Below are 57671 nucleotides of genomic sequence, written 5' to 3' on the forward strand. Positions count from 1 at the left end.
GGCGCCGCGGTTCAGTGGCTGCGCGACGGCCTGGGCCTGATCGAGAGGTCCGAGCAGGTCGAGGAACTCGCGGCAAGCGAAGAGGACAGCGGCGGCGTCTACCTCGTACCCGCCTTCGTCGGCCTGGGCGCTCCGTACTGGGACCCCTACGCGCGGGGCCTCCTGATCGGCCTGGAGCGCTCGACGACCGCCGGCCACGTGGCCAGAGCCACGGTCGAATCGATGGCCTACCAGAGCCTCGACGTCGTCCGCGCCATGGAGGCCGACGCCGGGGCCGGCATGAGCGGCCTGCGGGTCGACGGCGGGGCGGCGGTCAACGACGAACTGATGCAGTTCCAGGCCGACCTGCTGGGAACGCGCGTCCAGCGGCCGGTGGTCGCCGAGACCACGGCACTGGGCGCCGCCTACCTCGCTGGGCTCGCGACCGGCTTCTGGGCCGACGAGGATGACGTAACCAGGAACTGGGCGCTCGACCGCGAATTCGAGCCGCAATCCTCTCCGCCCGAGCAGGAGCGCCTCGCCGCCGGCTGGCAACGAGCCGTCCAGAGATCCCGAGGCTGGGCCGAGGCGTAGCTGCGGTACGCTCTCGCCCCTTGAACCCACTACGCATTCGGAGATCGCCATGACCGATGTAGCAGCCCGCCCCCGCCTCACCGTCGACATCGAAGCCGGCGTCGCCGACGTGCGTCTCGACCGCGCGGACAAGCTGAATGCGCTGGACGGCGCGATGTTCGACGCCCTGGGCGCCACCGCCCGCGAGTTGGCCGAAGATTCGTCCGTGCGCGCGGTCGTGCTCTCCGGCAACGGCCGCGCGTTCTGCGCAGGCCTCGACTTCAGCAGTTTCCGCGCGATGCAGCAGAACGCAGGGAGCAGTTCGTCGTCGCGCGAACTCGTGCAGCGCACCGACGACAACCCCGCCAACCGTGCTCAGTTCGCGGCCTGGGGCTGGCACGCGATGCCCGTTCCCGTGATCGCGGCGGTTCACGGCGTGGCCTACGGCGGCGGCTTCCAGCTCGCGCTAGGCGCCGATCTCCGCGTCGTCCACCCGGAAGCCCGGCTCTCCGTGCGCGAGATCGTCTGGGGTCTGATTCCCGACATGGCCGGTCCCCAGTTGCTGCAACACCTTGTGCGCTCCGACATCGCCAAGGAGCTGACGTTCACCGGCCGCGTGATCAGCGGCGTCGAGGCCGCGGAACTCGGCCTCGCCACCCGCCTGTCCGAACAGCCGCTCGACGACGCCCTCGCACTCGCGCGCGAGATTGCCGGCAACTCGCCGCACGCGATCCGCGCCGCCAAGCAGGTGCTCGACACCGCCCGGACGGCCAGCGTCCGCGAGGGACTCGAAACCGAGGAGCGGCTGCAGGTCAGCCTGATCGGCTCACCGAATCAGGTCGAAGCGGTGACCGCGAACATGCAGAAGCGGTCGCCCGACTTCGCCGACATCGACTGAAGCCCCGCCGGGCGCGCCGGCCACTACTCCAGGTGCCAGCCGTGGCTGTCCTCGAGCAGCGCCCGCTGTGAGTCGAACGGCGGTTCCCCTGCCTCGGGCTCGATCCGAACATAGCGACCGTCAGACTCGAGGCGGCGGCAGTTCGCCGTGTCCATCAGGTGAGGCGCCAGGATGTCGCGCAGAGCCGCCCGGCGCAGGTCCGGTTCGAGGATCGGGCAGAGCAGCTCGACGCGTCCGTTCAGGTTGCGGGGCATCAGGTCCGCGCTGCCGGTGAACAACTCCTCGTCGCCGCCGTTGCGGAAGTAGTAGAGGCGCGAGTGCTCGAGGAACCGGCCGACGATGGACGTCACCGAGATGTTCTCGGACAGGCCCGGCACCCCGGGCCGCAGGCAGCAGATTCCTCGCACCTGCAGGAGCACCTCGACGCCGGCCTGGGAGGCGCGGTACAGGGCGTCGATGCACTCCCGGTCCACCAGCGAGTTCATCTTGAAGATTAGGCGGCCGTCTCCGCGTAGCCGGTGGCCCTCGATCTCCCGGTCGATTCGCCGGATGAGTTCCCGACGCATCTGGTGAGGCGCGACCAGCAGCCGGCTGTAGCGCTCCTCGCGGACGTAGCCGGTGATCGCGTTGAACAGCTTGGCGACGTCCGAGGCGATCTCCGCGTCGTCCGTCAGGATTCCGATGTCGGTGTAGATGCGCGCCGTGACCGGGTTGTAGTTGCCCGTCGCGACGTGAACGTAGGAGTGCAGCTTTCCTCCCTCACGACGCACGACGAGACACATCTTGGCGTGGGTCTTGAGCCCCATCACGCCGTACACCACATGAACGCCCGCCGCCTCCAGCGCCCTCGCCCAACCGATATTGTACTCCTCGTCGAAGCGCGCCTTCAACTCGACCAGGACCGAAACCTGCTTGCCCTTCTGCCGCGCCTCCATCAGCGCTTCGACGACCGGCGAGTTCGCGCCCACGCGGTAGAGAGTCTGCTTGATCGCGATGACGTCGGGATCGGCAGCCGCTTCCCGTAGCAGCCGCACCACTGGAGAGAAACTGTCGTAGGGGTGGTACAGGAGGTGATCGCGTCGGCGAATGGCGCCGAACAGGGACTCCTCGCTCCTGAGCGCAGCCGGCCGCACAGGCCGGATCGCACTGTCGCGAAGCTCCGGCCGGTCGAGGAAGGCGATCTCGCTCAGGTCGGCCAGACCGAGGGGCGACGGCAGCGTGTCGACCTGGAACGGCGCCAAGCCCATGTTCTGCTCGAGGAGGGTGCGGATCCGCTTGGGCATGTCCTCGTGCACCTCGAGACGGACGACGGAACCGAAGTGCCGCTGGCCGACGACCTCGACGATCGCGGTCAGGAGGTCGCTCGCTTCGTCTTCCTCGATGTCCAGGTCGGCGTCGCGGGTGACGCGGAAGGTATAGGCCGCCGCAATCTTCATGCCGGGGAAGAGCAGGTCGAGGTTGGCCGCGATCAACTCCTCGATCCAGACGAACTTGCCGCGTCCCGACTTGCCCAGACCGAGTTCGTCGCGGCCGCCACCGGGCGCCCGCACGAGTCGCGGCAGGACCTGCGGCACCTTGACGCGGGCGAAACGCTCGCCCTGGCTGCCGTCGTCGATGACGACCGCCAGGTTCAGGCTCAGGTTGGAAACGTGGGGGAAGGGATGACTGGGATCGAAGGCGAGCGGTGTCAGAACCGGGAAGATCTCGCGCTCGAAGTAGGAGCGCAGCTTGCGCTTCTTCTTGGCCGAGAGCGAATCGTGGGAGACGATCTCGATCCCGGCATCCCTGAGCTTGGGCAGGAGATCCTCGTGCCAGCAACCGTAGACGAGCGCGCGCTCCCGCCGAAGCTGGGAACGGATGCCGGCCAACTGCTCGGACGGGGTCATGCCGTCGGGCGGCGCCTCGAGCGCGCCGCGTTCCAACTGCCGGCAGAGTCCCGACACCCGGACCATGAAGAACTCGTCCAGGTTGCTCCCGTAGATCGACAGGAACTTGACTCGCTCCAGCAAGGGATGCCGCGAATCGCGCGCTTCCTCCAGAACCCGGCTGTTGAACTGCAGCCAGCTCAGCTCCCGGTTGTTGTAGTGCTCGGGCAGGCCCGGCGCGATCGTCGGCCGCGGCGGTTCGGCCGCCGTTTCGGGCGCGGAGTCGCCAGCCGGCTCCGGGACCGACTCAAGGGACGGCTCGATCAGGTTGTCGGCGGCTGCGGATTCTGGATTCGCCACGGTAACCGCTGATTCTACACCACTTCCGCCCTCGCCGGCACCGATTCCGGCTCTACTCCGGGCGCCGCCGGATCACGACGAAGGTCACGTCGTCGGCCGGGATTCCCCCAGGCGAGAGGTCCTCGACCCAGCCCTCGAACTCCGCGACCGCCTCTGCCGCGGGAAGCTGGCCCACTTCCCGCCAGCGCTCGGCGACCGCCGCGTAGCCGATCGGCTCGCCGTCCTCGCCGAGCATCTCCGGCAAACCGTCGCTCATCAGCAGGGCCGCGTCGCCGGGTTCAAGCCACACCCGGCGATTCTCGTAGGACGCGTTCGCCAGAGTGCCGAGCGGCACGCCGGACGTCATGATCTCCTCGACCTCACCCGCCGGGGAGCGGCTTACCAGCACCGGCGGCATGCCGGCCGACGCCAGGTCGAGCGCCCCGTCCTGGTAGCGCGCCAGCACCAGGGCCATCGCCCGCCGCCCCAGGTTCATCGAGCGGATCGTCGCTGTCGCGTGGGACAGGAAGTCGGCCAGGTCAAGCAGTGCGGGAGCACCGGGTGCCGCGGGCGCCGGCGAGGCCGTGCCGCTGACCGAGCGGAAGTGGCCCATGTCCGCCGACGACAGCAGCGACTTCACCACCGTCACCATCGTCCCCGCACGGGCGCCGTGGCCGGTTGCGTCGCCGACCGCGATGGTCAGCAAACCGTCCGGCCGGAGCCGGCTGAAGTCGTAGTAATCGCCCCCGACCTCCGAGGCCGTGCGCAGGAATACGGCGATCTCCAGGTCCGGGTGCTCGGGGATGTCGGCGGGCAGCAGCGAGAGCTGGAACGTGCGCGCCTCCTCGAGTTCGCTCGTCTGCCGCTCGTTCTCCGCTTCGAGCAGGCGGCGGCCCACCTCCTGCTGACGACGGAGCCGTTCCTGCTCCAGCAACTGCCGCCGGTTCTTCTCCTGGTCGCGGGCCATGCGATTGAACGCCTCGCCCAGCTTGCCGACCTCGTCGCGGCCCCCCAACCGCGCCCGCGCCGCGGCGTCGCCCCTGGCCAGGCGGTCGACCTGCCTGGTCAGGTGGCTGAGCCGGCGGGTAAGGCGGTTGGCCAGCGGAGCGGCAGCCAGCAAGGACAGGCTCATCAGGCCGACACCGACACCGAAGTTCCGCAGCGAGGCGCTGCGAATCTCGGCCAGCGATTCACCGATGGGACGCACGATGCCGTAGACCAGGTCGCCCGTCGCCGCAGCCTGGGTCACGACCACCCAATCACTCATGCCCTGCCAGAGTTCCTCGTTGCCCGCGGCCAGAGCCTCGAGCAGGGGCTGCCCACCAGGACATTGCACCCCCTGGAGCAGATCCAGGTCCTCGGGCTCGGAGGTGTAGATCTCGCCCTCCGCGTCGATCGCGAACGGCACTGCGCCGGCGCGGCGCGGGATCCGGCGCAGGACATCCCGCATCAGGCGCTCCGGCCTCACCGCGGCTTCCAGGTGGCCGACCAGGTGACCGTCCCGGTGCACGGGAGTCGAGATCGGACCGCCGAACGTTCGAGCCGCCCACTCCCGCGCCTCGCGCGCCCACTCGACCTCTTCCATGTCCCCTGCCGTTTCGTCGCCCTGTCCCGCCGGCGGTTCTCCGGCAGCGCCCCGAATCGGAAACCGACCGGAGTTGCCCGGCCGCGACCAGAGGAAACGTCGGGCTTCCCTCGCCCTCAGGCCGGGCTCACCGGGGCCGTCGCCCGGACGCCCGCGCTCACGCAGGTCCGGTTCGGGCGCGGACGGATCCGTTGGCACGAGTTCGAGCGCATCGAACAGGTCCGCGCCGTCGCCCAGGCTGCCGATGATGAACTCCGCGAGCGCCTCCCGGTCGACGTACTGGGGGTCGTCGAAGGGCAGCATCGTGCCGAGCCTTCCGACGTGCACCCGCAGGTCCTCACGGGCGCGCATCAGCCCGATCGAGATCTGCCTTGCGACGTCTTCCGACTCGGCACGCACCGCCGCTCGAAACGCCGTTGCCGACGACACGTAGGAATAGCCGACGATGCCGCCGAGAGGCAGCACGGCCAGCACCAGGAAAGCAAGGATGAGTTGGCTGCGCAGCTTCATCGTTCCGGTTCAACCCGATCCAGGTTCACCATCTTCCGGGTTTGCCTCAGCGCGGTGAGCGGGCCGGCCCACCGGTCTGCCGTCCTTGCGCCGGCCGGACAGTGAACTCACGACGCCATGGAGCGCCCGCACCTCGTGCTCCCTCAGCTCGGCCCGGTGCAGGATACTCCGCAGGTTGCGAACCATGATGCCACGCTTCTCCACCACGCGCAGGAAGCCGGAAGCGTCGAGTTCCTGCTCCAGGTGCTCGAAGAGGTTGACGAGCTCCGCCGCGGTGGCCAAAGGCGTCGTCGATCTCGGGCCGCCCGTGGTCACCGGGCGATCCGCCGCCTCGAACCAGGCGTGGGCGACCAGCAGCACGGCTTGCGCCAGGTTGAGCGACGAGTACGTCGGGTTCAGGGGAATGTGAACGATGTGCGACGCCAGGGCCACATCGTCGTTGTCGAGTCCCGCCCGCTCCGGACCGAACAGCACTCCCGAGCGGAGCCCACTGGCTGCGGCCTCTCTCACCTCTGCCGCCAGTTCACGTGGTCCGATAGCCGGCTTGAGCAGGTCGCGGCGGCGCGCGGTCGTCGCGTAGACCCGGTGCAGATCGGCGACTGCCTCGGCCGTGGACGCGAACACCGTCGCCCGGTCGACGATCTCACGCGAAGACCCCGTGGCCATCGCCTGCGCGCGCTCGTTGGGCCAGCCGTCACGCGGCGCCACCAGCCGTAGCTCGGTCAGTCCGCAGTTGAGCATCGCCCGAGCCGCCGCCCCGATGTTCTCCCCCAACTGGGGGCCCACCAGGACGATCGCGGGCTGCCGGGAATCCGTGGGAGTTCCCTCCCGCGCCTCCGCCGCGGTCCCGGCTTCTTCCGCCTCTGTTCCTCGACCGGCCATCGCGCCTCAGGCCGGTAGGCTACACAGGTGACTCCGCCCAGCCTGGGGGACCGCCTGCCCCAGACCCGAGGGGCAATCTCTTCCGACGACATCCTGGAACGGTTCCTCGACTGGATCGCCGGGCTGGGGTTCGAGCTCTTTCCCGCCCAGGAAGAGGCCCTGATCGAGCTGATGGCCGGGCGCCATGTGGTCCTCGACACGCCGACCGGATCCGGGAAGTCCCTGGTCGCGATGGCTCTTCTCTTCAAGGCCCTGTGCGAAGGACGAACGGCCTTCTACACGGCGCCCGTGAAGGCCCTCGCCTCGGAGCAGTTCTTCCGCATGTGCGACGATTTCGGCGCCGAGCGCGTGGGGATGCTCACCGGCGACGCCAGCATCAACACGGACGCTCCGATCATCTGCTGCACCGCCGAGGTACTCGCGAACATGGCGCTGCGGCGAGGTGCGGCGCTGCCGGTCGACGATGTCGTCATGGACGAATTCCACTACTACTCGGACCCGGAGCGCGGTGTCGCGTGGCAAGTGCCCCTGATCACGCTTCCCAGGACCACCTTCCTCTTGATGTCGGCGACGCTGGGCAACATGGCTCCCATCAGGGAGAAGCTCGAGCGGGCCACAGGGCGGCCGGTGGCGCTGATCAGCAGCCGGGTCCGCCCGGTGCCGCTCAAGTACGAGTACCGCGAAACGCGGCTCGGCGTGACGATCGACGAGCTCGTCAGAGATGGCAAGGCGCCCATCTACGTCGTCAACTTCACGCAGCGCGACTGCGCGCGCCTCGCCCAGAGCCTGACCAGTCTGAGGCTCTGCACTCGCTCCGAGAGAAAGGCGATCTTCAAAGCCGTAGGAGACTTCCGTTTCGACACGGCGTACGGCAGACAGGTGCGGCGCTTCCTGAGCTTCGGGATCGGGATCCACCACGCCGGTCTGCTGCCGAAGTACCGGCTGCTGGTCGAACAGCTCGCGCAACTCGGGCTGCTCAAGGTCATCGCCGGGACCGACACCCTCGGCGTCGGCGTCAACGTGCCCATCCGCACGGTGCTCTTCAGCCAGCTCAGCAAGTACGACGGCCGGGAGGTCGCCATCCTCAAGGTCCGCGACTTCCAGCAGATCGCCGGACGAGCCGGGCGCAAGGGGTTCGACGAGCGGGGCTGGGTCGTCTGCCAGGCGCCCGAACACGAGATCGACAACCGGCGCCGGCGCGAGAAGGCGCGGGCCTCGCCCCGCGGCCGAAACCGCCGGCAGTTCCGCAGGCGGCCGCCGCCGCGCGGCTTCGTGCCCTGGGACGAGAGCACGTTCCGGCGCCTGATCCACAGTCCGCCCGAGACGCTCGAATCCCGGTTCCGGCTCAGTCACGGCATGGTGTTCGACCTGATCCTGGCCGACGAGGCGACCGGCAACGGCGGCTCCCGCCGGAACTTCCGTTCGATCCGGCGGCTGATCGCCGCCTGCCACGAGCGGCCGGCCAGGAAGAGGCGCCTGATCGGGCAATCGGCCGAGCTGGTCCGGTCACTTCACCGGGCGGGCATCGTTCGCATGGCGCCTGCTCGCGGCAACGGCTACCGGGTCGAGGCGGACCGGAACCTACAACTCGAGTTCTCGATGCACCAGGACCTGTCGCTCTACCTGGTCTCCACCCTGGAACTGCTCGACCCCGAGGATCCCGACTATCACCTCGACCTGCTCAGTCTGGTCGAGGCGATCCTCGAGAATCCCGAGATCGTGCTCCGCCAGCAGGCCCGCAAGCTGCGGGGCGAGCTGGCGGCTAGGCTCAAGGCAAGGAGGATGCCGTTCGAGGAGCGGATGGAACGGCTTCGCCAGGTCACGCATCCCCGACCGCTGGCCGATCTCATCGAACCGACGTTCGAGGAGTTCCGGTGCTCCCACCCCTGGGTTCCGGGCATCGGGGTCCAGCCGAAGCGCGTCGGCCGCGAGGTCTACGAGGACGGCCTGAGCTTCGACGAGTTCATTGGCCGTTACCGGCTGGAGCGCTCCGAGGGGGTCACTCTCCGCTACCTGAGCCGGCTGTTCAAGGTCCTGAGCCGCGGCGTGCCGGACCGGTTCAAGACGGACGCGGTCTTCGATCAGCTCCGCTACTTTCACTCCCTGCTGATCCGCGTCGACCGCAGCCTGCTCAGCGAATGGGAACGGCTGTGGTCGCTTCAGGAAGATTGAGCTGCCCGCGGCCCTACCGGCTCCGGTCGACGCCCAGCTTCGGACACCACTCCTCGACCGGACAGCGGGAACACCAGGGACTCACCGGCACGCACAGCTTCTGGCCGAAGCTGACGAGTGTCTTGTTCAGGCCGATCCACTGGCTCCGCGGCAGCTTCGCCCGCAACGCCATTTCCGTCTCAAGCGGGGTCTTCGTGTCCACGTAGCCCCAGAGGTTCGTGATCCGGTGCACGTGGGTGTCGACGCAGATGCCGGGCCGCCGGAAGCCCTCCGTGACGACGAGGTTCGCGGTCTTGCGCCCTACGCTCGGCAGCTCGATCAGTTCCTCGACCGTCCGGGGCATCTCGCCGCCGAACCGGCCGAGCAGCACGCCCATCGCGAGGCGGAGGTTCTTCGCCTTCGTACGGTAGAAGCCCACCGGGAAGATGAGGCGCTCGATCTGCGCAGCCGGCAGGCCCGCGATCTCTTCCGGCGTCGACGCCACGTCGAATAGCCGCCGCGTCGCGGCGGCTGTCGCCTCATCCTTCGTCCGCGCGCTCAGAATCGTCGACACCAGGACCTTGAACGGATCCCGCTCGGTCTCGGCGATCAACGTCACGATCGGAAGCCGGGAGCCCTCGAGGTGCCGCCGAATGCGGCGAAGCATCGCCGCCAGACGGCGGTTCGAGGGAGGCGTCGGCTGCTCGGACACGGCGAGGCGAGAATAGGAACCCGCGCCACGGAACGCAACGGAGCACGGCTGGAGGCAATAGCGATGGCCGCGACTGCTGTTACCTTGAAGCGATGAAGGTCGTGGTCAGCGGGGCCTCTGGTCTGATCGGCAGCGCCTTGGTCCAGGCGCTTCAGGAGTCGGGCCACGACTGTGGACGGCTGATACGTCACGCCCCGCGCAACCCGGGCGAACTGGAGTGGCGGCCCGAGCGCGGCCTGGCCGAGCCGAAGACCCTGGAGGGATTCGACGCCGTCGTCCACCTGGCCGGCGAGAGCGTCGCCGGCGGCCGCTGGACCGCGGAGAGGCGCCACCGGATCCGATCCTCCCGGATCCCGGCGACACTGCGCCTCGTCGAATCCCTGAGCACGATCGAGCGGCCACCGCGCGTCTTCGTCTGCGCCTCCGCCGTCGGCTACTACGGCGACCGGGGAGACGAGCTGCTGGACGAGGACTCCTCAGCCGGCAGCGGTTTTCTGGCCTCCGTCTGTCGCGACTGGGAAGCCGCGGCCGCGACCGCGGCGACCGTATGCGAGCGGGTGGTGATCCTCCGCTTCGGCGTCGTCCTTTCAGCCGCTGGCGGCGCGCTGCCCCGGATGCTGATGCCGTTCCGCCTCGGCGTCGGCGGCCGCCTCGGTTCGGGCCGGCAGTACTTCCCGTGGATTCACCTCGAGGACGCCGTAGCCGCCATCCTCCACCTGCTCGCACGAGGCGAAGGCCCCGTCAACCTCACCGCGCCGGAGCCGGTCACCAACGCGGAACTCACCCGCTCGCTGGGAAGCACCCTGCGAAAGCCGGCCCTGTTCCCGGTTCCCCGCCCCGCCCTCCTCGTGGCGTTCGGCGCGATGGCGCGTGAGACATTGCTCGCCAGCGCCCGCGTCGTCCCCGCGCGACTTCTGAGCGGGGGCTTCACTTACCGCCATCCCACGCTCGACTCGGCACTCCGGCACGAGTTGTAGAATCCGGGAAGCCAAGCGGCGCCCGGCGTGTTGGGACCCTTATGGCTTTCAAGCTCGAGAAACGCAAGACCTCCGGGTCCAGATCCGCCGCCGCTTCCCTCCATCTCGGCGGCGCACCCTACGAGCTGGAGCCGCAGAGCAAGACACCTCTGCGAGTCGGCATCGCCGTGACCATCGCCTTCCACGCGCTGCTCTTCCTGATCACCTTTCCCCGGGCGAAGCCCCGTGCGCTCCAGGCGGCGCAGGCGCAGAAAACCTTCATGGTCACGACGGTCCGCTTCAAGCCACCGCCACCGGCGCAGGCCAAGCCAATCCCGAAGCCCAAGACACGAAAGATACCGATCCCTGATCCGACCCCGGACGACCCGGAGCCGCTGATCCAGGAAGAGGTCTTCAATGCGCCAGAGGTCGATTTCGAAGGCATCAGCGACGTGCTGTTCGACATCCCCGACGCTCCGTCCCCCTCCGGTCCGACTGGAACCATGTGGATCGAAGGCGACGTCCTGCCGCCCAAACGCACCTATGCCCCCCGCCCCAACTACACCGAAGAGGCCCGCCGCGCCCGGATCCAGGGCGTCGTCATCCTCCAGGCCGTGGTCGACACCGTCGGCAACGTGGGCTACGTCAAGGTCCTCAAGGGCCTTCCGGAGGGCCTCACGGAATCCGCCGTCCAGGTGGTCGAACAGTGGCGCTACGAACCCGCCACCCTGAACGGCGAGCCGGTTCCCGTCTACATCAACCTGACGGTCAACTTCTCGCTGCAGTAGCCGAGCGTCTACTCCCGGCCCGAGCCTGAGCCCGTGCTCACGCCCTGCCCCTGCTTCTCGTAGTACTCCTTCTCGAGCAGCCGGGCGCCGCGGAGAATGTTGCCCATCGCGTAGTTGCCCTCGTGACAGGCATACTCGTAGAGGAGGTCGTCGGTTCCCGGCCAGATGAGTTCGCCGCTGTAAGGCGCGGCGTAGTCCGTGTCATGGACGGTGAACCCGTAGAGCAGGTCCTTCGCCCCGTGGCGGCTGAAACGCTCGATGACCTTCAGGCCGTCGCGCGGATCGCTCTGGCTGTCGAGGAAGTTCGTCGTCTCGACGACCAGGGTGTCACCTTCCCACCAGCCGATCGAGTCGCCGCCCATGGAACGGTACTCGGCCGGCGGGTGCTCCGCGTTCAGCCGGACGACCTTGGCCCAGTGCATCCACTCGACCAGGATGACGACGTGGTCCTCGGTCTGGGTGATCGTCTTCAGGTTGTTGTAGGGCAGGGAACGCACCGGGGTGGTGGCCACGCTGGTGTAGATGCAGCGGTCACCGGGCGTCAACGTCTCGGGTCCGTCGTACGGATCGTCGCCGGCCTCGATCCACCAGGCGTCGCCGGTGTTCTTGTAGAGGTAGGGGTTCACGGTGGCCCGCCGGGCCTTGCCGGTCTCGGTCAGTTCCGGCATGCGGCCGTTCGGCGGGTCGGTGAGGACCGATGTCCGGTACTGACCATCGATCGGATACGCCTGGTTACCGAAGTCGAGCCAGAAGAAGTTGTAGCCGCCGACCGCGCCGGCGGCGCCCGCGGAGCCGTCGCCACCCGGCGGCGGCGCCTCGCGATCCGGGTCGCTGACCGCGTTCGCGCCTGCGCTGGCCGCCGCCATCATCGCGGCGATCCCCTCCGCCTCCTCCGCGGTCATGAACTCCTTGTCGCCGAAGCGGGGATCCCGCTCGAACGGAGTCAGGTTGGCGACGTCGTAGTTACCGGAGAGATCCGGTCGACCACTCGGAGTGCGTGGAACGTCCTCGTCCCCGGCGGCGGCCAGCGGCGCCGTCAGAAGCGATGCCAGCACGAGAGTGATGAACGGGAAGTTCGAGCGGCGGAAGGACATGACGACTCTCCTCGCAGAAGTTCGCTGGGGCGGGTTCTCTTTCCGTGAGCGGCAAGGAGCGTACCGCATGGCCCGCCCTCAGCGCGGCGGCAACCAGCCCCGCGGAGGCCGGAAGTAGACCTTCAGGTTGGCTTCCCGCCGGGTGTCGGGAGAGAGGTTCTCGAACACGCCGTAGACAAACGTACCGCGATCGTGACGGTGGATGACGGGATTCCCCCGCCACGCCGCATCGCCGATGTCGCACGGCTGCTCGGGGAGGCAGCCTCCCCTCGCACTGAGGTCGGCGGCCTCGTATTGGAAGCCGACGAACCTCACGTCCTTCGGCAACAGAACGCCGAGGACCTGGCAGGAACGCTCCGGATCGAGGACCGGGATCAGCAACTCCTGGACCTCGGCCCGGGTCTCCGGCGGCAACAGCCGCAGCACGTCGTTGCCTTCGGGCGACGCCAGCGCGCCGGTGTAGGCGAGGAACTCCTCGGGCAACGACTGTTCGACGATGCCGGTGACCCGCTCCAGACGTCCGGCGAGATCGCCCGCACAGGCTGTCGTCTCACCGGTTCTCGGTTCCGCCGGCCAGTGACTCGACACGGACCACTCGCCGGCCGCGCACTCGGGGCAGGCCCCGGCGGGCAGCAGGGTGGGATTCGCCAGCAGGCGGACCACGACCGGCTCCGGCTCAGGTTCCGGCTCAGGTGCGGGTTCGGGCGCGGGTTGGTCTGCCACGGCAACCGGCTCGGGCTCCGCCACGGGTTGCTCCGCCACGGCGACCGGCTCGGGCTCCACCACGGGTTGCTCCGCCACGGCGACCGGCTCGCGCTCCACCGCGGGCTGTTCCACCACGGCGACCGGCTCGGGCAACGGCGCCGGTTCCTCAGCCACCTCCGTCGACTCGGGTGGCGGCGCCTCCGTTGCCTGCGGGGGCTCGACGACCCGGGCCACGTTCTCCCGCTGAAGCCGGCGGTCGCGCTGCTCGGCGCGACGCTCCGCCCGGCGCTGCGCTCTGTTCATCGCTCGAGCCGAACCCGCGCGGGCAGTCGAGCTTGCCGCGCCGAGGCTCGAGTAGCTCACGTGCATGGGCGCCCAGAAGGGACCCGTTCGCTGACTCGAAGTGAACCCCACCTGGGGCCGCTTCCCGTCCTCCAGCCTCAGGTACGAGTTCACGATCATGAAGCCCTGGCGCATCAGTTCGATTTCCCACTCGCCAGCCGCGAGGCCGGTGACCTCGACTACGCCCTGCTCGTTCGTCAGCATCGGCGGCGGCCCCCCGGAGCGGTCCGCTTCCGCGAGCCGCACGATGACTCTGACCTCCGGCACCGGTTGCCCGGCGTCGTCAGCCACCGTGACCCGGATTCCGTGCTCCCCTCTCCAGTTCTGGGCTGCCGCGACCGCCGGTAGGGCCGCGAGCACTGCCGCCAGGCTCAACAGGAGCGGGCGCGACTTCATCCACGCGCCCCCGGCGGCGTCACGTTCTTCTCGGGAGGCTTGTCGGGCGGCGGGCGCCGATCGCGCCACATGCCCGTCATCAACGTGAGCAGGCCCAGCACGGCCTCGTCGACGAAGGGCAGGAGATCGGGAACGAAGAGGTCGACGAGGAAGATGATCGCCAGCAGCACGAAGAGCTGTGGGAAGCGCAACCCGCCCAGGAACGAGAGCAAGGACGTGCCGCCGCCGCGCGCGGGAGGCCGATCGGGCATCAGATCCCATTCTAGCGTCCGGCCGGCGCAGGCAAACGCTCCGGAAGGCCGGAACACGGGTTGGATCCCGCGCTAGGCTGCGGCCGTGAGCGAGCCGGCGATTGTCTATCCCGCCCTGGCACTGGTCGGTTGTGTCGCCGGAGCCTTGAACGTTGTGGCCGGCGGCGGCTCCTTCCTGACGTTGCCGATCCTCATCTTCTTCGGCCTGCCGCCGGGTGTCGCGAACGGCACGAACCGGGTCGCCATCCTCCTTCAGAACGTCGTCGCTTCGTGGGGTTTCCACCGCCACGGCGTCCTCGACCCCAAGTCCGCCCTGTGGGCCGCTCTGCCGGCAACGGCAGGCGCCGGCCTCGGTGCGTGGGTGGCTCTCACGATCAGTGACGACGCCTTTCGCAGGGTGCTGGCGGCACTGATCGTCGTGGTCACGCTCTGGACGCTGGTTTCGCGGCGCTCCGAGCCCGGGAAGCAGCCGGCCACGCTGCGGTTCGGCATGCTGGCGATCGGGTTCTTCGGTGTCGGAATCTACGGCGGATTCGTCCAGGCGGGAGTCGGCTTCTTCATCCTCGCCGCCACCTCGCTGGCGGGCCTCGACCTGGTGCGCGGGAACGCGGTCAAGGTGCTCAGCATCCTCTGCTTCAGCACCCTGTCACTGGCCCTGTTCGCGCTCTCGGGCAAGGTCGACTGGACCCTCGGCTTGGCGCTCGCGGCCGGCAACATGGCGGGCGGCTGGCTCGGCGTGCGACTGACCGTGCTCAAGGGTCACGTCTGGATCGGCCGCGTGGTCACGATCACCGTGATCCTGTTCGCGATCCGCCTCTGGTTCGGTTGAGACCGGAGCGAACCGGAGACGGCTATGCTCCGCGCCGCACCCTCAAGGAACCAAGGAGATCAACCGTGGCTTACGACGCTTTCGACCTGAGCGGCACCGTCGGGCTAGTGACCGGCGGCAACTCCGGCATCGGACTGGGGTTCGCCGAGGGACTAGCCCAGGCGGGGGCCGACGTCTGCATCTGGGGAACGAACGAGGTGAAGAACGCGGCCGCCAGGGAGCAGTTACAACGCCACGGCACGAAGGTCGAAGCACTCATCTGCGACGTCGGCGACGCCGACGTGGTGGCCGCATCATTCGAGCGCACCGTGGACCTCCTGGGCAAGGTCGACTCGTGCTTCGCCAACGCCGGCATCGGCGGCCGCGGTACGCCCTTCGTCGACATGTCGATGGAAGAGTGGCGCCGCATCTTCCAGGTCAACATGGAGGGCGTGTTCCAGACGTTCCAGCAGGCGATCCGGCACATGGTCGAGCGCGGTGAGGGCGGCTCCCTGGTCGCGACTAGCAGTTCCTCCGCGATCTTCGGAGCGCCTCGGAGCGAGCACTACGCAGCCACCAAGGCCGGCCTGAACGCAATGGTCCGCGGGCTCGCCGTCGAGCACGCGCGACACGGCATCCGGGTCAACTCCATCCTGCCCGGCTGGATCGACACCGCGATGACCGAGCGCGCCCTCGGCACCGAAGCCTTCCAGACGAAGGTCCTGCGCCGCATTCCCCAGCGGCGCTGGGGCGTCGGCGACGATTTCAGCGGCATCGCCGTGTATCTGGCCAGCGGGGCGTCGGCCTACCACACCGGCGACGAGTTCGTGATCGACGGCGGCTACGCCTGCTTCTGAGGTTCAGCGCCGCTAGGAACCGGCCATCGACCGGAAGACGGGCACGACGACCTCCGGCATCCTGCAGTGGTTGCCGGTTTCCCTGTCGACCCACACGTGGTCGGTCCGGCCCTCGACCAGCACCTTGCCCTCCACCTCCGTCCGGTAGCCGAAGCTCATCGCCCGGCTCTTCAGCCGCTCGAGCCAGCAGACGACCCGGACCGTGTCGCCATAGCGGGCGGCGCCCCGGTACTTGAGCTGGACGCCCGTGACCATCAGCCAGTAGCCCTCGTCCTCGATGTTCCGGTAGGCCATGCCGGCGGCGCGGCAGTGATGGGTACGGGCCAGCTCGAACCACACCAGGTAGTTCGAGTGGTGGACCACGGCCATCTGGTCCGTCTCCTTGTAGCGGACATCGACCTCGACTTCGCTCGACGGCACCTCCTGGCCGGCGGCGTTGACGGCGGTTCCGGTCATCCCATTCATATCGGGCCGCGACTGTAGCGGAGAACCGTGGCGATGATCTTCCAGCCCGCGCGCACCGTGCCGGAGATCGTGCCGGTGATCTTGGAAACCCCGGTCCGCCTGCGGTAGCTGACCGGCGCCTCGACGACACGCAGGCCCCGCCGCAGCGCCTTGACCTGCATCTCCGCCGTCCAGCCGAAGTTCGGGTCCCGCATGCCGAGCGACTCCAGCGCCCGCCACGAGACGGCGCGGAACGGACCAAGATCGGTGTAGCGGTGTCCGTAGAGCAGGCGAACGAGCAGGCACGCGAACCGGTTGCCCCAGCGTGCCTGCGGCAGCAGGGCGCCCGGCTCCGCGTTTCCCAGTGCCCGCGAACCAATGACCAGTTCCGCCTCGTCGCGCGCGATCGGCTCCACGAGCCGAGGCATCTCGTCGGGGTGATCCGAGTAGTCCGCGTCGAGGAACACGACGACGTCCGGCGGTCCGGTCCGGCGCACGTGGTCGAGCGCAGCCAGGCACGCGCTGCCGTAGCCCTGGACCGGCGCCGGAACGACCTCCGCCCCGGCTTCGCGCGCCCGCGCCGCCGTCGCGTCCCGCGAGTTGTTGTCGGCGACGACGACCCGCCGGACGAGATCGCCGGGAAGGTCCGCGAGCACCAGCCCGATCGAATCCTCCTCGTTGTAAGCCGGGATGACGACGTCGACGGCGATCACAGCGTGACGCCGAAGCGGTTCCGCAGCACGAACGCCAGCCCGATCGACAGGATCAGGAACGCGATCAGCCAGTGGAGGTCGAACAGGCCGAAGAACGAGATGGAAGCTGCCGGATACCGGATGTCGATCCGGTCGACCGGCCCGTCCCGGGGCAGCGACGGTTCCGCCGGATAGAGCAACTGGTCGACGATCGCCGCCCGTCGCCGCGTCGGCGAGCGGCGGACCCAACGAGCGCCGGCATCGGGGTCGACCACGAAGACACTCTTCGTGAACTCCGCCCCGCCCGTTCGGATGACCAGTTCGTGCCGGCCCGGATCAAGGGCGCGAAGGCGCCACGCCACCTGGTGCAGGCTGGGCACCCAGACGCCCGGTGTTTCGACCGCGACGCCCGGCGGTGCCTCGAGGTCCACGCCCGGGCGCGGCGGCGGCTCGCCGTCAGCCGACGGTTCCGCATCCGGCGCGACGAGATCGACGGTCAGGAGCGTACGCTCACCGACTTGGAGGCCGCTGTAGCCGTAGTGGAACTGGAGCTGGGCGATGAGCAGCACGAAGGGCACGATCATCCACAGGAGCGGCACCAGGTTGAGCCGCAGGTAGGTCAGGTTCTCCCGCAGCAGCCGCAGTTGGGCCCGGAGCACGGCGCGCAGGTCGTCGTTGAACAGCCGTACCTCCAGCAGGTGGGCGAACAGGCGTCGCTTGACCGCGGCGATCGCCTCCTGGTTCGACGTCCAGCGGTAGACCAGAAGCGCGAAGATGCCCGACACCAGCGAGACCAGCGTGACCGGCACGATCGGCGGCAGGGGCGCGAACGGCCCGAGCGCGAGGTCGAAGATGGCCCGCAGGGCGGCGTTGACGAAGGACATGGGCGGCGAAGACGGACGCCGTCAGGAGATGTAGCCCAGGCCGCGGAGCCGCTTCTCGATCTCCTCCCTCGATTCGGCGCCCTCGAGCTTGGCCAGCTCCTTCTCCAGCGCGTGGGAGATGAACTCCTCGACCGATGAGTAGCCCGCGATGTCGCTGTAGCGCTTCACCCGCGCGAGAAGATCCTTGTCGAGCTTGATCTTGCCGCCGCCGAACATTTTCTCCTCCTTCGCTAGCGCGATCGTCTGACCCGGTTCAGGGCGAGCCGGTCGCGGCACCGCCCGCCAGGGGCGGGAACTCCTCCACGCCGTACTCGGCCAGGATCGAGGCAGCCAGGTCGACGATGCCCCGGGCCGGGCGGCCAAGCGGACGACTGACCAGGAGCACGCCCGGCACGGTCCGGTGATCCATCATGTGATCGCCGCTCCAGGCGCTGTCGTTGTCGCTGAAGACCTCACCCACGACCTCGCCCGACGCCGACTCCGTCGCCCCCCGATAACCCTTCGCGTAGCCGACGACCAGATCGGGGCCGATCGCCGTGCGGTCCTGGAAGGCGTAGTCCTCGCGAAGGTGGACTTCCGTGATCGCGGGTTCCCCCGTCTCCGGGTCGACGACCGCCAGCAGTTCCTGCTTCAGCTCGCGCACCAGGTCGAGGCGCTCTGACGCCGTCACCGTGCCGTCGCGTTCACGGCCGCGCAGGTTGACGTAGAGACCCGAGAAGCCGATCCCGTAGGCCCGGGTCTCGTCCCAGTCGACGTTCAGCAGGAAACCCTCATCCGCGTACGGGTCCGGGTTTCTCGCCGTCAGGTAGCCCCTCTCGGCGAGCCACGCGTTCAGGTGAAAGGCGCGGCGCCAGGAGGCGAAGCCGTGATCCGACATCACGATGAGCAGCGGTTCGTCCGCGTCGCCGTCGCCGAGGCCGGCTTCGGCCTCGAGCCGGTCCAGCGTCTGCCCGACGACTGCGTCGAGTCCCTCGTAGAGCGTCGGGATCAGGTCCTCGTGCACGGCGTCGACTTCCGGGTCGTAGACGGGGTGCTCCGGATCGCGCGACCGCCAGCGGACGTGGCCGATCTGATCCACGTTGCCGAAGTAGTAGAACAGGAAGCCTCCCTCCTGCTCGAGGTAGCGGTCCAGCACGTAGCCGTACTGCTCGGCGACCTCGTCGCCGGCGATCTTGGCCTGCGCCAGGAACTCCTCCGGAGTAAAGACGCCCTCCGTCAGGGTCTTCGTGTCCTCGGGCATCCCCTCCGTGTAGAAGCGGTCGACCGCCTCCGCCAGCTCGGCCGCGAAGTCGGGCGGCGTCGAGATCGGCGCCGCGGGCGACATCGGGTCGTGGTCGATCGGGCTGACGTAGAGCTCGAACTCCGGCTCGAGCGCGCGCAGGTACATCCGGCAGATACCGCGCAGGTGCTGGGTCGGCATCATCTCGAAGCCGACCTCCAGCCAGTCGCTCCATTCCCCGACCCGGAGCACGATCTGCTGGTCGCCGAGCTCGATCTTGGCGCTCTCCGTCTCAAGATCGAGGTAGACGGTGAACGGTGCGGTCAGCTTGACCGGCTCCCGTAGCAGCGGATTCTCGGGACCAAGCAACTCCGCCTCGACGACGTTGTCGTAGATGTCCAGCTCGACGATGTCGCCGCCGCTGATGTCGCGGTCGGCGAAGAGTTCCGAGGTGTAGAACGTAAACGTGCCGTCCGTGCCGAGAATGTCACTCGTTCCCATGCCCGAAAGCTCGCGACTGGCCGTGCCGGAAACAGGGAAGTTCGCCGGCATGCGGATCACCTGCGTCCGCACGCCGTGCTCCTCCAGCACCTCCCAGAACGGCGTGCCGTGTCGGAACTGCACGTAGTCCCCGCTGGTGAGCGGGAACTGCCAGGGCCCCACCTCCAGGAAACGTCCGCCGGAGGACGCCGCGGCCGTCGACGAGTACGGGATCATCGTCTCCGGGTCCCGGTGCAGAAAGTCGAAGATGCCGTGACCGCCCGGGTCCATGCCGGTGACGAAGCTCGACCAGGCGACCGGGCTGTGCGGCGGGATCGTCGTCTCCAGGCGGGTGAAGCCGCCCATGGCCTCGAGGCGGGCGAAGTTCGGCAGCCTCCCTTCGTCGATCAACTGCCGGGTGAGTTCAGGGTCCAGGCCGTCGAAGCCGAGCACGATGACCTTCGGCCCCTCGGACGGACCGACGCCACCGCCGCCGCAGGCGACAGCCAAGGCGGCGAGCACCGCCGCCACTAGCGCAAGCGGCCGGTTCACGCTGCCGCTCCGGCCGCACCGCCTGCAAGGCCTGCCGGGTCGAAGACCGACTCGCCCTCCATGTAGTCCGGCTTGTCGACTCCGAACAGGGCCAGCGCCGTCGGCGCCATGTCGAGCAGCGACAGATCGTCCTCCCGGTCCACAGGCCGGCTGCTGAAGAAGACGCCGGGCACGAGCCGCGGATCGACACAGTGGTCGCCGCTCCAGGCTTTCGTGTTGTCGGCGAAGAGCGGCCCCGCCACCACACCGACCGCGCAGTCCCAGGACACCCGGTAGCCATCGTTGTAGCCGACGATCAGGTCGGGGGCGTTGCCCTTGTAGGGACCCGTGTACAGGTCCTCGGCGTCGAAGGCGGCGTTGATGCCGACGGCGCGCCGCTCCTCGTCGCGCAGGCCGGTCCAGGCCGTGATGAGCTCGCGCTTGAGCGCCCTCGCCTCTTCGCCAGGCTCCACGATGCCCGAGGCCTCCCGGCCTTTGAGGTTCAGGAACACGCCGGCGAGCCCGAGAGCGTAGGCGCGCGTCCGCGACCAGTCCACGCCCTCCAGCCACTCCTCGCTGCCGTCGGCGTCCTCGCGAAGGACGAGGTAGCCATGGTCGAGCAGCCAGCGATTCAGGTTCACGCCGCGCCGGAAGGAGGCGAAACCGTGGTCCGAGAGCACGATGAGTAGATCCTCGTCGCCCAGCTTCTCCATCACCCGGCCGACCAGGGCGTCGTTGTGCCGGTAGTGCTCCTCGATCGTCCGGCGCTGCTTGCCCGTCTTGCGGCCGTTCGCGGCCGGGTGTCCGTCTTCCATGTAGCGCCAGAACATGTGCTGGATCCGGTCGGTGGCGTCGAAGACGCAGGTCAGGGAGCCCTTGCGCAGTCGCTCGAGCGCGGCGAAGAACATCTCCTCGCGCTCGCGGTCGATGTCGCACGACTGCTTGAGGAAGGTCGCGTCGTCAGTCACCCCTTCGTTGAGCGCCGTCGTGTCCTCCGCGAGACCGAGGGTGGCGAAGTCGCCGAGCCGCTTGGACAGGTACGGAGCGTAGTAGGAGGGGTGGGAAATCGGCATCGCCGGTTTCTCGGGATCGATGTGGATCGCGGTCAGGTAGAGCGACGTGTGCTTGCCCGCCTCCGTCAGCATCATCCGGGTCAGACCGTGGACCTTGACCCCGGGCGCGGCCCGGAACTCGAGGCGGACCCAGTCCGAGAGCTGGCCCCGGCCAAGCTCGACTGTCTCGCCTGCCACTTCGACCGTCGCGGACCCGGCCTTCCGGTCGACCTGCACTGTCATCGGCAGGCGAAGCGGCGGCGGCGGATCGCCCTCGAGGAAGCTGTTCTCCGGCCCCTCGATCTCGCAGTCGAAGTGATCGGGGCCGGCGCCGTTCGAGGTTAATGGCACACGCACACCGCCCTCGCGGATCGCCTCCGTCGCCGGACGGGTCGTGTAGTAGAGGAAGGTCCCCTGGCTGCCCACCAGGTCCGGCACGCACATCGCCGCCAACTGGGCGCCGTAGAAACGGTCCGGTGGGAAGGTGATCGGCACCCGGAGCACCGTGCTCCAGACGTTGCGCTCGCCGAGCACGGTCCAGAACGGCTTCGACCGCCGCAGCATGCGGATCTCGGGCTTCTGCAGCGGGATCTTCCACTTGCCCAGCTTCAGGAACCGATCCACCCGGCCGATGTGGGCCGAGGAGAGCTTCGGCAGGTAGCTGCGCAGGTCGCGGTCGAGGAAGTCGAAGATGTTGTGCTTGCCGGGGTTGGCGCCCGTCGCGAACGTCGACCAGGCGACCGGGGACAGGGCCGGGTAGGTGCTGGCGATCCGGCGGTAGCTGCCCTGCCTCCCGAGACGCTTGAAGTTGGGCAGCTTGCCCTCCTTCATCATCCGCTCGGTCAGTCGCGGGTCCTGGCCGTCGAGCCCAATGAACACGAGTCGCTTGACGTGCGCCTTCGGCGGCTTCTTCCGACGCACGACCCGCCACAGCGTGCGGATCGGCCAGGCCAGGATCGACAGGAAGGCCAACACCACCGTCACCAGCAGCACCAGGAACGACGACATCAGCGCAAAGCCAGCCCCCGGACCGATGTAGGCGGCCGCCGGCGCAGCGGCGAAGAGCGCCGCAAGAAGCGCCAGCGCGACGGTTACGAGACGCTGAGCTGGCAACGGTTTCTCCAAGTGCTGGCGCCGCTCGAGCGCAGGAGTGCGGCGGCTCGCGAAGCGCCGCGGAGCATACCAAGGCTCTGTCTGCGATCTGGCGGCTGCAAGCTAGTCTGTCCCTTGCCCCACGATCCGACCGAACTTCTCCGGCAGATGGCAGAACCCGCGACAGACCAGGGACAGGAAGGGAACCGGACAGACCTCGAGACGAACCCTTGTCCCGAAACCGGTTTCTCTCGGATCATCGGAGTCGACTTCGCGACAAAGGACGCCAAGAGAGGCCTGGTCCTGGCGACCAGGGAAGGCGGCCACCTTCGATTGGAGCGCACGTGGAATCGTCGCGGGGCCTTCCTCGACATTCTCACGCAGTGGGTGGCCGAAGCCAAGGAAGCTACGCTGATTGCAGTCGATGCACCGCTGGGATGGCCGGCGCCCCTCGGGGAGGCCCTGGAGTCGCACCAAGCCGGCCAGACCATCGCAACGTCAGCCGACGGCATGTTCCGGCGAAGAACCGACGACTTCGTTCAACACACGACCGGGAAAAGGCCGCTCGAAGTCGGCGCAAACCTCATTGCCCGAACAGCCCACGCTGCTCTGGATCTCCTGAGCAAGCTGGGTGAGGCCCTCGGCACATCGGTTCCGCTCGCCTGGACACCTACTGGTGTAGAAGGACCGGCGGCGATAGAGGTGTATCCCGCAGCGACGCTCAGGGCCTACGGAATCCGGGACGCCGGCTACAAGAAGGTCGATCAACAGCGTGAGCGCCGCGAGATCGTCAAGGCCCTCAGGCGCCACTCGATGAGGATCCCGGATTCTGGTGCCAGCGAACTTCACCGCAACGCGGACACGCTGGACGCCGCGGTCTGCGTCCTCGCTGCGGAAGACTTCATCGCAGGACGAGCCGCGCGTCCGGAAGATCAAGACCTGGCGCGCCGTGAAGGCTGGATCTGGGTCCGACGGTCCACGGTTAGCATCCCGCCGCCATGAACCTGCGAACACTCTGGCGCCGTGTCCGCTACGGCCGGCCGGTTGTCGTCGTCTCGGGACTTCCGCGCTCCGGCACCTCCATGGCGATGCGGATGCTCGAAGCCGGGGGCATGAAGATCGTGACCGATGGCGAACGGCAAGCCGACGAAGACAATCCCCGCGGCTACTACGAGGACGAGCGGGTCAAGGACCTGGGGAAGGAGCCGGACAAGTCCTGGCTCCAAACTTCCCGGGGACGCGCCGTCAAGGTCATCTCCTTCCTGCTCAAGGACCTGCCACCCAACCTGAACTACCAAGTTGTCCTGATGCGACGCGACCTCGGAGAAGTGCTGGCCTCACAGCGCAAGATGCTCGATCGTCGCGGCGAGACGGACGACACGTCGGACGAACGGATGATGGAGCTGTGGCAGGACCAGCTCTGGCGGGTGAACTACCTCCTGCGCCACGCGCCGCAATTCGAATGGGTCGAAATCGAGTACGGTGAAGCGTTGCGGGACCCCCAGACGGCGGCCACACGAATCGCCAGCCTCGTCGGCGGGCTCGACCAGCAGGCCATGGCCGGAGTAGTCGACCCGACGCTGTATCGGAACCGGGCTGCGCCTTAGCTCTTCAGTGCCGATCGCCGCAGGTCGAGCGGGCCGCCCATAGCCGGTCTGCTATGTTGGTCCCGGCTCTCGCTAGCCGTCCCAGTAGACGCTCAGCGAGAGCGACCAACGAAGAGAAGTACTCCGATGCAGCACGGTATTGAACCCCGCTACCCTCTCGCTGAGGCGGCAAAGATCGTCGGTATGCCCACCCCTACGCTGCGGACCTGGTTCTGCGGCTGGCCCACCGGCAAGCCTCCCGTGCTCGCTGCCGACGGACGCGCCGACGCTCCGCTGATCCTCAGCTTCTTCAACGTCGTCGAAGCACGCTTCCTCGATGCGTATCGCCGAAGAGGCGTTTCAATGCAACGAGTCCGCCTCGCGCTGGACTTCGTCAGCGAGCATCTGTCCGGATTCGAGCGGCCGCTCCTGAGGCCCGACTTCGAGACTGACGGGAAGGCCCTGTTCATCGAACTGCAGGAGGCCAGCGAGGCGCCCATGCTTCTGGACGTCACCGGCGGCGGTCAACTCGTTTGGCCGGACGCGGTCCAGGAGCACTTCAAGTCGCTCGTCTTCGACGACCACGGTGATCCTTCGAGGCTCTGGCTCGATGATCGACACGACGTCATGCTGGATCCGCGCTTCGGCTGGGGGCTTCCGGTTGTCGCGGGCTCGGGGGTCCGAACTGACGTCCTCTTCGAACGCCTGGAGGCCGGCGAGGGGCTCGACGCCATTGCCGACGACTTCTCACTGGAGAGGTCCGAGGTCGAGACTGCCGTGGCCTGGGAACGAGCGGCCAGACGGGCCGCGTAGTCCGTCCCAGCTACGAGGCGAGTGATCCCCGATGTCGGTTGACCCCGAGGACGACTCTTGCCCGACGTTCTTCTTCGACCGCTCGATCGGCAAGGCCGTGCCGCGGGCTCTCCAAGCCGTGCGTGTACACGCCGTTTCCCACGATGATCACTACCCGGCGCAGCGGAGAGTTCCGGACGAGACGTGGATCGCCGAACAGACCGAACTCGGGCATGTTCTGGTCACCAAGGACAAAGGGGTCCGACACCGAGCTTCCGAGGTCGCAGCCATACGCTCAGCAGACGCGCGACTCCTCGTGCTCACCGATAGGCACGCTAACCGACTCCGGATGTTGCGAGCGATCATGATCGCTTGGCCGAAGATCGAGAGAATCGTCGATACCGAACTGATCGGTCCGTGGATTGTCACGATCAGCGCCGCCGGAGCGTTCAACAAGGTGCTCTGACTCTCCTGACTAGCCGAACAACTGGAGAAGAAGCCTACGAGCCCCGAGAGATGTCTGCCTAGGTTCGCGCGAAACGGGACGAGAGTAGGGTCCGACGAAGAAACGAAAGGGAATTCTGTCGAATAGTGCCCGTCGACTTGGAGGCGTCTTGCGGGACACAGCAAGCGCAGTGCGCCACGTTTCGCCCAATTCCAGGCTGCGCCCGGTCGCATCAAGCTTGTTAGCAAGTCGGCATCACCTATGTGGCCACCTACTCAAAGGGGATTACAACCCCTGTTACCCACCGGAAACGCCCGTAGCGTAACGGCCTCGGCACTGTAGCTCACGAAGCCGGCCACGGGAACCCCGAGTCCGGTGTGCGGGTCAGACACCGGTCGCTGGCCGGACGAGGGTTCCCTGCGTTGCCACTCGACCGGTCGGACCGACCTCCCGGGCTACATCGAGACTCGCCGACTTCAGACCGGCCACGCCGGACTCTGGCGTGTAGTGTCAATCTGCTACGGTTCATGATCCGATGGCCAAGACTGCCCACGTCATTCTCGACACGTCCGTCCTTCTTCGATGCAGGCCGCTTCGGGAGCTACCTTGGCAGGACTTGCAGTACGGCGATTTAGTTTCACCAGACGAGATTCGTGTGGTGGTTCCCCGCCCTACGCTGATTGAGTTGCAGGCCAAGCGCTACCTAAGGCAAACGATGAAACGAGCCGAACGTGTATTGGATGAACTGCGTCACAAGCCCACCACGCTGCGGCCTGGCAGCCCCACTGTATCTGTGTGCTCGACCCGTGACCCACTGCCGTCACCGGAAGCGATGAAAGCTGTCGGGCTAGATCCGGGCTTCGGGCTGACTCCGGGCTGGAGTGACGACTACCTCATCATGTTTGCTCAGACCCACGCGGAGTCCCACGAGAACGTCGTGCTACTGACCGCAGACGGTCCCCTTTCGGAGCGCGCCGACGAACATCCGGGGGTGACATCCATTCATCTCTCGCAGGCAGACTACGGAGACTGGTTTCAGGCCCCTAAACCAGATGCAGAGGTGGTCCAGTTGCGACAGCGCGTGGCTGCACTGGAGGCCGATTTCGAGGTCCACGTTCCGGTCGTGCGCATTTCCTTTGGAACAGACAGCGGCGAACTGACCGCCGTTCATGTTGGCAGTCTGACGGCTGACGAATGGAGCGCTCAGCGCCAGCGGCTCGAAGCCGCCCTCCCTCAGGTCACCGACTTTGAGTTCGTGGACGTGGGTGCGGCCCGGCTGCTCGCTGGTGGTTTACTAGGCGATCCGCAGTTAGTCTCCGCTACTCTCAAGGAGAGATCTAAGTACAAGTCCGACTACGCTGAATGGCTTAGTGCCTGCGAGTCGGAAACAGCACTCCATCGCCGTGTGATGGAGTGCGTGAGGTTTGTCGTCTGCATCGAGAACATCGGAACGGCTCACGCCAGAACCGTTGAAGTCAACCTCGATGCGCTTGGGTGTCAGATTATGGACGCTTCCGATGAGTCGCTGGACCCTCCAGGTTTGGACGAGATGGCGTCCTATCTGTCTCCACCCGAACCGCCGCCGACGGCGCCGGACTTGTTCAAGGAGCGTTTCGCCTATCGATCATCAGATCTACTGCTGAGTCCGGATCTGGATGTTTCGATAGCGAGGCCGTTTCGAGATGGACCACCGGGCCAGTTCGAGTACACAACAGACAAGCCGTCATTTGAGGAAAGGCTCACTCTCCGCTGCCCGTTGTGGCCCCACGGGGGCGAACCGGTGAAGATTCCGCTGTGGATTCGGTGGAACCGCGGGGCAGTTGGCACCAAGAACCAAGTTCGGTGTGCTGTCTCTGTTCGTGTAGGAGCGGAGAACATCGTGGAGCCAGTGCATACCAAGCTCCCCATGAAGATAGCGATTCGCCACGAAAGCGGTATCGAGCATGCACGTCGCATGGTTGACGCCATCATCAAGCACCACACCCGTAAGTAAAGGGGATTGTATACTAGGGTTGACAGCGCGAACCGGCCTACTCGTCCTCTTCCTCTCCCCGCACGAACATGACCGAGCCGAGGGGGAACTTCGGGCTCTCGTGAGTCTGGGTCGGGTCCGGCAACTCACCCACCTTGGCTTCGTACTTCCATCTCTTTCCCTTGCGCTCCTCGTGACGGTCGAAGATGAACGCCTTGTGCTGCTTCTGTTTAGGGTTCGACAGTCGGCCTTTCAGTTGTTTTTCGTCGTCCTCGGTGATGCCTGCCAGCTTGTTGCTGTGTCGTCTTCGATTTTCGGCGACCGTCATGTCGATGCCGCCCACTTTCCCGTCTTCGTCGGTGACGACGGGGTGCGTCAGCTTCACCGAGACCTTTCCTCCGCCGGGTGGCACTGGTTCCATCAGTTCGACTCCCTCGATGCGTTGTCCGCCACAGCGGACGATTCCGTTGCCGTGGATGTGGATTTGGCCGTCGCTCATGCCTGCCTGCCGCCGCGACGGTCCGGAAGCTAGGAGTCCGAAGTCAGGAGGATGAGCCTCAGCTTCTCGTTCAACTGCCTCGCTTCTCGATCCGCGTCTTCGATGCCTTGGTCAAGCACCTGTCGTTTCTCCCGGTACGACAGGATGAAGTCGATCTCCTTCGGATTCAGGCCCGCGTGCCGGGCACGACTGCGGTTGTACGCAGCATTGATGGTGAGTTCGTTCCGAACAACTGCCTTGTAGAGTGCCCGGCGGAGTTCCGCGGTTTCCCGGTTGGCCCGACGTTCATCGACACGTCGTGTGTGCCTCCACAGTCTCCACGCGATGAGCGGCGTCGCAAGGGCTCCCGCTGCCGCGAAGGTTGCGACGATGAGTGTGGCTACCTCCATGTGGCGGGCTCTATCCGGTGTGTTGGAATGGGTGTACTCCACAACGGAGGTCTAGCTGCTCGTTCCAGTCCTCGACTTCCCTGCTCGTCACACCAGAAACCCAAATCCTGCCAGGGACCTCGCTTGGCTCCGATGTCGGCTCTACTCTGACTCCATACTTCGCGGCGACGGTTTCTAGCGTTTTGCAAAGACTCTCGCCATACCGATCTTCACTTTTCCTCTATGCACGTCTGATCGCCTTTCGTTCTCCTGTCATCCATTCAACTTCTTGTTCGGCTTGAACGGCATCCGGTTCTTCATCAGCATGGCTCGTGCCACGTCCTCCATCGTAGCGTCGCCGTAGTTTGCCTAGTGGCGGCGCGAGCAGAGACAGACACTTTGGCGTGAGCCACTCAGCGCCCAGGAGAGTCCTAGTACACGCCCACCGTCGTCGCCGACGCCAGCCGCGCGAACGGCCGCACACCACTGACGCCGTCCCAGGGGTAGTCGGCGTACGGCTTCTCCCGCTCCCCCTCGTCACGCTCGAGGAAGCCGGGCACGAAGAACTCGCGCGTGAGCGTCGTGAGTCGCACCCGGCCGGTGGCGCCGTAGTCGACGACTTGGTCCGGGTCGTCGGGGTCGACGACCTCGAGCACGGCCCGCGGCTGCGGCGCGTAGTAGGCGATCGTGTAGCCGTCCGCCGCCGTGACCGGCCGCGACGCGGCCAGGCCCATCAGGGTGTTGCCGTAGGTGGGCGTCATGTAGACGCCGTCGAGGAGTTCCTCGACCGCGAAGCGGGTCCATTGCGGCGTGAACTCCGTGCCGCCCGAGAAGATGCCCTTGATGCCCGTGTCGGCGAGGGTCTGGCCGCGATCCTCGAGCGCCAGGCACAGGGACTCCAGCAGCTTCGGAGTCGCAAACATGGCCTGGATGTCGTGACCGGCCGAGAGCACCGTCAGCGCCTGGTCGATCACGTGGTCCTTGTAGGCCTCCAGGTGCTCCATCCAGCCCTTCTTGATCAGCTTGATCACCCAGCGCGGGTCGAGGTCGACGCAGAAGCAGATGCCGCCCCGGTACTGGCAGAGGTGCTCGACCGCCAGACGCAGGCGGCGCGGGCCCGACGGTCCCAGCATCAGCCAGTTGGAACCCGGAGGGAAGTGCTCGTCCGGCAGACTCGCGCTAAACAACTCGTAGTCCGTGCGGAAGTCGTTGAGCGCCACCCGGCTCTTCGGAATGCCGGTCGTGCCCCCGGTCTCGAACACGTAGATCGGATCGTCGGCCATCGCCTTCGGCACCCAGCGCCGCACCGGTCCGCCGCGCAGCCACTCGTCCTCGAACGGCGGGACCTTGCGCAAGTCCGCGTAGCAGGCGACGTCACTGCGCGGGTCGAAGCCGAGCTTCGAAGCGAAGTCCATCCAGAACGGCGTTCCGGTCTCCGGGCTGAAGTGCCACTCCATCATGTCCCGGACGTGGGCATCGAGTCGTTCCCTGGCCTGGGCCTGGGCGTCAGCGCTGGCGACTTCCATCTGCGAACTCCAATCGGGTCGGACCTGCTGTGATCGGCGGCCTGAAGCGGCGGCAGACTACAGCACCAGCCGCCGAGTTCCCTGCGGGTGAAACCGCTAGTCGGGCAGAGCGAAGACCCAGAGCACGCCGCCCTGCGGCACGTAGGTCCGGGTGCCGATCGCCCCGTCCAGATGGTTCGTGCCGCGCTGGGCGTCGACTCCCCAACCCGACTGGACCGCGATGTACTGCACGCCGTCGACCTCGAAGGACGTGGGCACGCCGGTGACGCCCGAGTTCGTGCGCTGGCGCCAAAGCAGCTCGCCGGTCGTCGCGTCGAACGCGCGGAAGTAGCGGTCGCTCGTGCCGCCGACGAAGACGAGACCGCCAGCGGTCGTCAGGACTGGCCCCCACAACTTGCGCTCGAACTCGACGGTCCAGACCTTCTCCCGCGTGTCCAGGTTCCACGCCTGCAGTTCGCCGTAGTGATCCGCTCCTTCCCGCGACACGAAGCCACCTTCCATGCCCATGAAGGTGCGGCCCGGGCGGTACTCCTCCTCGACGCCTTCGAGGTGGGAGCAGGTGTTCTCGTTGGCCGGAATGTAGAGCAGCCTGGTGTCCGGGTTCCAGGCGGCCGGCGGCCAGTTCTTGGCGCCAGACCAGGACGGACAGAACACGGCCCGTTCACCCGTGCCCGGGGTCTTCGCCGGGTCGTACTCGGGCCGCCCGGTCTCTGGATCGATCGACGTGAACACGTCCTGGTAGACGAACTTCGTCGCGTCCAGGAAACCGATCGAGTCGGCGCTCCGCTCCAGCACCCAGATGTAGGCATTGCGACCGGGATGCACCAGGGCCTTGCGCGTGCTGCCGCCGCGCTCGACGTCGATGAGCATCGGCGGATCGACCTCGTCCCAGTCCCAACTGTCGTTCCAGTGGTACTGGTGATAGGCCCGGATCGCGCCGGTGTCCACGTCCAGGGCCAGTACCGAGGTCGAGTACAGGTTGTCGCCCGGACGCGCGTCGCCCATCCAGGGACCGCCGTTGCCGGTGCCCCAGTACGTCAGTCGCAGGTCGGGGTCGTAGGTGCCGGTGACCCAGACGGAGACGCCGCCGGTGCGCCACGTGTCGCCGGGCCAGGTGTCGTGACCGGGTTCGCCGGGGCCGGGAATCGTGTAGGTCTTCCAGAGTTCGTCGCCGCTGTCCGCGTCGTAGGCAGCGATGAAGCCGCGAATCCCCCACTCGCCGCCCGAGACGCCGACGAGCACCTTGCCCTCGACGGCCAGGGGCGCGAGCGTCATGTAGTAGCCGCGGGCGTAGTTCTCGACGGCAGTTTCCCAGACCACCCTTCCCGTCCGCGCGTCAAGCGCGAAGAGCCGCGCGTCGACGGTGGCGACGTAGACCCGGTCGCCCCAGAGCGCAACGCCGCGGTTGGTCGGGTGCATCTGCTGCAGGTCTTCCGGCAGCTCGGGCACGAAGCGCCACAGCAATTCGCCCGTGCGCGCGTCCAGCGCCATCACGCGGCTCCCGGGCGTCGTGATGAACATCGTGCCGTCGTTGACGATCGGCGGCGCCTGGTGACCCTCGTTGATGCTGGTCGAGAACGTCCAGACCGGCGCGAGCGAGGCGACGTTCGAGGTGTCGATCCCGTCGAGCGGGCTGTAGCCCCAGCCGTCGTACGTGCGGCGGTACATGAGCCAGTTCTCAGGCTCCGGGGCCAGAAGACGCTCCTGGGTGACCGCACGGTAGGCGCGCTCCTGTCCGATCGCCGGCACCACCGCGGCGCCGAACATGAGGAGGGTGACCGTCCATCGAAGAACCGCTTGCCGATCCACCATCGTCAGAACTCCCTCTCGAACCGGATCGTGGCGCTGAAGCCACCGGCCGCCACGAGAACGCCGTCTCCCTCCGCCCGCAACGGCAGGGAAGGCAATCGACGCGGTGCCGGCCCGGAAATCACTTCGGCTCCGTCCCTGGGATCGAACTCCGAGTCGTGGCACGAACAGACGAGGAACTCCGTCTCCTCCGACCAGTCCTCGATGTCGCAACCGGTGTGGGGGCAAATCCCCGAGTACGCGACAACGCCGTCCGCCGACGCGGCCCTGGTCTCCGGAGCCAGCGAGTCCGGGTCGAAGCGCAGCAGCAGCACCTGATTCAGACGCGATCCGTCGCGGACCGCGCCGCTTGCAGGGTCCATCGCGTAGGAGATCACCTGCTCGCTGACCATCGGCACGTCCTCCACCCGGATCGTCTCTCCCTGGCGTGGCCCGAAGGCGAACACGAACCGGTCGCCCTCCCGCGGCCGCACCCTGCGCGGATCGTCCTCCTGTGCGTGCAGCACGTGCAGCCCGCGCGCGGTCAGACCCAGACCGAGGGCCGATTTGAGAACCGTCCGCCTGTTCTGCATGGCCGGCGAAGGCTAGCAGCCCGGTGCTACGATTCCGCCGCTTCACAACGCTCGATTCATCCTCCGGCCACCCACCGGCCGCGTACAGGTAACCAGCATGATCGACATCCCCGCCATCCGTTGGGGCAAGCCCTACGAGTCGCTCGAGAAGGCGACGATCGTTCACTTCGAGACCGGCGAAGAGCTGGCCACGCTGCACCAGACGAACCCCGGCCTGGTCCAGCGCGACATGCGCCGCGCCCAGCGCGCCCGCGACATCCTGCGCGAGATCCCGTCCAGCGAACTGATCTCCATGGTGATCAAGGCCGCCGACCTCTACCTGAACGCGGACCTTCCCCTCGGCAGCGGCAGCCAGACCCCGGCGGACTTCGTCCACTACCAGTCGGCGACGACCGGTCTGCCCGAGCACATGTGCCGGGCGAACATGGACAAGAACCACTTCGTGCTGACGAACATGGGCGAGGTGCTCGAAGCGCTGACCCGCGGTCTCGACCTCGACATCCTGGCACGGGGCCACGGCGTAGAGGAGCGTGGCGTGCCGGTCAGCTACCAGGCGCAGGCGCCGGTGATCGGCCTCGTGCTGCCGTCCAACTCGCCGGGCGTGCACACGCTGTGGATGCCGGTCATCCCCCTCCAGATCGGTCTCGTGTTCAAGCCCGGACCGCAGGAGCCGTGGACGCCGTATCGGATGACAGAGGCCTTCGCGCAGGCCGGCGTGCCCCGCGAGGCCATCTCGATCTACCCGGGGGAAGGCGACATCGGCGCGGCCGTCCTCGCCTCCTGTTCCCGCAGCATGATCTTCGGCGGCGCCGACACCGTGGCCCGCTACCAGAACGATCCCCGCGTCCAGCCGCACGGCCCCGGCTTCAGCAAGATCCTGCTCGGCGACGATGTCGTCGACGACTGGGAGCAGTACCTCGACGTGATGGTCGACAGCGTCCTGGTCAACAGCGGCCGGAGCTGCATCTCCTGTTCCGGCGTCTGGGCCTCGCGCCACACGGCAGAGATCGCCCAGGCTCTCGCCGAGCGGCTGGCGCCCGTGCTGCCCAAGCCGGCCGACGACCCCGAGTCACCGCTCGCCGCGTTCACGGTGCCGGGCATGGCCAAGGCGATCAACGCCATGATCGACGCCCAGGTCGACGTTCCCGGCGTACGCGACCTGACCTCCGAGATTCGCGGCAACGGCCGGCTCGACGAGCGCGAGCGCTGCGACTACCTGCTGCCGACCGTCCTCCACTGCGCCGACGCAGGAGTGGAAGCCGCGAACGTCGAGTACATGTTCCCCTTCGTCTCCGTCGTCGAGTGCCCGCAGCAGAAGATGCTGAGCGCGATCGACGACACCCTTGTGTGCAGCGCGATCACGAACGACGAACACTGGCGGCGGCAACTGATCGACGCCACCCACGTCGACCGCCTGAACCTCGGCCCGGTGCCGACGATTCAGCTCAACTGGCTGCAGCCGCACGAAGGGAACATCATCGACTTCCTGTTCCGGGCGCGTGCGTTCCAGCAGGCGGACGTCGCGTAGCAACTCAGCCGCACAGCAGCATCCGCCACCGGCCCGTGGCTGTACGATCGCGCATCATGCGGAAGCAGCTTGCGGGCCGTGTCGAACTGCGCAACGTCGCCACCGACGCGGAGTACGACGCAGCGGTCGATCTCCAGCGCCAGACGTGGGGAGACGGCTTCGAGGACGCCGTACCGACGACGATCATGATGATTTCGCAGAAGATGGGCGGCGTGCTCGTCGGCGCCTTCGACGAGAAGGATCGGATGCTCGGCTTCCTCTACGGGCTGAGTGGCTTCCGGTACGGCCGGCGTGCCCACTGGTCTCACATGCTCGCCGTCGCGCGCGACGCCCGAGGTCTCGGCCTGGGCCGCGAGCTCAAGACGTTTCAACGTGAACTCCTGCTGCCGCTCGGCGTCGAGACGGTCTACTGGACGTACGACCCCCTCGTTGCCCGCAACGCGAACCTGAACCTGAACCGGCTCGGCGCCCTACCGATCGAGTACGTCGTGAACATGTACGGCGAGGACACGGGAAGCCTGCTGCACAGCGGGCTGGGCACCGACCGATTCATCGTCGCCTGGCCGATCGCGAGCTCCCGGGTCGACTGGCTGATGACCGCCAATGCCGACGCCACGCCAACCCGCGACACGCCGCCCTTCCCCAGAAGCGAAACGACGTCCGACGTCAAATGGGTCGAGGTGCCGCCCAACATCGGCGCCATCTTGCGGGCATCGCCCGAGGACGCCTTCGCCTGGCGGCGACGAACGCGGGCGCAGTTCCAGGAGCACCTGGAGGCCGGCTACGCGGTGACCGGGTTCACCTGGCGCGAGCAGGCAGAGCCGGATGCCGGCGGGGGCGCCAGCGCACCCAGTGTCCCGGGGGCCGCCCAAGAGACCGGCGTACCCCGCGTCCTGGACCGGCGCTACTACTACCGGCTCCAAAAGCTCGAAGGAACGGAGACGCAATGAGCCTTCACATCGACTCGATCACGCTGCGCGAGATCCAACTGCCCCTAGTCGAGCCGTTCCGCATCTCCTCCGGCGTCACGACCACCCGCCGCATCCTGCTGCTGGAGCTGATCGACGCGGACGGCGCCTCGACCTGGTCCGAATGCGTGGCGGGCGACTTCCCGAACTACTCGCCCGAGAGCATCGACACCGCGACCCTCGCGATCCGCGAGTGGCTGGCACCGCGGGTGCTGGGCCGGCGCTTCCGGAACCCGCAGCAGGTAGCGGCGGCTCTGTCCGAGGACCTCCGCGGTCACGAGATGGCGCAGGCGGCGATCGAAATGGGCGCCTGGGCGCTGGCGGCCACCAAGGCCGGCCAGAGCCTCTCGTCTCTGCTCGGTGGTACCCGGAAACGGATCGGCACCGGCATCTCGATCGGCATCCAGAACTCACCCGACGAACTCGCCGCCAGGGCCGAGAAGGCGCTGGCCGAGGGCTACCGGAAGATCAAGCTGAAGATCAAGCCGGGCCAGGACCTCGACTACCTGCACGCGGTCCGCGAACGCCTCGGACCGGACGCGCCGCTGATGGCCGACGCGAACAACGCGTACACCCTCGCCGACACGGACCACCTCGTCCAGCTCGACGACCTCGACCTGGTGATGGTCGAGCAACCCCTGGCCTGGGACGACGTCGCGCGGCACGCCGAGCTCCAGCAACGCATGCGGACGCCGATCTGCCTCGACGAATCGATCACGAACATCGCCCGCGCCGAGGACATGGTCCGGCTCCGAGCCGGTCGGATCATCAACATCAAGCCGGGCCGCGTCGCCGGGTTCACGGCGTCGAAGGCCATCCACGACCTCTGCGAGGCCAACGACATCCCGGTCTGGTGCGGCGGCATGCTGGAGAGCGGAATCGGCCGTGCCTACAACGTCGCGCTGGCCTCCCTGCCGAACTTCACGATCCCCGGCGACGTCAGCCCCAGCAACCGCTACTGGGCGCGCGACATCGTGTCGCCGGCATGGACGATGGACGCAGACGGCTGGGTGGATGTGTCCGAGAGCCCGGGCCTCGGCGTGGAGGTCGACCGCGAACGGATCGAGGCTCTGACGGTGCAGCGGGAAACGCTGCGAGCGAGCTAGCGCCCGAACTCGGGTCTAAAGGCTCCAGCCGCCGTCGACGGTCACTGTGTGACCGGTCACGAACACGTTGCGCTCGATCAGGGCGACGATCGCGTCGGCGCAGGTCTCCGGAGTCGCGACGCCCTTGAGCGGCGCGCCCGCGCTCACGCGCTGCTGTGCCTTGTCGTAGGTCTCGTCGCCGAGACCGCCGCGCAGCCACCGGCCCTCGATGAAACCGGGGGCGATCGTGTTGACCCGGATTTCGGGGCCGAGCACGCGCGCCAGCGACTTCGTCATCACGATGACCGCAGCCTTCGACGCGGCATAGGGGATGCAACTGCCGCCGCCGCCGATTCCCGCCACCGAGGCGACGTTTACCACCGCGCCCTCGCCCGCCGCCTTCATGTGCGGCGCGGCCGCCCGCGTGCAGTTGAAGACGCCGCGCAGGTTGGCCCCGAGGATGTCGTCCCAAACTTCGTCGGTGACGCCTTCCAGGTCGTCGTGGGCGATGAAGTGGGTCATCCCCGCGTTGTTGACGAGGATGTGGAGCGCACCGAACGCGTCCACCGCCGATTCGATAAGCCCACGGCAGTCGGCGTCCTTCCGCATGTCGGCCTGGACCGCAATGGCCTTGCCGCCACCCTCCCGAATGCCTTCGACGATGCGGTCCGCGGCTTCCGCGCCGCTGTGGTAGTTGACGACCACCGACGCGCCCAGGCTCGCCAGCAGTTCGGCCGTCGCCTCGCCGACGCCCGAGGACGAGCCGGTGACAACGGCGACCTTGCCTTCGATCTCCACGGGCCCGGCGCCCTTGCGGCCTAGCGGCCCTTCCAGTTCGGCGGCCGTTTCTCGGCGAACGCCCTCGGACCCTCGATCAGGTCCTCCGACTGGTTCATCTGCGCCGTCCACGGGAAGATCGAACCCGCCGCCTGCTCAAGCGCCATCCCGAGGCCCTTGTTCGCGGCCTCCTTGCTGGCGCGCACCGACAGCGGCGCGCACTCCAGGATCTGCGCCGCCCAGGCCCGGGCCCGGTCGAGCAGCTCGTCGTGGGCGCAGACCTCGTTGACGATCCCAAGCTCCTTCGCCTCCTGCGGCCTGATGTGGCGGCCTGTCAGCAGCATGCCCATCGCCTGGTGGTAGGGAATCTGCCGCGGCAACCGGTGCACTCCCAGTGCACCGGCCATCAGGCCGACCCGGGGTTCGGGCAGGCCGAAGGTCGCCTTCTCCGACGCGATGATGATGTCGCAGGCCAGTACCAGTTCGAACCCGCCGCCCAGCGCGAAGCCGTTGACCGCCGCGATCATCGGCTTGTGCAGGTCGAAACGCGCCGTGATGCCACCGAAACCGCCGCGCACGCCCTTCATCCCGGCACGCACCGTCTTGCTGCCGTGCTCGGCCTGGTACTTCAGGTCGTTGCCGGCCGAGAACGCCCGGTCGCCGGCGCCGGTGAGGATCGCCACCCAGGCATCGTCATCGGCGGCGAAGTCGTTGAACACCGAGTCGAGCTCCTGACTCGTCGGCGGGTGGATCGCGTTCATGCGCTCCGGTCGGTTGAGGGTCACCTCCCAGACGTGATCGTTCTTCTCGACCTGGAGAAACTCGTAGCTCACTTGCCTGCTCCTGTTCGCTTGGGGGCCGTTTGTGGCCGTTTCATGGAAGGGCGCGAGAGTAGCAGCAGCCCGGCCGACCCTGCCGCCTACTTGCTAGCGTTCCACCCGACATGGCACTCCTACCGCTACCCGCCGGCCCCGGCACGGACAGCGATCCGTACCGGAGCGGCGACTGGTCATACAACCCCGACCCGAACCGGGTCGCGGCCGCGGCCGCCGAATGGCGAAGTCGCCATCACGTCACGCCCGCAGCCGTGGACGGGACGCGCCGCATCCTCCTGCTGGTCGACGAGCAGCGGGACTTCTGTCTGCCCGAGGGCGCACTCTACGTCGGCGGCCGCTCGGGACGCGGCGCGATCGCAGACACCGACCGCGTGGTCCGCTTCGTCTACCGCAACCTCGGCAACCTGACCGAGATCGCCTCCAGCCTCGACAGCCACACACCGCAACAGATCTTCTTCTCTTCGTTCTGGGTCGATGGCTCGGGCAAGCGGCTCGACGGCTACCGCGAAGTGCTCGCTTCGGAGATCGAGGCAGGCGAGGCGGTTCCCGACCCCGCCCTCGCCGGCTGGTTCGGCGACGGCACCGCAGAGTGGCTCAGGCGCCAGGCCCTGGACTACTGCCGGCGGCTTGAGGAGACCGGCCGCTACCGGCTCTACCTGTGGCCGCCGCACTGTTTCCTCGGCAGCGAGGGTCACGGCCTGGTCGGCGCGGTGCAGGAAGCCAGGCTGTTCTTCAGCTACGCGCGCGGCGCTGAGACGCCGATATTGATCAAGGGCACGAATCCCCTCACCGAGTTCTACTCCGTGCTCTCGCCGGAGGTCCTGGTCCGACACGACGGCAAGACGCTCGACCAGCGCAGCGAGACGCTGATCGACTGGCTGCTCGACGCCGACGCGATCATCGTGGCCGGCCAGGCAGCCAGCCACTGCGTTCGTCACACGGTCGACGACCTGCTGGCCGAGATGCGGTCCCGCGGCGTACCGGAGAGCCGGCTGCACGTCCTGGCCGACTGCATGTCGGCGGTCGCGGTACCCGACCCGGCGAAGCCCGGCGAGTTCCTGGCCGACTTCACGCCCGAGGTCGAAGCGGCGCTGCAGGGCTGGCGAGAAGCCGGCGTCCACATCGCGAGTTCAGAGGACGACGCCTCGGACTGGGGCTAGGGCACCTTCACGGCACGTTTCGCCGCAGTTCCTCGACCCACGCCGCCGGATTGCCGTCCGACGGCGCCCGCCAGTCACCGCGGGGCGAGAGCGAACCGCCGGAGCCCACCTTCGGTCCGTTCGGCAGCGCCGACCGCTTGAACTGACTCGTGCCGAAGAAGCGGACCAGGAACACCTCGAGCCACTGCTTGATCTCGGCGAGCGTGTACTCCCGGCGCTCAGCGTCAGGAATCGTGTCGAGCCAGGCGCCGCGGTCCCGGTCGCCCCAGGCGTGGTGGGCGAGAAAGGCGACCCGGCTCGGTCGGTAGCCGTACCGGCTCACGTAGTAGAGATGGAAGTCCTGGAGCTCGAACGGCCCGATCGCCTCCTCGGTCGACTGGGCAGGCTCGCCGTTCTCCCCGTCCTGCCCCTCGGTGGCGGGCACCAGCTCGGGCGAAATCTCCGTGTCGACGATCGACTGGAGGGTCTCGCTGGCCTCGGCGCCTAAGCCGCCGCGTTCGATCTCCCAGCGAATCAGGTGCTGGATCAGGGTCTTCGGCACGGAGGAGTTCACGCTGTAGTGCGCCATCTGATCCCCGACACCGTAGGTGCACCAACCCAGCGCCAGTTCGGAGAGGTCCCCGGTCCCGACGACCAGGCCCCGATGCAGGTTCGCCAGCCGGAACAGGTGCGAGGTGCGCTCGCCGGCCTGCACGTTCTCGAAGGTCGAGTCGTAAACTCCCGCACCGCGTTCGCCCCGGCTGTACGGGTGATCGATCGACTGAAGCATCCGCTCGCTGGCCGGGCGAATGTCGATCTCCGACGCCGAGACGCCGAGCGCCGCCATCAACCGCTTCGCGTTCTCGTACGTGCGTGACGAGGTGCCGAAACCGGGCAGCGTGTAGGCCAGGATGTTCGCTCGCGGCAGACCGAGTCTGTCCAGGGCCCGCACGCAGACGATCAGCGCGTGACTCGAATCGAGCCCGCCGGAGACGCCGATCACCACCTTCTCGATGCCGGTCGCTCGCAGGCGCTGGACCAGGCCCGCGACCTGGATGTCGAACGCCTCGGCGCAGCGCTCGTCCCGCTCGCCGCTGTCCGCGGGCACATACGGAAAGCGCGGGATCTCCCTCTCGAGCACGACCGCGGCGGCCGGACGCTCCACCGCGACGCCGACCCGGCGGAACCGTGCGGCAGCCGATTCCCGCCGCGCCGCGTCCCGGAACGTCGACATGCGGAGCCGCTCCTGCGCCAGCCGCTCCAGGTCGACATCGGCGGTGAGAATCTGGGCCTTCTGGCTGAAGCGCTCCGACTCCGCGAGCCGCTCGCCGTTCTCGTAGATCAGGCCATGGCTGTCCCAAGCCAGGTCGGTCGTCGACTCGCCGGCGCCGGCGCCCGCGTAGACGTAAGCCGCCACGGACCGACCCGACTGCGACGCGCACAACAGTCGCCGGTAATCCGCCTTGCCGATCGTCACGTTGCTCGCCGAGAGGTTGAACAGCACCGAGGCGCCCGCCAGAGCGCCGTGGGTGCTGGGCGGCAGCGGCGACCACAGGTCCTCGCAGATCTCGACGTGGAAGCGGAACGCGGGGGTCGGTCCCGCATCGAACAGGAGGTCCTCGCCGAAGGGAACGTCCTCGCCGCCGAGGGACACGACCTGGGAGCGGCGCGATTCGGCGGCCGCGAAGTAGCGCTTCTCGTAGTACTCGCGGTAGTTCGGGAGGTAGGTCTTCGGCACGATGCCGGCGATTCGGCCGCCGCCGACCACCGCCGCCACGTTGAAGACCGCGCCGTCGGCCACGAGCGGCAAGCCGACGACCAGCACGGTCCGGAGCTCTTGCGAGGCGGCAGCCAGGTCGAGCAGCGCGGCCTTCGAGCCCTCGAGCACCGCCGACTGGTGGAAGAGGTCATCCAGCGAGTAGCCGCTCAAGTTGAGTTCGGGGAACACGGCAGCCACGGCGCCGGCCTCGTCCGCTCGCCCCGCGAGCTCGAGCGTCCGCTTCAGATTCGCTGCCGGATCGCCGATCTCCACCTGCGGCAGGCATACGGCCACGCGCGCGAACCCGTGTTCGTACAGGTCGTCGAAGCGACGCACAGCGTCTCCTGTGCCCGAACCGGCCATGCGGGATTATGAACGAACGGCGCGGAAATGCCTTAAGAGCAACGCCTTCCGCCGCCGGAGAGGCCGCCGGCGACTCACTCTGACGCGCCGGAAACCCGATGCGACGCCGCCAACTCGTCACAGAGCTCGAGCAGCTCTGGCGCGACCTCCACCGGCGCCGTCGCATGGCAGTCGAGGTCGAGCAAGCCGATGGGGAGGGCGGCAACTTCCCTGCCGGCGACCTCCCGGCAGACCTCGAGTGTGGGCAGCGGGTCCAGAAGCCGGCCGCGATCCAGAACCGGCGCCAGCAGGTCGTAGCCCCCCTCCTGGTCGCGATCCGTACCCGGACCGGCCGCGGTGTCCCGCGTGTAGATCACGTCCCGCTCCAGCGCACTTCTGGCAGAGTGGTAGCGGCGCACCTGCAACCGACCCGGCAGGGACGCCTTGCCGACACCGGCGCCGAGCTTGAACACCGGCCGCCATCGCTCTTCGCCGGCACGCCGGATCGCCGACAGCTTGTACACGCCGCCCAGTGCGCCGCCCCCGGCGGCCGTGACCAGGGATGTGCCGACCCCCCAGATGTCGATCGCGGCCCCGGCTCGCCGCAGCTCCATGATCCGCTTCTCGTCCAGGTTGTCGCTGACCACGATCGCCACGTCCTCGAGCCCCGCCTCGTTCAGTCGTCGGCGCGCGCCGCGGCTCTGCTGCAGCAGGTCGCCGGAGTCGAGACGAATGCCGAGCAGACGCTGGCCCCGGCGTTCGAGCTCCCGTCCGACGGCGATCGCGTTCTCGATTCCCCGTTCGACGTCGTAGGTGTCGACGAGCAGGACGCAGTTGTTCGGCATCGTCTCGGCGAAGGCGCCGAAGGCCTCGGGCTCCGAGTCGAACGCCTGCACCCAACTGTGGGCGTGGGTGCCGCGCACGGGAATCCCGAAGCGCTGGCCCGCCTGCACGTTCGAGGTCGCCGTGCAGCCGCCGACGTAGGCGGCGCGGCAGGCGCTGAGCGCGCCGTCGAAGCCCTGCGCCCGGCGCAGACCAAACTCCAGCACCGGCTGGCCGGGAGCGGCGATGTGGCAGAGCCGCGCCGCCTTGGTCGCCACCAGGGTCTGGAAGTTGATGATGTTCAGGATCGGCGTTTCGATCAGTTGGCCGACGAGCAGGGGCGCCTCCACGCGCAGCAGCGGCTCGCGAGCGAAGACGGCCGTGCCCTCCGGCACCGCCGCGAGTGAGACGGACAGGTCGAGCGCCGGCAGGGCGTCGAGGAACTCGGGCGAGAACAGCGGCCCGCCGTCACCGCCGGAGAGACTCCGCAGGTAGTCGATGTCCTCCGGCTCGAAGCGCAATCCGTCGAGAAAGGACACGATCTGCTCGAGGCCCGCCGCGATGGCGAAACCGCCTCCGAACGGTGTCCGCCGCATCGACATGTAGAAGCTGGCCCGGTCCAGGTGACGACCGTGCTGCCAGTAGCCCTGGGCCATCGTCAACTGGTACAGGTCCGTAGTCAGGGCGCTCACGGCGAGGCCTCCACCAACGGGGGCTGCGTCGGCCGGTGCTGGTACAGCTCGCCGTCACTGAAACCGAGCCGCCGGTAGTACTCGCGCGTGCCGACCGAGGAGATGACGGCCACGGAGTCGAACCCCGCGCGGCCCGCGACCTCGAGCGCCTCGGCGATCAGGCGGCGGCCCAGGCCGACGTGCTGGGATCTCCCTTCGCCCCGCTCACCCAGCCCGACGACCGCACCGTACACATGGACCTCGCGGATGATCGCAGCGCCCTCCAGTTCCGGGACGAAGGACTCGGTCGGCTCCGGGCTCGCCGGCAGGCGCAGCCTGAGGAAGCCGGCGATCCGGTCCGCGGCCGTCACGAACTCGAGAAAGACCTCGCGGCCGAACGCCGCCGCGTAGTCCGTTCTCCGCATGTGGAGCTCACCCGGATCGACCCGCCGTCCGCCGATCTCGCGGGCGCGGATGTCCCGGCAGACGACGCCACGTCTGGCGGCCCCGGCTTCGGCCACCTGACGCATGTTCGTCGTCCTGTTCCCGGTCACGATGTCGGTCCCCGGGATGTCCCGGATCACCCGCGTCAGCCGGCAGTAGCGCGGCGTCGCGCCCAGGCTGTGGACGAGCACGTCGAGCAGTTCATCACGGTCGTAGGGCCGCCAGTCGCCACGGCGGTGGTAGGCCATCAGCTCGGCGCTCTCGATCAGGGAGCACGGGTAGACCTTCAGTTCGTCCGGACGCAGTTCCAGATCCTCGAACAGGCGATCGAAGTCCTCGCAGTCCTTCGCCGGCGTCGAGCCGAGGAGGTTCGGCATCCAGTGCGCCTGGATCTTGAACCCCATCCGCCGCAGCAGGCGCACCGCCCGGCGGGTTCGGGCCACATCGTGGCCCCGCCCGTTCAAGGCCAGCACCTCGTCGTCCATGCTCTGGACGCCGATCTGTACCTTGGTCGCACCCAGCCGGCGCATGAAGAGCGCCTCGCCCCGGTCGAGACAGTCGGGACGGGTCTCGAGCGACAGACCCACGCAGCGAGCCGCCGCCGTTTCGTTCTCCCGCTGCACCGCTTCGAGTTCGGCCCAATCCGCGACCTGCCGGCGCGCTTGGGGCGCCGCGCCGGGATGCGCGGCGGTCCACCCGGAGACGACCTGGTTGTAGGTGCGGGCGCTGGCATTCGCACCTTCCACGGTTTCGTCGAGCTCGCGGAAGTCGACTTCGGGTTCGAAACGCGCGAGCAGATCCGCAGCGGCAGGTCCGAGCGTTTCGGAGAAACGGTTCATCGCCTCGAAGCAGCGCAGCACGAACCAGATGCGGTACGCCTCCGGGTAGCTCGACCAGGTGCCGCCGAGCACGATCAGCTCGACCTTGTCCACGGCATGGCCCGTGTGGTGGAACGAACGCAGGCGGGACAGGGTCTGCCGGAAGGGGTCGAACTGGTGCTCCGCGGCCCGTTGCGCCCCAGGCTCCGACGACAGGTAGCTCTTCGGCATCCGCACGTCGCTCGGACAGAAGATGCACCGGCCCGGGCAGGGGTAGGGCTTGGTCAACACCGTGACGGGAGCGACCCCGCTGCGCGTGCGGACGGGCTTCATGCGCACGCGATCAACGAACGTCCGCTCGTTGGCCGAGCCGGGACGAAGCGCCCGGTAGCCGCGGATCAACTCGCTCTTCGAGAAGAAGCCCTTGCCGTCCTTCGGGTGGCGACGCAGCACGTTCTCGAGGTCACCGGCCTCGAACCGAGGCGCCCTCTCGATGGCGCCGATGATCGCGTCGAGTTCCGCCGCGTGCTCCTCAGGCTCGAACGAGTAGCGCTTCGGGGCTATTGTCGCCGCCATGACGGGAACCTACTACGGCAGGGCCGGCCGCCTACAGGCCACGAACCGATGACGACGACGGCAACCGGAACAGGAGCGGCGTCGCCGTTCGGGGGCCGCGCGGCCCTCGTCACCGGCGGCGGCAGCGGCATCGGACTGGCGATCGCGAGAGGCCTCGCCTGGGGCGGAGCGAGCGTCGCCCTCGGCGGACGCCGGCACGACGTGGTCGAGGCGGCCGCCGCCGACCTGCGCGCGCTCGGCCTCACCTGCGGCGCGGTCGCCGGCGACGTCTCCACCGCCGACGGCGCCCGCCGACTGGTTGACCGGGCAGCTCTTGACCTCGGCGGGCTCGACATCCTCATCAACTGCGCCGGCGTCTACCGCGCCGGACCGCTCGCCAACGAGCAGGCGGCCGGGCCCGACCCCGTCGACCTGGTCGTCGACATCGACCTGAAGGGTGTGCTCTTCGTGACCCGGGCCGCGATCCCATATCTCCGTGCAAGCGGTGGCGGCGGATCGATCGTCAACATCTCGTCGTCGCTCACCCAACTGCCGCTTGCCAACTGCTCCGTCTACACCGCCGCCAAGGCCGGCGTCGACGCGTTGACACGCGGCCTCGCGGCCGAACTCGCCGGCGATCGGATTCGCGTGAACGCGGTGCTTCCCGGAGTCGTGCGCACCCCGATCTTCGAGACGATCATGCCGACGGAACAGGCCGCCGCCTTCCTCGACGGCTTCGCCGAAGAGGTGCCGCTGGGCCGGATCGGCGAGCCGGACGATGTTGCGCGCGCGGTCGTCTTCCTGTGCGACCCGGCGAACGACTGGATCACCGGAACGCTGGTTGCCGTGGACGGCGGCCTGAGCCTGGGATCCCGGTAGTCCACCGGGTGCGCCGGCCCTCTGGCCGGCATCCGGGCCGACGCCGCGAAGCGGCGAGGCGCTGCAGCCATACTCCCCTTTCCCATGGACGCCACCACCCAGGCCGCGCTCCGCCAGATCAACCGCGACTTCTACAGCCGGCACGCGGCCGACTTCGACCGCACGCGCCACCCGGGCGGCTGGCCCGGCTGGCAACGGGTCGTCCAGGCCACCGCACGAACCACGGACCGGCCCGTCCGTGTTCTCGACCTTGGCTGCGGCAACGGGCGCTTCGCCCTGTTCCTGGACCGGAATCCCGGCCTCCGCCACGATCGACCCCTCTCGTACCTCGGCATCGACCAGAGCAGGGAACTCCTCGAAGCTGCCCTCTCAGCCTGCGCCGACCGCGACCACATCCGGTTCGAGGTCGACGACATCGAGAACTGCGTCCTCGACGAAGCGACTCACGACCTGGTCACCCTCTTCGGCGTCCTCCACCACCTCCCGGGTTTCGAGTCCCGACGCCGTGCCCTCGAACGCGCCGCATCGGCCGTGGCACCGGGGGGCCTCCTTGCCCTCACCTGCTGGCAGTTCGCCGACGATCCCCAATTCGAAAGTCGCCGGCTCCACTGGGCTTCGGAAGCCGGCGTCGACCGGGCGGAACTCGAACCCGGAGATCACCTGCTGCGCTGGGGGCCGGGCGATTCGGACGCCCGCCGCTACTGCCATCACACCGGCGAAGCGGAACTCGAACGCCTCGTCGCCAGCCTGCCGTTGGCCGAAGTCGGCCGCTACCGCTCCGACGGACCCGACGGCCGGCAGAATCTCTACTGGCTGGGTGCTCGCGACGGTGCTGCTACTTTGAGCTGAAGGAGGACCGCAACCCATGAAGTCCCTGTGTCCCGCTCTGGTCGCCTCCATCCTGCTGACCGCTCTCCCCGCCGTTGCCCAGCAGGAGGAGACCTACGACTACTGGCAGCCGCAGCGGCAGATGGTCCGCCTGGGCCAGCAGGCGATCTTCATGTGCAACGGCCTGTTCACCTCGAACCGGACGCTCGAGCAGGTCTTCGCGCAGGAACTCGCCTACCTTCCGGAGCCGGTCGGAACCGCGGAAAGCGGCGACTACGAGGTCAACCACGAACGTAAGGCGGTGACGATCGGCTCGGGCCACGGCGTGCCGAAGATGCGGGCCGCTTTCCGCGACGGAATCGGCTGCGTCGTCCTCGCGCCCGATCAGACGCTGGGCGACATCGACAGCCTGCCGGCGATCGAGATGCCGCCACCGGCCGGCGACGCGGCGAAGATCCCCTGGCCGGACGGCGACAAGACCGGTCCGATCTCACTGCTATCCGAAGTCGACACTGCCGCACTCCAGGCCGCCTCCGACTGGGCCTTCGACCGCGAGTCGCCGCAGCAGGTCACGCTCAGCCTGCTCGTCGTGCATCGCGGCGAGATCGTCCACGAGCGTTACGCCGACGGCGTCGACATGACGACGCGCACGCGCACCTGGTCGACCGCGAAGAGCATCGCCTCGACGCTCATCGGCATGCTGGTCGACGACGGCAAGCTGGCGCTCGACGAGCCGCTCGGCTTCGACTTCCTGCCTGCGAAAGCCGCGGCGCCCGAGACCGATCCCCGGTCCACGATCACCCTGCGTCACGCGCTGAACATGTCGAGCGGTCTGCAGACCGTCGACAACGGCGGGCAGGAGTACGCCGTCGGCTCCGGCATGTCCTACTGGGCCGGCGCCAGTTCCGTCCTGGGCGCCCGCCGCCGCGCCCTGATCCGCGAGCCGGGCGCCAACTGGGACTACGAGAACTACGACACCCTGCTCGCCGTCTACGCGATGAAGCGCGCCCTCGGCAGCGAGAAGAAGTATCACGAGTTCCCGCGCAAGCGCCTGCTCGACCGGATCGGCATGCGGAACACCCTGCTCAGCACCGACCGCTTCGGCGACTTCATCCTCAGCAGTCAGGTCTACACCAGCGCCCGCGACCTGGCCCGATTCGGCCTCCTCTACCTCCAGAACGGCGTCTGGAACGGCGAACGCCTCCTCTCCGAAGAGTGGATCGACTTCGTCCGCACCCCGGCCCCCTCGACCGCCGACCGCGGCAACTTCTACGGCGGCCAGTTCTGGCTCGTCCCCGACGAGCGCAGGGACGTCGCCAGGGACGCCTACTCCACCGCCGGCAACCGCGGCCAGTACGTCGTCATCGTCCCCTCCCACGACCTCGTCATCGTCCGCCGCGGCCTCGACTGGGGCCGCCAGGGCTTCGACCGCTGGGACATGACGCGGGAGGTCGTGAAGGCATTTCCGAGTGCGGCTACGGCGCCGTCTGCGGCGTCGGACTGAGCAGCGCCAGCCACGCCCAAGGTCTGCGCGCGCAGCCTGGGTTAGGGTTCGCGGGTTCCACGACTGGGAGCTGGTGATGACGATCGACGAGTTCGTTGCCGATATGGCGGTGAAGGCGGGGGGTATCGATCCCCTTGGGAAGAGGTTGCTGTTCCTGCTGGACGACGAGCAGATGCTGATCGACGGGACGGGGGAGACGAACGTCGTCTCGAAGGTGTCGGGGCAGGAGGTCGAGACGGACTGCACGGTGCGGATGTCGCTCGACACGTTCGGCAAGCTGCAGCGCAAGGAGATCAAGCCGTTCATGGCCGTCGCCTCGGGGAAGATCAAGGTCAAGGGCGACATGTCGATTGCCGCCAAGCTGAAGAAGCTGACCTGAGCTTGACGAATCCGTCGATCCGGATCCGGCAGCCGGTCGCGGTCAGGGCCGTCAACCGTGCCGGGGCGGTTGCTCGCCGGTGCGGGTTGAGGCCCTTCGCGCTGACGCCGGAGAAGATCCTGGAGAAGGCGCGGCAGGCCAGTGGGTTCGAGGTGCGCGATCCGATGTTCCGCGAGGGGCTCGAGCGTCTCGTACACGGACTTGAGACGCACGCGCGGTTGAGCACGTTCGGACGGCTGGCCGCCCGCGGCACCGTGCAGCGCTCGGCGGACTCACGCTCCCGGGTCGAGCGAGCCTTCGCTGAACACCCGGAGATCGGTGACGAAGAGATCCAGGCGCCGGTCTTCATCGTCGGCACGCCCCGGAGCGGGACGACGATCCTCCACGCCCTGTTGCACCTGGATCGGGACCACCGGGCGCCGCTCTCCTGGGAGTGTCTCCTGCCCCACCCGGCGCCGCGCCCGGACGACTACGAGGACAACGAGCGGATCGAGACCGTGCGCAAGGAGTTCGACCAGATCTTCCAGCTCGTGCCGGACTTCAGGCGCAAGCACTACATGACCGCCGACTCGCCACAGGAGTGCATCGGCATCACGGCCCTCCACTTCGCGAGCTTCCAGTACGTCGCCATGGCCTGGCTGCCGGAGTACCACGACTGGCTCGCGAAGGCCGACCAGGTCAGGAACCTGCAGTGGCACCGGCGGTTCCTGCAGTTCCTCCAGTCGGGCGGCGTTCCCGCCCATCGCTGGCTGTTGAAGTCGCCCGTCCACCTGATGCGGCTGCGGGCTCTCTTCGAGGTCTACCCTGACGCCCGGGTCATCGTGACCCATCGCCACCCGGCCGACGTCGTCCCCTCGGTGGGGAGCCTGATCTCGTCGATGCGGTCGTTCTACTCGGACCACGAGGACACGCTGCGAACCGGGCGGGAGCAGCTCCTGATCTGGGCCGACTACTTCGCCCGGTTCCTGCACGACCGCCGGGAACTCGGTCGCGAGGAGCAGATGGTCGATGTCTTCTTCGACGACTTCGTCAAGGACCAGATGTCGGTCGTGGACTCGATCTACTCACGCTTCGGCTGGAACCTGCGGCCCGAGGATCGGGACAGGATGGAGCGTTTCCTGCAGCGGGAGCGCCGGGGAAAGCACGGCGCCCATGTCTACTCGCTCGATCAGATCGGTACGACACCGGCCGAGATCGACGACGAGTACGCCCACTATCTCAACTTCCTGGAGACACAGCGATGAGCGACAGCGACTTCGAGAGCCGGCAGGCGCTGCACGAGTTCCTGGACGTGGTCCGCAACGCGGAGCAGACGTTCCTCGACCCCGAAAAGGAACTCGACCACCAGGGCCACGTGGACGGCTACCAGCACCTGTTCCACCTGATGCAGATCACGGTGGACTTCTACCTCCACAACGACCCCCTGCGGCCCCGGCTCGTGCGGCTCACGGACGGAACCCGCAAGCTCTACGGGGACAACGTGGACTCGGTCTACTACTTCTCCCAGGTCCGGGGGGACCAGGAGTACGTCCTCCGCGGGCGGCACTTCGGCAGTTGCTACCTGAGCTTCTGCCTCTACGGCGGCGATCCCAACGGCGAACTGGCGGACCGGGTGACGCTCAACGTCAACCACCGCGACATCGCGTTCGAGGACGACGGGTCGTTCGAAATCAGGCTCACGCCCGATCCGCAGGGTCCGAACGAGTTCCGGATCGACCCGGACTCCGTCTCGCTCTTCACACGCGAGTACTTCCTCGACCGCGCGTCGTCGAAAGAGAGCGTCCTCAGCATCGAGAACGCCTCGCCGCAGCCGCCCGCGTCGCCGCTGGACGACGCAGAACTCGCGCGGCGCATCCGCAGCATGGCGATGTTCTTCATGTGCACGACCTGGATCGCGCCGCTGCCGGTGCACCTGCCGTTCAACGAGTTCTGCGAGCCGTGGGAGTTCGACCCGGAGCAGGGAGGTTGGGGAACGGTCGACAACATCTACTGCTTCTGCCGCTTCCGGCTGCAGGAGCACGAGTACCTCAAGGTGCGTTTCCGGTCACCGGAGGCCTGCTACTGGGGCCTCCAGACCTGGAACTACCTGATGCAGTCGATGAACTACGAGGACTTCCAGGTGTGCGTCAACAAGCAGACCGCGGTACCCGAGCCGGACGGCAGCTACGTCATCTACCTGAGCCACCGGGAGGCGCCGAAGAACTGGATCAGCGCCGCCGGCTACAACGAGGGCGTTCTCTTCGCCCGCTGGCTGCTTGCGGAGGAGCTGCCCGAGACCCCGGAGGTCGAGTTGGGGGAGTGGTAGAACCGTGTCGGACGTTCTGCCTCGCTTGACCGAGGCGGTCGGAACGCTGGAACTCAAGGGCGGCAACTATCGGTGAACGCACCGCTGTCCGTGATTGCCGGTGCCGGTGGACCGGGCTCCTTCGTGTAGGTCCAGGTCCTGTCCGTCTCCGTGTCGGTGACCGAAATGTCGAGCCCGAGGTCCGTGGCGGCAGCCGAATACACCCAGTGATTGCCGTTCACGGCACAACCGTCGAGCACCTTGATCAGCATCTCCCAGTTGTTGGGATCGAAGAAGTAGAACAGGCCGGAGTTGTTCGTGCCGCCAGGCACCCTGCTCGCTGCACCCTCTAGACCATCCGCCGTGGACCAGTCCACCTTCACCTCGAAGCGGCCGTCGACGAGGCACAGGGACGAGCCCGCTTCCTCGCAACCCGAATGGGATGTGGCAACGTCGGTCAGCGGCTCCGACGCGATCGGCGCAGGCGACGCAGAGCAGGCCCGTGGGAATGCCGTGGCGTCCGTGATGGCGGGAGCCGGTCGTCCGGGCTCGTTCCGGTACTCGCTGAAGTCTCCCGTCCTGGTGTCCGTGACCCGGATCGAGTAGCCGAGGTCGGTGGTCGAGGCTCCGTACACCCAGTGGTGGTTGTTGACCGAGCAGCCGTCCAGCACCTTGATCAGGATCTCCCAGTTGTCCTCGTCGAAGAACCGGAACAGCCCGGAGTCCTTCGTGGCCTTGGGCACGACCACGGCCGGCCCGCTTCTGCCGTCGCTGGTCCACCACTTCGCCTCCACCGTGTAGCGACCGCTGTGCAGACAGAGCGTCAGGTCGCTCGCCTCGCAGGGTTCCCCGGGGGTCGGGTCCGGGTCCGGGTCGGGCTCGGGGTCCGGGTCGGGTTCGGGGTCCGTCGTGGAGACGCTGGCGGAGAACCGCGACCGTCCACCCGTGATGTGGCTCCAGTAGTCCGGTACCTGGTCGCGGAATCGAGCGTGCACAGCCAGCCCGTCGGGGTCGGGCGATGCGCCCGGATCCACCAGGTAGACGAAGCCCGCGTTGAAGTCCGTCTGGGCTTGCGCCGCCGAGGGGCTCCGCAAGCCGTGGACATCCAGGACCTGCTGGATCGACACGTTCTCACGCACGCCGGCGTAGCGGAAGACGGACTGCTGCCGTGGGTCCCGGAGGATGAAGAAATCGGGCACTTCGCCTACGTCGGCGAGCCCCATCAGGTACAGGTCGAGCCAGGAGAAGCCGCCGTTCCAGACGCCGTTGTACGGGGTGAACGTGCCGTCGCCGTTGTCGCGCCAGTCCTGTCCTCCCATCAGGGATGTCGCGCCGTCCTGGTCCGGGTGCCAGGGGAACGCCGCGGGGGCGTGAAGCCATGCCTGCCAGTGGCACAGGCAACCGTCCCCGACCAGAGGCACCGACTGGCCGTTGCGGTTCCGGGAGACGTAGGCGAGCCACATGTGCGAGAACTCGTGGGCGAACAGCCACAGCCCGTAGTCGTAGCGGCTGCCTTCACCGGCTCCACTCCGGTACACCTGGTCGGAGTAGATCCAGACGGGGGAAGCCCAGCGGCCCTTGAGCCGCCTTGTGCCGCAGGGAGGACCGCCAATCGTGGCTGGGCGCCCAATGCCGTCGACGGGGTCGTTCGCGTAGTACGGCCTGAACGGTGTCGTGGCTTCCTGCTTGTCGATGCGGAACTGGTTGTGGAAGACGAGCAGATCGAACTCGTCGTCCAGGCTGTTGGTGAGGTGACATGCGATGCCGTCGAGATTCCTCACCGTCGGGTAGTTGAACACCTCGTACTGGTACTGCGCGGCGCGGCTCGTGGCCTCCGACAGGTCGGTGTTGGGGCCGGTCGCGTTCGGCAGGCGGAACTGCGCCACGTTTGACGATTCCCCCTCGACGTATCTGCCGCCGTCGAAGTGCGCGGCGCTGGCGAACACGGCCACGGGCGTTCCCTCGAGGCCGGTGATGTTCGCCAGCAACGCGATGCGGCGGGGGTCTGTCGTCTCCACCACTCCCGCGACGCCCGTCCCGGATGCCAGCCTCAAAGCCCCGTCCGTCACGTAGAACCGCCAGTCGAAGTCCAGGTCCCCCGAACCCGTCCACCAGGGCTGCTCCACGTCGAAGAACAGGCGGTACACGTAAAGGTGCCCCCGTGGCGGCACCGGGGGCGGCTCCCTCAGTGTGAACTCGACGATCACGCCACCCGTACCCGACTGCTGCAGGGTCACGTTCAGCAGGTCGAGGTGGCCCGGCAGGCCGATGTCCCGGCCGTGGCTCAGCTCCGCGATGACGGCGCCGCGCGACCTCCTCTCGGGTCCCAGCAGCCCGACGATGCCGTCGCTGAAGGAGATGCTGTTGTCGTAGTTGAGACGCACGCTTCCATCCGAGGCCAGGATCGCCTGGAAGCGGGTCGGCGTCCGTGGAGCCACACCATGCACGTAGTAGACGGGCTCGTTCGTGGTCCAGGTGACGACCACCCGGTCGGCCTGGTGGGCGACGTGCTGCGTTGCTCCGTACTCGTTGTAGAACCCGCCGAGCAGCGGCTTGTACAGGGCGCTGATGCCCGTCTCGTTGACCAGCAGGTGGCTGAGCTGCTGCATCGTCTCGAACCGGAATCCGGTGTTCACGTAGTCGTACTGCAACGGCCTGCCGAACGTGATGACGCCCCGGGGACTGACGAAGAACGAACTCCACGATCTGCCGGCGAACTCGAACTGGAAGCCACGGAACGACACTTCCTGATCGGAGGCGACCCGCCCGCCGATGTTCCGCTCCCAGGCGACCGGCCGGACCGACCGGAGGTAGCCGCCCTGCCCGTCCGGCGTGAACGTCACGGTGCGTCCCCTCAGGTCGAAGAGGTTGGCGTCGGTCAGGTCGTTCCGCGAGAGTTCCAGGACGATCTGGTGGTTCGCCGTGGTCCGCAGGGTTCTCGAGGCCGAAGCGACGCGGATGGCGTCGTCGTCCGCCAGATTGCGCAGGTCGACGAAGTCGAGGAAGTCGACGGCGCTCGGTTCGCTGGGATCGGCGGGCGGTAGTCGCTTGAGCGTGTCCCGGACGTCTTCCGATGCCGACTCGGCCGCGCCCGTTGCGTTGCCCGCCACGGCGAGCAGGCACGCCAGCACCAGCCCGACGCGCGCCTGTCTGATGGAATTCACTTCTCGGGTCGGGCGCAGCCCGCGCACGCAGTGGGCGGGCTACTTATGGCTAGATCCAGTCGCGATCGGCGATCTTCTTCGGCAGGAACTCCTCGGTGACGAAGGAGAGTCCCTTGCTCGAGAGGGCCTCGAGTTCCCACTTGACGCCGGCACGGAGCATGTTCTTGATCTCTCGCTGCCAGGGCTTCGCCTTGAACCACTCGTAGTTCAGGATCTCCTTGGCGCGGGAGCGATCCTGGTCGTTGAGGCGGATGCTGACGTCTTCGGAGAGGTCGTAGGCGCCAGGATCGAAGCTGGAGAGGCCGATGAAGCGGGCCTTGGGGACGGCCATTCGCTTCGACTCGAAGGCAAGGCCGATCGAGCCCTGCTTGACCACGGAGTGGATGTAGTAGCCCCAGGGATCGTTGTCGACGAAGACGTAGAGCGGCAGGTTCAGCTCGTCGACCATGCGGTACAGGAGGCGCCTCACGCCGCGCGGGGGCTGGCCCTGGCCGGTGACGAGGATGCACTTGTGGCGCTTCCAGAACTTGTCCTCGTTGAGGCGCGCCCAGACCGCCTCCTTCTCCACCAGGAGGATGAACTTGGCGCCGTGGCCGACGAAGCGGATCGTGTCCGGTTCGACGATGCCGGGCACCGACCAGCCACCTGAGCCCATCCGCGACAGGTCGATCACGTCACCGGCGTCGACCAGGGTCAGCGGGCCAACGACCGAGCCGCGCTTCGCCGCGAACAGGTGCAGCTCCTCGCGCAGCGCGCCGAGCGTGACCTCCAGGTCCTCGATGATCGGGTCCGACTCCTCCTGGCCTTCGAAGGTGTTCTCCTTGCCGTCGGCCAGGGTGTGCTTGCTCATGTAGTAGAGGTCGCGGATGCTCGTCGTCTTCTGCTCATCCAGCAGCTGGGTGCAGCCGCGGGCAACCAGGAGCGTCTGCATGTACTTGCGGGCCTGGTTCAGGTTGAACAGCGACCGGCGCTGGGTCGCGTCGCCCATCTCGATGATCTTCTTGCGCTTCGAGAACGTGACATTCGAAAGCGTGCGCGATGGGATGTCGACGAAGGGGTCCACCTCGCGACGGGCCATCGCGATGGTCTTCTTCGCCAGGAACTCGATCTTGGCCTTGGCGTCGAGACTGGCCGGGATCTTCAGCCGGTCAGCCGTCATACGAGCTCCAACTGCGACCCGCGATCCTGCTCGGGTTCCGCGGGCAACGGCGGCGGCAGGTCGTCGAGCGGCTCCAGAGCCTCCGCGGGCAGAACCTCGTCCGGGACCGGATCCTCCGGCGGCCCGTCCTCTCCGTTCGCTGGCGCCGTCGCTGCCGCATCCGCTGCCGGCGGCGCCGCGTCCGGGTCGACGACCAGCACGTTCTCGCACGCTTCCAGGTCCTCGCCGGTGGCGCCCTTCGTCTCTTCGAGCATTCCCGCCAACTCCGTCTTGCGCCGGCTGATCGCCAGCAGCCGGTCGCGGAACAGCTTCTGCTCCTTGCCGGTGATCGCCTCGACCGAGCTGACCACCTCCTCGATGTAGAGGTTGAACACTTCGCGGCGCCGCGCCTCGCTCCTGGCCCGCGCCTTGCGCTTGACGTACTGCCCGAGCCGGCGGCCGCAGGTCTGGACGGCGAGCTTGATCTCCTTGCGGATCTCGTCATAGTCGGCGACCGCCACCTTGCTCTCGGAGCTGAACGGCACCCACACCGAGGCGAGATGCACGAGCACGATCAGCGGCCCCGAGGGCAGCGCACCGCGCGACTGGGTCAGGCCGTAGGTGCGCCAGGACACGTCCATCACCGCCTTCGTGATGCAGCAGGAGCCGGCGTAGTACTGGAGCGGAACCCGGTTGGCGAATCGCAGCACCTTGGCCAGTTCGTCGCCGGCCAGATCGCCGCCCCAGGCCAGGCCGACCTCGACCTGGAACGGATTGCCACGGTAGACGGCCGGCTTGCGCGTCTCCACGCCGTAGAACTCCGCCCGCACGCCACGGGTCAGGCCGGCGAGAAGCTCCTGGACGCCGATCGGAGACAGGCAGTCGGTCGAGGGCGGCCGGATGCGGGTCTTCGAGTCGTTGATCGCCTTGTAGAGCGCGTCGGCGGCTTGCCGGGCAACGGTGTTGGGGCGCGCCTTCGCCTTGATGCCGGCCCGCTTCGCCAGACCGCCCGCGAGTTGCGGCGAGATGCGGCTGAAGTCCCGCGACAGGAACTGGGTGACCGTCTTGTGCCGTGTCGACTGCAGCATCTTCATCAGCACGCCGAGTTCGACGCCGTGAGGGTGCGGCTTGATCTCCCGCGGGGCCGCCGGGTTCCGCTCTACGGTACGTGCCCACGAGTCGGTGTCGCCGTTCGGGCTCCGGTAGTGCAGCGTCACGTGCGGGTTCGCGACCGCAACCTGGTGCAGGAACTCCTCGACCGACTGGCGGCCCTTGAGGTACTTCGCCTCCAGTTCCACCTCCACCAGCGTGCCGTGGTCGAGGTGCCAGTCGGGCAGATTCCGGCGGCCGATCGCCTTCGGCTTGTTCGTGTTCGTGTCGACCATGACCTGCATCGCGTAGGCGGGTACCGCCGGCCCCGTACGCGACTCCACCGATACCGGCTTGCCGGTCGTCAACTGCCCGTACATCGCCGCCGCCGAGATGCCGATTCCCTGCTGTCCCCGGCTCTGCTTCAGGCTGTGGAACTTCGACCCGTACAGAAGTTGACCGAAGATCTTCGGCGCCTGTTCCGGCACGATGCCGGGACCGTTGTCCGTGACCCGCACGAGGTACCGGTTCGCCCCCTTGGCCGCCTCGAGCTCGACCCAGATCTCGGGCAGGATGCCGGCCTCCTCGCAGGCGTCGAGCGAGTTGTCCACCGCCTCCTTGACCGTGGTCAGGAGGGCCTTGCGCAGAGAGTCGAAGCCGAGCAGGTGCCGGTTCTTGGCGAAGAACTCCGAGACCGAGATCTCCCGCTGCTTGCGGGAGAGCGTTTCAGCGGTGACTCGGGCCATGGGCTCCCTTCGGGGTCAGGGACTCAGGATGTGGCGCACCCCCAAGTGCACCATGCGGGGCGCGCCGACCGTGACCAGGCCGGTTCCCGAGATGCCGACCTGCACCTCCTCGTCGAGCAGGTTCTCGAGGCCGGCGAAGACCTGCCAGCGGCCGCTCAAGTCGCGGGCGGCGCTCAGGTCCACGACGGCGAAGCTCGAAAGCGGCCGCGTGTTCAGGTCGTCCTCGAACTGCGAGCCGACGAAGCGCACGCCGAGTCTGGCCTGGAGCACCTCGGGGTTCGAATACTCGAGCCCCAGGCTCGCCGACTGCTCGGGCGTCTGCGCCAGCCTCTTCCCCTCGAGTTCCGGGAAGTCGGCGGCGCTGTCCACCTCGGCGTTGCTGTACAGGTAGGACAGGTCCAGCCGCCAGACATCGCCGAGCCGCTGGCGCAGCTCGGCCTCGAGGCCCTGAATGCGGGTGCGGTCCAGGTTCAGCCGCTGCCGGCAGGAGCCCCCGCCGGGCACGAAGCCGCAGGGACGGAAGAAACGACTGCTCGGGATCGTCGCCAGGGTGACGTTGGCGATCGGGTTCTCGACGCGATTCATGAAGGCATTGAACGACAGCCGGGAACCGCCCTGGTAACGCACGGCGCCGAACTCGATGCCACTGAGCCGCTCGGGCTCCAGCGACTCGTTCGCCTCGGTGATGTCGTTGCGCACCCGGAAGGGCCGGTAGAGCTCGTTGACGGTCGGCGCCCGGAACGACCCGTACAGCGAGCCGCGCAGGCTCCAGCCGAAGTCGAGGGAGTAGAGGAAGCCGACGCGCGGCGACGCGGCCGTTTCGTCCCGGTCCTCGAACATGTCGTCGCGCCGGATCGAGCCGTCCGCCTTGTTGATCTCCAGCCGGCTTCCCGAACCCGCCTGCCAGCGGTCGATGCGGGCGCCAAGTTCGAGCTGCAGCCGGTCGCCGAACTGCGCGCGACGCTGCACGTAGGCGCCGCCGATCGCCTGGTCGCCGCCGGCCATGCGCCGCCGGTTGAATTGCGTGGTGAAGAAGAAGTCCTCGTTGGTCGCCCCTTCGACGCTCCGCCACTCGGCGCCGGCGACCCACTGCCCCGATCCGACGTCGCCCTGCCACTGGGCGCCCAGGCCGGTGGCCTCGGAGTCGACCAGCCACTGATCGAGAGCCGGCCGCTCCGAGGAACGGTCGACCTGCTGCGCGCTGAACCGGCTGGCGAACTCCTGCTCGTGGGTGAAGCCGCGCACCGTCCAAGTGTCGCCGCGAGCGCTGGTGACGTCCGCCGTCAACCGGAACGACGTCAACTCCGTGTCGTTGCCCGTCAGCGGCGTGCCGTTGCCGCGATCCTCCGACAGGGTGTCGCCGCCGACGCTGATCGACACCGAGTCGCTGGGAGAAAACGCCAGCCGGCCGGCCACCGTCGTCTGTTCCGAGAAGGCGTCCACGTCGATCGGACCGCGGTGGTCGTCCCGCACCACCGGATACCCGTCGCTGTCGAATGTCCTGGCCGACAGGGTCAGCGCCCCGCGTTCGAAGCCCTGCCCGAACCAGGCGTCGCCCGAAACCACACCATGGTCTCCCGCCAGGGCCGACAGCCGCAGCGAGCTACCCGACTCGGGCTGTGACGTGACGAGGTGGATGACCCCGCCCAGGGCCGAGTTGCCCCACAGGCTCGAGCCGCCGCCGCGTACGACCTCGATCCGGTCCAGGCTCTCGCGACCCACGCGGCCCCAGTAGATCCAGCCACCGAAGGGATCGTTCAGGGGCAACCCGTCGAGCAGCACCAACGTGCGGCTGACGCCGCTGGGGCCGATGCCGCGCAGCGAAACGCCCTGGCTGGTCGGGTGCGCGACCATCGAGCTGTTGCGGCGAAAAAGGCTGAAGCCCGGCACCCGGCGCAACGTGTCGTCCAGGGTCACGGCCGCACTGGCCCGGAGTTCGTCGCCGGTGACGACGGAGACGCTCGATGTCACCCTTCCGAGTTCCTGCTCGGCCCGCGCCGCGGTGACGACGATCGTCTCGGCAAGGGCGGGATCCTCCACCGGCTCGGGCGCGTCACCGTCCGAGGCGGCTGCGGCCATCGAAGCCGCAAAAAAGAGGGCCGCCGACCAGGCGACCAAGGAGACGCAACGTCGAAGATTGCCGTCGAATGCCCTGGTTGTGTGATGCGAAGGCGTGGTCGGCATGCGCAAGCTCCTACAGAGCCGGACCCGGCGTCTCCGGGTCGGCGGGAGCGGGCATGGTAAACGAAGCGGGATCGATAT

At 67.8% G+C, this 57671-nt stretch carries 50 protein-coding genes (2 of these 50 running past the window's edge); 22 read left to right on the forward strand and 28 right to left on the reverse strand.

Annotated elements, in window-relative coordinates; all coding sequences use genetic code 11:
- Both glpK and OXG83_07515 read left to right on the forward strand, forming a co-directional pair.
- Positions 1-573, forward strand: partial view of a glycerol kinase GlpK gene (glpK, locus tag OXG83_07510; GenBank protein MCY3964867.1) — the end only. Its footprint begins 915 nt before the window's first position; 573 of the gene's 1488 nt are visible here — the last part of the coding sequence; its start codon lies beyond the left edge, outside the window; its stop codon occupies positions 571-573.
- Positions 574-622: 49 nt separating this feature from the next.
- Positions 623-1450: a crotonase/enoyl-CoA hydratase family protein gene (locus OXG83_07515; GenBank protein ID MCY3964868.1), complete on the forward strand. Its 828-nt coding sequence runs from the start codon at positions 623-625 to the stop codon at positions 1448-1450.
- Between the two features lie 23 nt (positions 1451-1473).
- On the opposite strand, the gene ppk1 is transcribed toward OXG83_07515, so the two are convergent.
- Genes ppk1 through OXG83_07530 form a run of 3 tightly spaced genes read right to left on the reverse strand, consistent with a single transcriptional unit; the run spans position 1474 to position 6631 of the window.
- Entirely contained in the window at positions 1474-3675 is a 2202-nt protein-coding gene (ppk1, locus tag OXG83_07520) for a polyphosphate kinase 1 (protein MCY3964869.1), read from the reverse strand.
- A 52-nt stretch (positions 3676-3727) separates the two neighbouring features.
- Complete coding sequence (locus OXG83_07525; GenBank protein MCY3964870.1) at positions 3728-5749, reverse strand: SpoIIE family protein phosphatase; 2022 nt, start codon at positions 5747-5749, stop codon at positions 3728-3730.
- 9 nt (positions 5750-5758) lie between these two features.
- A complete protein-coding gene (locus OXG83_07530; protein MCY3964871.1) occupies positions 5759-6631 on the reverse strand; it encodes an RNA methyltransferase in 873 nt (290 codons plus the stop codon).
- Between the two features lie 27 nt (positions 6632-6658).
- Between OXG83_07530 and OXG83_07535 the strand changes: the two genes are divergently transcribed.
- Positions 6659-8803, forward strand: a complete 2145-nt coding sequence (locus OXG83_07535; protein MCY3964872.1) for a DUF3516 domain-containing protein — start codon at positions 6659-6661, stop codon at positions 8801-8803.
- A gap of 13 nt (positions 8804-8816) precedes the next feature.
- Here the strand turns inward: OXG83_07535 and OXG83_07540 are convergent, their stop codons facing one another.
- Entirely contained in the window at positions 8817-9449 is a 633-nt protein-coding gene (locus tag OXG83_07540; protein MCY3964873.1) for an endonuclease III, read from the reverse strand.
- Positions 9450-9586: 137 nt separating this feature from the next.
- Here OXG83_07540 and OXG83_07545 point away from each other — a divergent pair, with 137 nt between their 5' ends.
- On the forward strand, positions 9587-10471 hold the full coding sequence (locus OXG83_07545; protein MCY3964874.1) for a TIGR01777 family oxidoreductase: 885 nt from the start codon (positions 9587-9589) through the stop codon (positions 10469-10471).
- 41 nt (positions 10472-10512) lie between these two features.
- Positions 10513-11238, forward strand: coding sequence for an energy transducer TonB (locus OXG83_07550; protein ID MCY3964875.1), 726 nt, complete (start codon positions 10513-10515; stop codon positions 11236-11238).
- An 8-nt stretch (positions 11239-11246) separates the two neighbouring features.
- Here the strand turns inward: OXG83_07550 and OXG83_07555 are convergent, their stop codons facing one another.
- The 3 genes from OXG83_07555 to OXG83_07565 all read right to left on the reverse strand — a co-directional run bounded on the left by OXG83_07555 (position 11247) and on the right by OXG83_07565 (position 14026).
- Positions 11247-12332, reverse strand: a complete 1086-nt coding sequence (locus OXG83_07555) for a hypothetical protein (protein ID MCY3964876.1) — start codon at positions 12330-12332, stop codon at positions 11247-11249.
- A gap of 78 nt (positions 12333-12410) precedes the next feature.
- Positions 12411-13775, reverse strand: a complete 1365-nt coding sequence (locus tag OXG83_07560; protein ID MCY3964877.1) for a hypothetical protein — start codon at positions 13773-13775, stop codon at positions 12411-12413.
- Positions 13772-14026, reverse strand: a complete 255-nt coding sequence (locus tag OXG83_07565) for a hypothetical protein (GenBank protein ID MCY3964878.1) — start codon at positions 14024-14026, stop codon at positions 13772-13774. The genes OXG83_07560 and OXG83_07565 overlap by 4 nt, the downstream gene beginning before the upstream one ends.
- An 85-nt stretch (positions 14027-14111) precedes the next feature.
- Here OXG83_07565 and OXG83_07570 point away from each other — a divergent pair, with 85 nt between their 5' ends.
- The gene (locus OXG83_07570) at positions 14112-14855 is read left to right on the forward strand and encodes a sulfite exporter TauE/SafE family protein (GenBank protein MCY3964879.1); all 744 of its coding nucleotides are present in this window, start codon (positions 14112-14114) and stop codon (positions 14853-14855) included.
- A 65-nt stretch (positions 14856-14920) separates the two neighbouring features.
- The gene (locus OXG83_07575) at positions 14921-15691 is read left to right on the forward strand and encodes an SDR family oxidoreductase (protein ID MCY3964880.1); all 771 of its coding nucleotides are present in this window, start codon (positions 14921-14923) and stop codon (positions 15689-15691) included.
- A gap of 12 nt (positions 15692-15703) precedes the next feature.
- On the opposite strand, the gene OXG83_07580 is transcribed toward OXG83_07575, so the two are convergent.
- The 6 genes from OXG83_07580 to OXG83_07605 are packed head-to-tail and all read right to left on the reverse strand — an operon-like array spanning position 15704 to position 22106.
- Positions 15704-16147 (reverse strand): thioesterase family protein, encoded by a 444-nt coding sequence (locus OXG83_07580; protein ID MCY3964881.1) that lies wholly within the window; start codon positions 16145-16147, stop codon positions 15704-15706.
- Between the two features lie 5 nt (positions 16148-16152).
- Positions 16153-16845, reverse strand: coding sequence for a glycosyltransferase family 2 protein (locus OXG83_07585; protein MCY3964882.1), 693 nt, complete (start codon positions 16843-16845; stop codon positions 16153-16155).
- The gene (locus OXG83_07590; protein ID MCY3964883.1) at positions 16845-17711 is read right to left on the reverse strand and encodes a hypothetical protein; all 867 of its coding nucleotides are present in this window, start codon (positions 17709-17711) and stop codon (positions 16845-16847) included. Before OXG83_07590 ends, OXG83_07585 begins: the two co-directional genes overlap by 1 nt.
- A 21-nt stretch (positions 17712-17732) precedes the next feature.
- Positions 17733-17927, reverse strand: coding sequence for a hypothetical protein (locus OXG83_07595; protein MCY3964884.1), 195 nt, complete (start codon positions 17925-17927; stop codon positions 17733-17735).
- Between the two features lie 37 nt (positions 17928-17964).
- Positions 17965-19962 carry an alkaline phosphatase family protein gene (locus tag OXG83_07600; GenBank protein ID MCY3964885.1) on the reverse strand — a complete coding sequence of 666 codons (1998 nt, stop codon included), beginning with the start codon at positions 19960-19962 and terminating at the stop codon, positions 17965-17967.
- On the reverse strand, positions 19959-22106 hold the full coding sequence (locus tag OXG83_07605; protein MCY3964886.1) for an alkaline phosphatase family protein: 2148 nt from the start codon (positions 22104-22106) through the stop codon (positions 19959-19961). Before OXG83_07605 ends, OXG83_07600 begins: the two co-directional genes overlap by 4 nt.
- Positions 22107-22253: 147 nt before the next feature.
- Here OXG83_07605 and OXG83_07610 point away from each other — a divergent pair, with 147 nt between their 5' ends.
- The 5 genes from OXG83_07610 (at position 22254) to OXG83_07630 (ending at position 26901) form a co-directional block, all read left to right on the forward strand.
- Positions 22254-23087 (forward strand): DUF429 domain-containing protein, encoded by an 834-nt coding sequence (locus OXG83_07610; GenBank protein ID MCY3964887.1) that lies wholly within the window; start codon positions 22254-22256, stop codon positions 23085-23087.
- Complete coding sequence (locus OXG83_07615; GenBank protein ID MCY3964888.1) at positions 23084-23692, forward strand: sulfotransferase family protein; 609 nt, start codon at positions 23084-23086, stop codon at positions 23690-23692. The genes OXG83_07610 and OXG83_07615 overlap by 4 nt, the downstream gene beginning before the upstream one ends.
- A 183-nt stretch (positions 23693-23875) precedes the next feature.
- Positions 23876-24484 (forward strand): DUF433 domain-containing protein, encoded by a 609-nt coding sequence (locus OXG83_07620; GenBank protein ID MCY3964889.1) that lies wholly within the window; start codon positions 23876-23878, stop codon positions 24482-24484.
- A gap of 31 nt (positions 24485-24515) precedes the next feature.
- Complete coding sequence (locus tag OXG83_07625; protein ID MCY3964890.1) at positions 24516-24929, forward strand: hypothetical protein; 414 nt, start codon at positions 24516-24518, stop codon at positions 24927-24929.
- Between the two features lie 514 nt (positions 24930-25443).
- Positions 25444-26901, forward strand: coding sequence for a PIN domain-containing protein (locus OXG83_07630; protein ID MCY3964891.1), 1458 nt, complete (start codon positions 25444-25446; stop codon positions 26899-26901).
- Between the two features lie 37 nt (positions 26902-26938).
- Here the strand turns inward: OXG83_07630 and OXG83_07635 are convergent, their stop codons facing one another.
- The 5 genes from OXG83_07635 to OXG83_07655 all read right to left on the reverse strand — a co-directional run bounded on the left by OXG83_07635 (position 26939) and on the right by OXG83_07655 (position 31654).
- A complete protein-coding gene (locus OXG83_07635; protein ID MCY3964892.1) occupies positions 26939-27379 on the reverse strand; it encodes a hypothetical protein in 441 nt (146 codons plus the stop codon).
- A gap of 29 nt (positions 27380-27408) precedes the next feature.
- The gene (locus OXG83_07640; protein ID MCY3964893.1) at positions 27409-27810 is read right to left on the reverse strand and encodes a hypothetical protein; all 402 of its coding nucleotides are present in this window, start codon (positions 27808-27810) and stop codon (positions 27409-27411) included.
- 368 nt (positions 27811-28178) lie between these two features.
- Positions 28179-29273, reverse strand: a complete 1095-nt coding sequence (locus OXG83_07645) for a hypothetical protein (GenBank protein ID MCY3964894.1) — start codon at positions 29271-29273, stop codon at positions 28179-28181.
- A gap of 96 nt (positions 29274-29369) precedes the next feature.
- On the reverse strand, positions 29370-31085 hold the full coding sequence (locus OXG83_07650; protein ID MCY3964895.1) for a PQQ-dependent dehydrogenase, methanol/ethanol family: 1716 nt from the start codon (positions 31083-31085) through the stop codon (positions 29370-29372).
- 2 nt (positions 31086-31087) lie between these two features.
- Positions 31088-31654, reverse strand: coding sequence for a Rieske (2Fe-2S) protein (locus tag OXG83_07655; GenBank protein ID MCY3964896.1), 567 nt, complete (start codon positions 31652-31654; stop codon positions 31088-31090).
- A 97-nt stretch (positions 31655-31751) separates the two neighbouring features.
- Between OXG83_07655 and OXG83_07660 the strand changes: the two genes are divergently transcribed.
- The 3 genes from OXG83_07660 to menC are packed head-to-tail and all read left to right on the forward strand — an operon-like array spanning position 31752 to position 35256.
- The gene (locus OXG83_07660) at positions 31752-33182 is read left to right on the forward strand and encodes an aldehyde dehydrogenase family protein (GenBank protein MCY3964897.1); all 1431 of its coding nucleotides are present in this window, start codon (positions 31752-31754) and stop codon (positions 33180-33182) included.
- 56 nt (positions 33183-33238) lie between these two features.
- Positions 33239-34132: a hypothetical protein gene (locus OXG83_07665; protein ID MCY3964898.1), complete on the forward strand. Its 894-nt coding sequence runs from the start codon at positions 33239-33241 to the stop codon at positions 34130-34132.
- A complete protein-coding gene (gene menC / locus OXG83_07670) occupies positions 34129-35256 on the forward strand; it encodes an o-succinylbenzoate synthase (protein ID MCY3964899.1) in 1128 nt (375 codons plus the stop codon). The genes OXG83_07665 and menC overlap by 4 nt, the downstream gene beginning before the upstream one ends.
- Before the next feature lie 15 nt (positions 35257-35271).
- Here menC and OXG83_07675 read toward each other — a convergent pair whose 3' ends face one another.
- Positions 35272-36033, reverse strand: a complete 762-nt coding sequence (locus OXG83_07675) for an SDR family oxidoreductase (protein MCY3964900.1) — start codon at positions 36031-36033, stop codon at positions 35272-35274.
- Between the two features lie 20 nt (positions 36034-36053).
- Entirely contained in the window at positions 36054-36845 is a 792-nt protein-coding gene (locus OXG83_07680) for an enoyl-CoA hydratase-related protein (protein MCY3964901.1), read from the reverse strand.
- A gap of 110 nt (positions 36846-36955) precedes the next feature.
- Between OXG83_07680 and OXG83_07685 the strand changes: the two genes are divergently transcribed.
- Positions 36956-38008, forward strand: coding sequence for a nicotinamidase (locus OXG83_07685; GenBank protein MCY3964902.1), 1053 nt, complete (start codon positions 36956-36958; stop codon positions 38006-38008).
- A 7-nt stretch (positions 38009-38015) separates the two neighbouring features.
- On the opposite strand, the gene OXG83_07690 is transcribed toward OXG83_07685, so the two are convergent.
- The 3 genes from OXG83_07690 to OXG83_07700 all read right to left on the reverse strand — a co-directional run bounded on the left by OXG83_07690 (position 38016) and on the right by OXG83_07700 (position 43419).
- Positions 38016-40082 carry an NAD(+) synthase gene (locus OXG83_07690; protein ID MCY3964903.1) on the reverse strand — a complete coding sequence of 689 codons (2067 nt, stop codon included), beginning with the start codon at positions 40080-40082 and terminating at the stop codon, positions 38016-38018.
- A gap of 101 nt (positions 40083-40183) precedes the next feature.
- The gene (locus tag OXG83_07695) at positions 40184-41602 is read right to left on the reverse strand and encodes a nicotinate phosphoribosyltransferase (GenBank protein ID MCY3964904.1); all 1419 of its coding nucleotides are present in this window, start codon (positions 41600-41602) and stop codon (positions 40184-40186) included.
- On the reverse strand, positions 41599-43419 hold the full coding sequence (locus tag OXG83_07700; protein ID MCY3964905.1) for a tRNA uridine(34) 5-carboxymethylaminomethyl modification radical SAM/GNAT enzyme Elp3: 1821 nt from the start codon (positions 43417-43419) through the stop codon (positions 41599-41601). Before OXG83_07700 ends, OXG83_07695 begins: the two co-directional genes overlap by 4 nt.
- Positions 43420-43467: 48 nt before the next feature.
- On the opposite strand from OXG83_07700, the gene OXG83_07705 reads away from it, so the two are divergent.
- The 6 genes from OXG83_07705 (at position 43468) to OXG83_07730 (ending at position 49293) form a co-directional block, all read left to right on the forward strand.
- Complete coding sequence (locus tag OXG83_07705; protein ID MCY3964906.1) at positions 43468-44277, forward strand: SDR family NAD(P)-dependent oxidoreductase; 810 nt, start codon at positions 43468-43470, stop codon at positions 44275-44277.
- An 84-nt stretch (positions 44278-44361) separates the two neighbouring features.
- Entirely contained in the window at positions 44362-45126 is a 765-nt protein-coding gene (locus tag OXG83_07710) for a class I SAM-dependent methyltransferase (GenBank protein MCY3964907.1), read from the forward strand.
- Positions 45127-45142: 16 nt separating this feature from the next.
- Positions 45143-46609 (forward strand): serine hydrolase, encoded by a 1467-nt coding sequence (locus tag OXG83_07715; protein ID MCY3964908.1) that lies wholly within the window; start codon positions 45143-45145, stop codon positions 46607-46609.
- A 76-nt stretch (positions 46610-46685) separates the two neighbouring features.
- On the forward strand, positions 46686-46988 hold the full coding sequence (locus OXG83_07720) for an SCP2 sterol-binding domain-containing protein (GenBank protein MCY3964909.1): 303 nt from the start codon (positions 46686-46688) through the stop codon (positions 46986-46988).
- Between the two features lie 2 nt (positions 46989-46990).
- Complete coding sequence (locus OXG83_07725; GenBank protein MCY3964910.1) at positions 46991-48232, forward strand: sulfotransferase; 1242 nt, start codon at positions 46991-46993, stop codon at positions 48230-48232.
- Complete coding sequence (locus OXG83_07730; GenBank protein ID MCY3964911.1) at positions 48229-49293, forward strand: DUF1214 domain-containing protein; 1065 nt, start codon at positions 48229-48231, stop codon at positions 49291-49293. Before OXG83_07725 ends, OXG83_07730 begins: the two co-directional genes overlap by 4 nt.
- Positions 49294-49346: 53 nt before the next feature.
- Here OXG83_07730 and OXG83_07735 read toward each other — a convergent pair whose 3' ends face one another.
- The 5 genes in view from OXG83_07735 to OXG83_07755 are tightly spaced (at most 49 nt apart) and all read right to left on the reverse strand, a layout consistent with a single transcriptional unit that may run on beyond the window.
- On the reverse strand, positions 49347-52436 hold the full coding sequence (locus tag OXG83_07735; protein MCY3964912.1) for a hypothetical protein: 3090 nt from the start codon (positions 52434-52436) through the stop codon (positions 49347-49349).
- A gap of 49 nt (positions 52437-52485) precedes the next feature.
- Complete coding sequence (locus tag OXG83_07740; GenBank protein MCY3964913.1) at positions 52486-53595, reverse strand: DNA topoisomerase IV subunit A; 1110 nt, start codon at positions 53593-53595, stop codon at positions 52486-52488.
- Positions 53592-55409 (reverse strand): DNA topoisomerase VI subunit B, encoded by a 1818-nt coding sequence (locus OXG83_07745; protein MCY3964914.1) that lies wholly within the window; start codon positions 55407-55409, stop codon positions 53592-53594. The genes OXG83_07740 and OXG83_07745 overlap by 4 nt, the downstream gene beginning before the upstream one ends.
- A 15-nt stretch (positions 55410-55424) precedes the next feature.
- A complete protein-coding gene (locus OXG83_07750; GenBank protein MCY3964915.1) occupies positions 55425-57593 on the reverse strand; it encodes a TonB-dependent receptor in 2169 nt (722 codons plus the stop codon).
- 10 nt (positions 57594-57603) lie between these two features.
- Positions 57604-57671: the end of a hypothetical protein gene (locus OXG83_07755; protein MCY3964916.1), read on the reverse strand. 1324 nt of this gene lie beyond the right edge of the window; 68 of the gene's 1392 nt are visible here — the last part of the coding sequence; the start codon falls outside the window, past its right edge; its stop codon occupies positions 57604-57606.

This window comes from Acidobacteriota bacterium (genome assembly GCA_026707545.1).
In the GTDB taxonomy this organism is placed as follows: domain Bacteria; phylum Acidobacteriota; class Thermoanaerobaculia; order Multivoradales; family Multivoraceae; genus Multivorans.

Coding starts and splice junctions, on each gene's coding strand:
- OXG83_07515 (MCY3964868.1), top strand. CDS start 623: ATGACCGATGTAGCAGCCCGCCCCCGCCTCACCGTCGACATCGAAGCC.
- OXG83_07525 (MCY3964870.1), bottom strand. CDS start 5,749: ATGAAGCTGCGCAGCCAACTCATCCTTGCTTTCCTGGTGCTGGCCGTG.
- OXG83_07530 (MCY3964871.1), bottom strand. CDS start 6,631: ATGGCCGGTCGAGGAACAGAGGCGGAAGAAGCCGGGACCGCGGCGGAG.
- OXG83_07540 (MCY3964873.1), bottom strand. CDS start 9,449: ATGCTTCGCCGCATTCGGCGGCACCTCGAGGGCTCCCGGCTTCCGATC.
- OXG83_07545 (MCY3964874.1), top strand. CDS start 9,587: ATGAAGGTCGTGGTCAGCGGGGCCTCTGGTCTGATCGGCAGCGCCTTG.
- OXG83_07550 (MCY3964875.1), top strand. CDS start 10,513: ATGGCTTTCAAGCTCGAGAAACGCAAGACCTCCGGGTCCAGATCCGCC.
- OXG83_07555 (MCY3964876.1), bottom strand. CDS start 12,332: ATGTCCTTCCGCCGCTCGAACTTCCCGTTCATCACTCTCGTGCTGGCA.
- OXG83_07560 (MCY3964877.1), bottom strand. CDS start 13,775: ATGAAGTCGCGCCCGCTCCTGTTGAGCCTGGCGGCAGTGCTCGCGGCC.
- OXG83_07565 (MCY3964878.1), bottom strand. CDS start 14,026: ATGCCCGATCGGCCTCCCGCGCGCGGCGGCGGCACGTCCTTGCTCTCG.
- OXG83_07580 (MCY3964881.1), bottom strand. CDS start 16,147: ATGACCGGAACCGCCGTCAACGCCGCCGGCCAGGAGGTGCCGTCGAGC.
- OXG83_07590 (MCY3964883.1), bottom strand. CDS start 17,711: ATGTCCTTCGTCAACGCCGCCCTGCGGGCCATCTTCGACCTCGCGCTC.
- OXG83_07595 (MCY3964884.1), bottom strand. CDS start 17,927: ATGTTCGGCGGCGGCAAGATCAAGCTCGACAAGGATCTTCTCGCGCGG.
- OXG83_07610 (MCY3964887.1), top strand. CDS start 22,254: ATGGCAGAACCCGCGACAGACCAGGGACAGGAAGGGAACCGGACAGAC.
- OXG83_07615 (MCY3964888.1), top strand. CDS start 23,084: ATGAACCTGCGAACACTCTGGCGCCGTGTCCGCTACGGCCGGCCGGTT.
- OXG83_07620 (MCY3964889.1), top strand. CDS start 23,876: ATGCCCACCCCTACGCTGCGGACCTGGTTCTGCGGCTGGCCCACCGGC.
- OXG83_07625 (MCY3964890.1), top strand. CDS start 24,516: ATGTCGGTTGACCCCGAGGACGACTCTTGCCCGACGTTCTTCTTCGAC.
- OXG83_07630 (MCY3964891.1), top strand. CDS start 25,444: ATGGCCAAGACTGCCCACGTCATTCTCGACACGTCCGTCCTTCTTCGA.
- OXG83_07635 (MCY3964892.1), bottom strand. CDS start 27,379: ATGAGCGACGGCCAAATCCACATCCACGGCAACGGAATCGTCCGCTGT.
- OXG83_07645 (MCY3964894.1), bottom strand. CDS start 29,273: ATGGAAGTCGCCAGCGCTGACGCCCAGGCCCAGGCCAGGGAACGACTC.
- OXG83_07650 (MCY3964895.1), bottom strand. CDS start 31,085: ATGGTGGATCGGCAAGCGGTTCTTCGATGGACGGTCACCCTCCTCATG.
- OXG83_07655 (MCY3964896.1), bottom strand. CDS start 31,654: ATGCAGAACAGGCGGACGGTTCTCAAATCGGCCCTCGGTCTGGGTCTG.
- OXG83_07660 (MCY3964897.1), top strand. CDS start 31,752: ATGATCGACATCCCCGCCATCCGTTGGGGCAAGCCCTACGAGTCGCTC.
- OXG83_07665 (MCY3964898.1), top strand. CDS start 33,239: ATGCGGAAGCAGCTTGCGGGCCGTGTCGAACTGCGCAACGTCGCCACC.
- menC (MCY3964899.1), top strand. CDS start 34,129: ATGAGCCTTCACATCGACTCGATCACGCTGCGCGAGATCCAACTGCCC.
- OXG83_07685 (MCY3964902.1), top strand. CDS start 36,956: ATGGCACTCCTACCGCTACCCGCCGGCCCCGGCACGGACAGCGATCCG.
- OXG83_07700 (MCY3964905.1), bottom strand. CDS start 43,419: ATGGCGGCGACAATAGCCCCGAAGCGCTACTCGTTCGAGCCTGAGGAG.
- OXG83_07705 (MCY3964906.1), top strand. CDS start 43,468: ATGACGACGACGGCAACCGGAACAGGAGCGGCGTCGCCGTTCGGGGGC.
- OXG83_07710 (MCY3964907.1), top strand. CDS start 44,362: ATGGACGCCACCACCCAGGCCGCGCTCCGCCAGATCAACCGCGACTTC.
- OXG83_07715 (MCY3964908.1), top strand. CDS start 45,143: ATGAAGTCCCTGTGTCCCGCTCTGGTCGCCTCCATCCTGCTGACCGCT.
- OXG83_07720 (MCY3964909.1), top strand. CDS start 46,686: ATGACGATCGACGAGTTCGTTGCCGATATGGCGGTGAAGGCGGGGGGT.
- OXG83_07730 (MCY3964911.1), top strand. CDS start 48,229: ATGAGCGACAGCGACTTCGAGAGCCGGCAGGCGCTGCACGAGTTCCTG.
- OXG83_07740 (MCY3964913.1), bottom strand. CDS start 53,595: ATGACGGCTGACCGGCTGAAGATCCCGGCCAGTCTCGACGCCAAGGCC.
- OXG83_07745 (MCY3964914.1), bottom strand. CDS start 55,409: ATGGCCCGAGTCACCGCTGAAACGCTCTCCCGCAAGCAGCGGGAGATC.
- OXG83_07750 (MCY3964915.1), bottom strand. CDS start 57,593: ATGCCGACCACGCCTTCGCATCACACAACCAGGGCATTCGACGGCAAT.